Genomic DNA, 57,671 nt, shown 5'->3' on the forward strand with positions numbered 1-57,671 from the left:
CCCGTCCCCCGGACCGGTTCCTGTCCGCCGGACCGGTTCCTGTTCCCCCGGACGGGATCCGGTCCGGGGGGACGGGCTCCCGTCCGGGGGAACAGGAACCGGTCCGGCGGACAGGAACCGGTCCGGGGGACGGGAGCCGAACTCTACTGACCGGTCGGACGGCCCCCGCCCGCGGGGAGCCTCCACCGCACCACACGCCCCTTATTGCACATAGGTTGCACTTGCCTGCCACTTGCGCAATCGGCCTAATATGGGCCGCCGGGAACGAGAAGGGGTGGTCGGTCAGTGGGCTCACCGGTGGTGCTGGGCATCGAGTCGTCCTGCGACGAGACGGGCGCCGGGCTGGTGCGCGACGGCCGGCTGCTCGGGCAGGCGCTCGCGTCGAGCATGGCCGAGCACACCCGGTTCGGCGGTGTGGTGCCGGAGATCGCCGCCCGCGCGCATGTGCACGCCCTGAACCCCGTCGTCCGCGGCGCCCTGGACGAGGCCGGGCTGCGGGCCGCCGACATCGGGGCGGTCGCGGTGACCTGCGGCCCGGGGCTGTCCGGCGCGCTCCAGGTGGGGCTGGCCGGTGCCAAGTCCCTGGCGTACGCGCTGGGGGTGCCGCTGTACGGCGTCCACCACCTCGCCGGGCACGTGGCCGCCGACACCCTCGCCCACGGCCCGCTGCCCGACCCCTGTGTGGTGCTGATCGTCTCCGGCGGCCACACCTCACTGCTGCTCGTCCGCGACCTGGCCCGCGACCGCATCGTGCACCTCGGCGACACCCTGGACGACGCCGCCGGTGAGTGCTTCGACAAGGTCGCCCGGGTCTTCGGGCTGCCGTACCCCGGCGGCCCGGCCATCGACCGGACAGCGCGCGCGGGGGATCCGTGCGCTGTCCCCTTCCCCCGCCCGCTCACCACCGGCCCGCCCGCGATGCGCTTCGCCTTCTCGTTCTCAGGGCTGAAGACCGCGGCGGCCCGGTGGGCGGAGCGCCATCGCGCCGCGGGCCGCCCGCTGCCGGTCGCCGACGGCGCGGCCGCACTCCAGGAGGCGGTCGCCGACGTCCTGACCCGCAAGGCGGTGGCCGCCTGCACCGAGCACGGGGTGCGGACGCTGGTCGTGGTGGGAGGGGTGGCCGCCAACTCACGGGTGCGGGCGCTGGCCCAGCAGCGCTGCGCGGCCGCCGGACTCACCCTGCGGGTCCCGCCGCCGCGGCTGTGCACGGACAACGGCGCGATGATCGCCGCGGTCGGCGACCTCCTCGTCCGCTCGGGCGCCGCACCGGCCCCACTGGACGTCTCGGTCGATCCGTCGGCACCACTGGAGTACGCGGCGCTGCATCCGGTGGGGCGGGGGGCGGCCGCGGTGTGACCTCGGGCGGTCCGTCGGCCGCCCCACCGCCTCACGTCAGCAGCGTGAGCAGGAACTGCCCCGCGAACAGGAACGACGCGCAGAAGCCGAGGACCGCCGGCAGCCACTGCCAGATGCCGCGCGGGGCGTCGAAGCAGGCCAGATGGCCGAGGACGGCGAGCACGCCGGTCAGGGCGCCCAGCCAGAAGGGCAGGCCGTCGTGGTGGGTGTACAGGATGGCGACGGCGGCCAGCAGACCGAGCACCGCCATGATCTGGCCCCTGCCGGGCGCGGGCCGCCGGGTCTCGCCCGTAGCGCTCATGCCGCCGGATGCTACCCGCGCCGGACGGGCCGCGGCCGTTGCCCCGCCGTACGGCGCCGGCCGCCCGGCCTCCGTTTCCCGCTCTCCCTCCCCCGCCTCCCGCACCGCTCTGACCAGGCACGATCGGCGGTTCGACGGTAATGACAACGGTCACCGGTGCAGCCTTTGGATCTTTCGCCGAAGTGCGGTTTGCTTCCCAGGAGGAGCCAGTGGCAGCAAGCCAGGAGGGAGGCGTCCATGACCGAGCACGCCCACGGCCAGGGGCACGACCACAGCCATGCACACGGAGTCTCGGCGGACGCCGACCGGCGCTGGCTGCGCGGCGCGCTCATCCTGCTCACCAGCTATCTGGCGATCGAGGTCGTCATCGGTGTGGTGGCACAGTCCCTGGCGCTGATCGCGGACGCCGCCCATATGCTCACCGACGCGGTCTCGATCGTGCTCGCCCTGATCGCGATGCGGCTGGCCGCGCGCCCGGCCCGCGGCGGGTACACGTACGGGCTCAAGCGCGCCGAGATCCTCTCCGCGCAGGCCAACGGCATCACCCTGCTGCTGCTGTCGGTCTGGCTGGGGTACGAGGCGGTCCAGCGGCTGATCACGCCGCCCGCGGTGACCGGCGGACTGGTGCTGATCACCGCGCTGGCCGGGGTCGTGATCAACCTGATCTGCACCTGGATGCTGTCCCGGGCCAACCGCTCCAGCCTGAACGTCGAGGGCGCCTACCAGCACATCCTCACCGACCTGTTCGGGTTCGTCGCCACCGCCGTCTCCGGTCTGATCGTGCTGACGACGGGCTTCCGGCAGGCGGACGCGATCGCCTCGCTGGTGGTCGTGGCGCTGATGCTGCGGGCCGGTACGAGCCTGGTGCGCGAGTCCGGCCGGATCTTCCTGGAGGCCGCACCGGCCGGGGTCGACCCGGACGCGCTGGGCGATCACCTGTGCGCCGCTGACCAGGTCGTCGAGGTGCACGATCTGCACATCTGGCAGATCACGTCCGGGCAGCCGGCGCTGTCCGCGCACATCCTGGTGGAGCCGGGCGGTGACTGCCACAAGGTCCGCCGCAGTCTGCAGGAGCTGCTGAGCGGGGAGTACGGCATCACCCATGCCACCCTCCAGGTCGATCACGTCGGCGAACAGGGCGCGCCCGACGACGTCCTGACCCTCGGCCCGCGGCCCGGCCCCGCCCCGGAGCAGCAGGCCGAACACTGCGCGGACGCCCACGGTCCGGTGCACCGGCCGGGGCCGCACACGCACTGAGGGCCCGGTCGTACGGGCCGCGTGCCCGGACGTCGCCCCGCTGCCGCCCCTCACTCGGGTGAACCCGGACCGGGGAGGGAGCCGTCTGCCGCCGGTGCGGCGGCCGCGATGCTCCGATGACGGCATGAGAACCGCCGTTGTCTGCGCGCTGCTGTGCGCCGCCACGCTCCTCGGACCGTCCGCCGTCGCATCGGCCCCGCAGGCACCGCCGCCCGCCGTTTCGGTGTCGGTCGCGGTGACCGACGGCGTCGACGACACCGAGGCCGGCAAACGGCTCGACTACCGCATCACGGTGCACAACCTGGGGCCCACCGACGTCCACCGGGCCCGCATCGAACAGGAGATGCCGGCCACCACGACCTCCGCCACCGCACCCGGCGGCACCGTCGAAGGGCGGGGCACCGGCGAGCAGAAGGTGATCTGGCGCTCCGACATCCCCGCGCACGACATCCAGGTGTTCACCGCCACCGCCGTGCTCGGCGACCGCACCGACCTCACCGCCACCGCGGCCCCCGGCAGCATGCGGGCCGCCGCGACGGTCTGCGTCTACGTCGGCGGATCCTTCGCGCCCACGGCCTGTTCGGGCGATCTCGACGACCTGCCGGAGACACACCCGGAGGGCGGGGGCGGCGACGGCTGGGTGTGGTGGGCGGTGGGCGCCGTGGCCGTCGCGCTGCTCGGGCCGGGTGTGGTGCGGGCGGTGCGGCGGCGGGCCGCGGCACAGCACTGAGCGCGGGCCGCGCGCCCGGTCACCCGTTGGCACCGGCCCCGCTCGCGGACGGCAGGAGTTCCCACTTGCCTGGGAGCAGGCCGCGGGGCGCGCCGGGCGGCACTCCCCCGGGCCCGACCGAGCCGAGGGACGCCGACCGGATTGCCGCCAGGAGGGACCCCACCGATGTCAGCGAGCGCACCCGTACGCCCGGGCGGGCGGGTGCCGGCGGGGGAGCCGCCACCGCGCGGGCCGCGGACGGCCTGGCGGGGCGTGGCCGGCGGGGTGCTGCTGCTGGTGGGGGTGGTGCTGCTGCCGCTGGGGCTGGCCGCCGTCCGGGCGCGCGCCGAGCTGACCGAGACCGACGGCTATGTGGCGGCGGTGGCGCCGCTGGCGGGAAACGCCGCCGTCCAGGAGGCGGTCGTCGGCGATGTGACGGACGGCGTGATGGCACATGTCCGGCTCGACGGGCTGCTCAAGGCCGTACCCCGCGCCGAACGCCCCGCGGTGCGCCGCCACTTCACCCGCGGCATCCGCGAGTACGTGACCCGGCAGGTGCGGCAGGTCGTCACCGGCCGCGGCTTCCCGGCGATGTGGAACGGGGTGCACCGCACCGCCCACCGGACCCTGGACGGCAGTCTGGCCGCACCCGGCCGCTCCTCGGTCACGCTCGATCTCACGCCCGTCGTGGAGCGGGTCAGACATCAGCTGTCCCACAACGGCGTGGGGCTCGACCTCGTGCGCCAGGTGCCGCGGGCCGGAGTGCAGATCGTGCTGCTGAAGGCCCCGGACGTGCCGCGTGTCCGGGCGGCCTACGACCTCGTGCACGCCGGGGCACGGCTGCTGCCGCCGGCCGCGGCGCTGTGTCTGGCCGGCGGGCTGGTGCTGGTACGGCGCCGGCGGCGGGCGCTGATCGGTGCCGGGGCGGGCTGTGCGGCGGCCGCCGCGCTGCTGGCCGTGGCGCTGGCGCTGATCCGCCGCCGCACCCTGGACGCGCTGCCGGCCATGGTCTCCCGGCCCGCCGCGGGCGCCTACGCCGACGCACTCACCGATCCGCTGCTCACCGGGGTCTGGCTGCTCATCGGCGCGGGCACCCTGACCGCCGCACTGGCCGCGGGCGGACCACCGGCGGCCCGGGCACTGCGCGCACGGCGGCTCGCCGCGCGTGCCGCATAAGCGTGGTGACCCGCGCTCAGATCGCCAGCACCGTCTTGCCCTGGGCCCGGCCGGTGCGGCTGGCCGCGAGGGCTTCCGGCGCCTCCTCCAGGGGGACCTCGCGGCCCACCAGGACCGTCAGCCGGCCCGCGTCGACCTGGCCGGCGAGGATCTCCAGCAGCTGCGGGGAGGGGCGGTTGACGAAGTTGAAGCCGCGGAGGTTGTGGTCGGTCAGCTCGTCCGCGTCGGCCGAGCCGATCAGCGAGACGGCGATCCCTCCGTCGCGTACGGTCCGGGTCAGCTTGGCGAAGTCCTCGGGGCCACCGGTCATGTCGATCAGCACGTCGACACCGTCCGGATGGGCCGCCAGAACCTGGTCGGCGACCGACCCCGCGGTGTGGTCGACGGTCTCCGCGGCGCCCAGCGTGCGCATCAGCTCCGCTTTCGCCGGGCGCGCGGTGGCGATCACCTCGGCGCCGCGGCCGGCCGCGAGCTGGGTGGCGAAGGTGCCGACGCCGCCGGTCGCGCCGACGATCAGCACCCTTCTGCCCTCGCCGATCCGGGTCTCCTCCACCAGGTTGTACGCGGTCATGCCGGCCGTCGGCAGCGCCGCGGAGGTGGCATAGGTGACGCTGCGGGCGGCGTGGGCGATGCGGTCCTCGTCGGCGAGGGCGAGTTCGCAGTACGAACCGCCGCCCTGCTGCGGCCGCTGGAACTGGCCGAACACCGCGTCGCCGATGGTGAACCGCCGTACCCCGGCGCCGATCGCGAGCACCTCGCCGGCCCCGTCCGTCCCCATGACCAGCGGGAAGGAGACCGGCACGGCATCCCCGAACATCCCGTCGGCGATCTTCCAGTCGATGGGGTTGAGTCCGGCGGCGGCCAGCCGCACCAGGACCTCACCGGGCCCTGGGTCGGGCTGTGGCAGATCCATGAGCTGCGGCTGTTCACCGAATGCGCTGACTGCTACGGCTCTCATGTGGCGTTCCCTTCCACCCTTCCGACCGGTGGCCGAAGTGGATCGTAAGCACGCCGGTGGGGCCGGATGTGGCAGGAGGGGAGGCGGTGCGGCGGAAGCAACTCTTACGGCCCCCCGGGCAGGGGCCGCCTGGCCCCGGGCCCGATGACCGGGTGGCGCCGAGGGCCGCACCGCCCGTCCGGGCGGCCGGTCCGGGGGCCGGTCCGGGGGCGCGGCGCGGCCCGCGCCGGGGCCCGACGGGCCGCCGGGCGGACCCAGCGTGGTGAATTCCCCGGCCCGCGGGGTCGCGGCGGAGGAGGTTCCGGCAGCCGGACGCGCAGCTCGGGTACACATGACGCCATGCGCGTTCTGGTGGTGGAGGACGAGGAGTTCCTCGCGGACATGATCGTCTCGGGGCTGCGCCGTGCGGAGCTCACAGTGGACATCGCCCACAGCAGCCGCGCGGCGCTGGACAGGCTCCGGCGCGACGCCTACGACGTGCTCGTCCTGGACCGCGATCTGCCCGGTCTGCACGGTGACGAGGTCTTCCGGTACGTGGTGGAACAGGGGCTGCCGACCCGGGTGTTGCAGCTCACCGCGGCCGGCCCGGCGCCCGGCCCCGACGGGCGCCGGGAGCCCGGCGCGGACGACCGGCTGACCAAGCCCTTCGCGTACGAGGCGCTGCGCGACCGGGTGCTGGCGCTGGGCCGGCGCGCCCGCTCCGACCGGCCGCCGGTGATCGAGCGGGCCGGGGTCCGCGTCGACACCGGGCGCCGACTGGCCCTCCGCGACGGCCGGCCGCTGGCGCTGTCCCGCAAGGAGTTCGGCGTGCTGGAAGTGCTGCTGCGCGCCCAGGGCACGGTGGTCAGCGGCGACGAGCTGATCGAGGAGGTATGGGAGGAGCACCCCAGCTACCGCGCCAACTCCGTACGCGTCACGCTCGGCACCCTGCGCGCCAAGCTCGGCGACCCGCCGGTGATCGAGGCCGTGCCGGGCGCCGGGTACCGGATGGGCGACGGAGCGGAGCCGGGCGGTGGAGGGGAGCCGGAACCGACGGCGGGCGCCCGCGGCTGAGCCGGTGCCCGGCTCCCGGCTGACGGTCCGTATTCCCGCCCCCGCTGACGGCCCTCGTCCCCACCCGATTGCGCGCATGACGGGTCGGGGCGCGGACCACGGGATTCAATGGCGCAATGATCCGGTTCGACTCCGTCACCAAGCGCTACCCCGACGGGACCACCGCCGTTGACGGCCTCTCCTTCGAGGTCGGCGAGGGGGAGCTGGTGACGCTGGTCGGGCCGTCCGGCTGCGGCAAGACGACGACCATGATGATGGTCAACCGGCTGATCGACCCCACCCACGGCCGGATCAGCGTCGACGGTGCCGACATCGCCGGCGTCGACCCGGTCCAGCTGCGCCGCCGGATGGGCTACGTCATCCAGCAGACCGGCCTCTTCCCGCATCGCACCGTCCTCGACAACACCGCCACCGTGCCCGTTCTGACCGGCTGGAAGAAGGCCAAGGCACGCGAGCGGGCCGCCGAACTCCTGGACCTGGTCGGCCTGGACCCGGGCGTCTACGGCTCGCGCTACCCCGAGCAGCTCTCCGGCGGCCAGCGCCAACGGGTCGGGGTGGCCCGTGCGCTCGCCGCCGACCCGCCGGTGCTGCTGATGGACGAGCCGTTCGGCGCGGTCGACCCGGTCGTCCGCGACCGGCTCCAGAAGGAGTTCCTGCGGCTCCAGGCGACCATGCACAAGACCGTGCTGCTGGTCACCCATGACATCGAGGAGGCCATCCGGCTCGGCGACCGGATCGCGGTCTACGGGACGGGCCGGATCGAGCAGTACGACACCCCCGCCAGCGTCCTCGGCGCCCCCGCCACCCCTTATGTCGCCGAATTCGTCGGCACCGACCGTGCGTTGAAGCAGCTCTCGGTCACCACCATCGACCGCGCCGACCTCGAACGTCCGCCGTTCGCCCGGCTCGACGAACCCGCCGCGGAGGCCATGACCCGGATGCGGACCGAGGGCGCCCGCTGGGCGGTGGTGCTCGACGAAGAGGGCGAACTGCACGGCTGGGTGGGCACGGAGGAACTGGTGGGAGCGGCCGGCACGGTCGCCGGTCACGCCCGCCGGATGGAGGCCTGGGTACCGGTGACCGGCACCCTCAAGGACGCCTTCAGCGAGATGCTCAAGCACGACGCCGGCTGGATCGCGGTCCTGGACGGCCACCGCTTCCTGGGCGTCCTCACCCCGACCACACTCCATGAGGCGCTGCGCCGCACGATCGGGGGCAGGGGCGAACGAGGCGTCCGGCGGGAGCGGGCCGAGGTGGATTCGGTGCCTACCCAGTGAGCGCGGCGGGGGCGTGGGGAGGAGCGGGAAGGGGCCGGGAAACCGCCGGGCGTTTCACGTGAAACGTGCCGTGCCGTGCCGTGCCCACCGTGCCGTGCCCACCGTGCCGTACCCAGCCGTGCGTGCTGCTGCTGCCACCGCCCCCGTCGCCGCCCCCTCAGCCCTTGGGCAACAACCCCTTCGACTCAAGGTAGTTACGGGCCACATCCGCCGGCAGCCGCCGCCAGCTGTCCACCTCCTCGTTGAGGTACGCCAGATCGGCGGTGGTGAGGACCTTGCTGAGGCGGTTGAGCGCGGCGGCCACACGGGCGCTGCCCGCGCGGGAGCGGTTGACGACCGGGAGGACGTAGTCGGCGTTCTGCAGCTTCTTGTCGTCGGTGAGCAGCACCAGACCGAACTGGTCGAGAGTGGCATCGGTGCTGGTGGTCAGCACCATCTGGTCCTGCCCGTTCTGGACGGCCTGCTTGGCGGGCGTGGTGCCCACGCCCTTCGGGTCGATGGCGGCGATGTTGATCCCGTACTTCTTCTTCAGCCCCGGCGCACAGAACGGCCGCTGGACGCACTCGTCGCCCGCCGCAAGACGCACCGGCAGCTTGGACCGGCCCAGGTCACTGAGGGTCTTGAGGTGGTGCTTGCGGGCGTAGGCGGCGCTCACCGCGAAGGCGTTCTGGTCGACGGCCCGGCCGGCCGGGAGCGCGGTCAGACCGCGGGCGCCGGCGAGCCGACGCAGCACGGCCATCGTGGCGCCGAGGTCGGGCGAGGCGACCGGGGCCGCCGCGGATCCCTTGTTCTTGGCGTTGAGCCAGTCCGCGAAGGTCGCGGCGTACTCGGGGACGACATCGATCTGCCCGGCCTCCAGGGCGGGTTCGTACAGCTCACGGTTGCCGACGGTCACGACATGGGTACGGTAGCCGGCGTGGTTGAGCAGGGCCGCGTACATCTGCGCGAGCAGCTCGCTCTCGGTGAAGCCGGCCGAGCCGATGGCCAGGTCATGGCTGTCGCCGGGGGAGGCGGTGATCGCGGACCGGGTCTCCAGGGAGGGCCCGCTGGTACAGGCCGCGAGACCGAGCGCGGTGAGGACCGCGAGGGCCGTCGCGGCCGCCCTCACCGGGCCCGCCCCCGCACCCACCCCGGCGCGCACCGCTGCACCAGCTCGAAGGCCGCCTCCATCAACAGGGCGAACACCGCGACCAGCACGGCACCGGCGACCACCTGCGGGGTGCTGGCCAGGTTGAACCCCGCGGTGATGATCCGGCCCAAGCCGCCGCCGCCGACCAGCGCGGCGAGCGTCGCCGTGGCCACCAGCTGGACCGCGGCGATCCGGATGCCGGTCAGGACGAGGGGAAAGGCGAGCGGCACCTCGACCCGGCGTACCAGCTGCAGGCCGGTCATCCCCATGCCCCGCGCGGCCCGCACCACGTTCTGGTCCACCTCCCGCATCCCGACGTACGCATTGGTGAGCAGCGGCGGAATGGCGAACAGCACCAGCGCGATGATCGTCGGCCATTGACCGTACCGTCCGATCGGGGTGAGCAGCAGCAGGACCAGGACGGCGAAGGTCGGCACCGCACGGCCGACGTTGGCCAGATTGACGGCCAGCGCGCCGCCGCGCCCGAGGTGACCGAGGGTCAGCGCGACCGGCAGCGCGATCAGGGCGCTGAGGACCAGGCAGGCGAAGGTGAGCACCAGGTGCTGTTCGAGGCGGTGCCAGACGCCGTTCTCGCCGGACCAGTGGGAGGCGGTGGTCAGCCAGGTCCAGACCGCCGAGAGGGTGTTCATGTCCGCCGCCCGGGGGCCGCGGCCGGCTCTGCGCCTCGCGCGGTGGCCCGGGCCCGCACCCGCGTCCGCCGGCCCGCCCGGCGCCAGGGCGTGAGCAGCCGTTCCGCGCCGAGCAGCAGCAGATCGAGCACGACCGCGATGAGCACACAGAGCACGGACGCGGTGAGCACCTGCGCCTTGAAGAAGGAATTCATGCCGGCGTAGATGAGGTTGCCCAGCCCGCCGTACCCGACGATCGCGCCGACGGTGGTGAGCGCGACCGCGGAGACCGTGGCGATCCGCAGCCCGGCCATCGCGGCCGGCAGGGCCAGCGGCAGCTCCACAGTCAGCAGTTGGCGCATCGGCCCGTAGCCCATACCGCGGGCGGCTTCCTTGGCCTCGGCGGGGACGCCCTCCAGCCCCGCCAGGAGGTTCCGGACCAGCAGCGTCAGGGAGTACAGGGCGAGACCGACCACGACGAGGGTGGCGGACAGCCCGTAGACCGGCAGCAGCAGCGAGAACATCGCCAGCGACGGGATGGTGTAGATCACCGTGGTGAGGCCGAGCACCGGCCCGGCCGTCCAGCGCCGGCGGCGGGCCAGCAGCGCCAGCGGGACCGCGATCACCAGCCCGAGCGCCACCGAGACCACCGTCAGCTGGAGATGCTGGGCGACCGCGTCGAGCAGGATCTGCCGACGGGTACTCAGATAGTCGCCGCAGATCCAGTCGTTTCGGGCCAGGCAGTCGTCCGGAGGCGGTGCGGTCACGGTACGAGTCCACCCCGGCGGGCGCGGAGTGTCGCGGCGGACGCGTCCGATCGGGGCGGCCGCGGACGACCGCCGCCGACCGGCGCGCGGCCCGCTCCCCTTGCCTCCTCGCCTCGCGTACACACCCCACGTATACATCGCATGTGTACTGCCTGTGTATAGTCACCTCCGAGTCCCTTCGACCGCCGTGAGCGCGGGTCGGCGCGGCGCGGCCAGGCCCGTACGCGTCGGCTTCGCCCTGCCCGGAACGCAGGTCACGGGCCCGTAGGCGGCCGTCCGCACCCGAGGAGAGACCCGCATGCCGAAGCAGATTTCCGCGGCCCGCCGCACATCCATAGCCGGGCTGCTGACGGCCACGTCCCTGGTCCTGGCCCTCAGCAGCTGCACCTCCTACGACGTCACGGCCCCGGCCGACGCCCGCGCCGACGCACCGGCGGCCGACGTGAAAGCGAAGGACGCCCGGCTCGCCGCGGCCGGGGACGCGAAGGACAGCCGGAAGACCGCGAGCGCGCGCGGCGACGAGGTCGACTGCCGCAAGGCCAAGTGCGTCGCCCTCACCTTCGATGCCGGCCCCAGCGAGAACACCAACCACCTGCTGGACATCCTCAAGCGGGAGAAGGTGCATGCGACGTTCTTCATGCTCGGCAAGAACCACATCGAAAAGCGCCCCGCCGAGGTGAAGCGGATCGACGCCGAGGGCCATGAGCTGGCCAACCACACCTGGTCGCACCAGATCCTCACCGACGTCAAGCCCGAAACGGCCTGGCGCGAGATCTCCCGCGTCCAGGACGCGGTCCGCAAGATCACCGGCAAGTCGCCCAAGCTGATGCGTCCGCCGCAGGGCAGGACCGACAAGGACGTGTCCAAGATCAGCAAGGAACTCGGCGTGGCACAGGTCCTGTGGAGCGTGACCGCCAAGGACTACGAGACCAACGACTCGGCCCTGATCACCAAGCGGGTGCTGGAACAGACCGAGCGCGACGGCATCATCCTGCTGCACGACATCTACCGCGGGACCGTGCCGGCCGTCCCCGGCATCCTCAAGGAACTGAAGAAGCGCGGCTACACGGTGGTCACGGTCTCCCAGCTGCTCTCCCCGGCGAAGCCGGAGCCGGGGATGGTCTACCGGCCGTAGTGCACGGCAGGGAGCGGGCGCCGCTGAGCCGGCCCCGCCGCCGCGTACCGCCGGCGTCGCGACGCCCTCCCCGCCGCGTACGGCCGGCACCGCTGAGCCGCCGCCGGTCACCGCGTCCCCCGCCCGGTCACCGGTGGCCACCCCGCCCCGGCACCCTGTTGCGTACGCGCCATGCGGTCGCTCCCCGGTGTGCGACACGGGCAGTGCGCCCCGATGGGACGTGCGGGTACCCGCGGCAGGGGCGATCATGCGGCGGCGCCACCACACACCGCAGGGGCGCCGGATCACTCCGGCGCCCCTGCTCAGGTCCTGCGATGCGCGGGCGCTCAGCACACCCGCGGCTCAGCCCACCCGCGGCTCACCCCCGCGGGCGCTCCGCCTCCACCCGCCGGCGGCCCTTGTCGTCGGTCGGGGCCGGGGACTTGGACGGCCCGGTCTGCGGCCCCGCGGCACCGCCCTTGCCCGCTCCCGGCTTGCGCGACGGGGCGACGGCCTGCGTGTCCTGCGGGAACGTCAGCTGCTGGCTCTGCCACTCCAGGGCCGGGACGACCTCGCGCCGCCAGGTCGTGAACTGGTGGCTGCCCTGCGGCAGGATGATCGAGTCGACCGTCATCGGCGACTTGGCCGCATGGATGAAGTTCATCGTGGCGCCGTAATCCGCCTCGCCCTTGCGGCTGCTGGCCACCAGCGCGGAGATCTGCGGGGCGGGCAGGTGCTTCATCCGCCACAGCAGATCGTGCTCGCGCTCGCGCTTGGCGCCCTCCGGCCCCGGGCCGAAGAGGCTGCCGGTGGTCAGGTCGTCCTTGATCGCGTAGTCACCCGAGAGCGAGACCGCCGAGGTGTAGACCTTCGGGTTGCGCATCGCCAGCTGGAGCGAGCAGGTGCCACCCGACGAGTACCCGAACGCGCCCCAGGCACTGGGGTCGTGGCCCACCCGGTAGGTCGACTTCATGGCGTCCGGCAGGTCCTTGGTGAAGAAGGTCTCGGCCTGCGGCCCGCCCGGCACGTCCACACACTCGGTGTCCCGCGGCGGCGCGATCGTCGGCCGGACCATCACGATCACCGTCGGCTGCATCCGGCCCTGCGAGATCAGCCGGCCCGCGTTCTGCGGCACCTGGAGGTGCTGGGCGAGGTTCATGATTCCGCCGGGGTAGCCGCTGATGACGACCATGACGGGGAACCGCTGACGGCGGTACTGCTGCTGGAAGTACTGCGGCGGCAGATAGACGAAGCCGGGGTTGATGGCACGCGTGCGGCGGCCGATGATCCGTACGGACTCGACCTTGCCCACCTGGTTCGCCGGCCCCTTGGGCAGTCCGGACACGCGGTCGAGGCCCTGCGGGCCCGCGGGCTGGATCAGTCCGCCCTTCATGTTGCCGACCGAGGCGAACTGACCGCCGCCCTGGCTCACGGACACCGGGGCCTTGTCGTTGTTGCCCAGCAGCTCGTCCCAGTTGCCGTAGAACTCGAAGTTGGTGTTCACGGCGAGGGCGAGCGCGCACACGATCGACAGCTGGGTGACCGCGATGGCTCCCAATCTGCCCAGGACGGGGCCCACCCCGTGCCGTGACAACCGGGGCCAGAGCCACACCGTGGCGGCCACACTCGCCACCGCCAGCACGATCACCGTGTACTCGAGCGACTGACTGGTCAGCCCCATGCGCCCACATCTCCCGTCACCCGCGAAAGGGTTCTTGCCTTCTTCCGGCCGCCTAAGGCACAACGTGCGGCTCAGGACAATGGTCACCGGAGAAGATGGGCACACCTGCGCATCGGATACGTGAACGACCTAGTTCTTACCTCGCTCTTGCCACATCGTTTCCGCGGCGTGATGTGCGACGAGGAACGACGGAGCCCGCGACGGCGGAGCGAGTGCGGCGCGCGCACGGTGCGGGGAGCACGAAGAGCCCAGGTCAGCGGGTGTTTCGCGGCCGTGGCACGGACGCGGAGGCCCGGACGACCGCGGACGGAGCGATCGCTTCCGGCCCCACAACTCCCGCCACTTCACACATGGCCGAATCAACTCCCCTTCCCCCTGCGGCCGTTCGCGACACCTGCCCGTCCGATGTGGCGCCAAGGGGGAGGTAAGCCGCATGACACCCCATGTACGAACAGCTCGGGATCCGGTGGGCGATGCGCTCGGGATCCGGTTTGCGAACAGCTCGGGATGCGGGGCACTTCGAGGGGGACGCGGCGCCGTGATGAACGGCGGAGGAACAATTCCGGGAAGGCCGGGACGGCTCGTCAGGACTGCCGAGAGGCTCGTCCGGCCGGCCGGGCAACCTCGTACGCAGGACGAACGCGGCGACGGCGCGCTGGCCGAAACCAGTCGCCCCCGCAACACCCCCGGATGGCCCACCACACAAGGCGCGGGGTCCCACGACGAGGCCGGTCCCGGCCGCTACCCTTACGTATCCGTCCTGGTCAGGGACATGTCCGTGCTTCACGGACAAACGCCGCACCCACCACACGCAAGAGAGGTTCGCCGATGGGCATTCGGAGTCTGCTGCGCAACGCTTTCGGTCGCTCCAAGGCGACCCGCGAAGAAACCGGCGCGGCCCCGAGCGGCGCCGACAAACGGGAGTCCGCGACCATTCCCGAGGCCCGCGAGGAGTCCACCCCGGCCCCTTCCACCCCGGCCCCGGAAGCCGAGGTCCCGGCCGCACGGACGGCCCCCGCGGAGTCCCCGGCCCCCGACCCGGCTCCGGCGACCCCGACGCTGCCGGCCCAGGGCACCCGGGCCGATGTGGCGGAGCGCGCGGCGGAGACGTCCGCGGCACGGGACGAGTCCGCCGTACGGGACGAGGCCGCCGTGCGGGACGAGGCCGAGGTGCGGGACGAGGCCGAGGCGCGGGACGAGTCTGCGGCGGAGTCCCTCACGGCGGCCGAGCCGGCTTCCGCCGAGCCGGTCGAAGCCGCCGACGCTTCCGCCGACTCCTCCTCCGACGCCGTCTCCGACCTCGTGAGCCAGGCCTTCGACAACCCGGCGCCGGCGGCTCCCGCCCAGCCGACCGCTGACACCGCAGCACCGACGGCGGAAGCAGAGGCCGCAGAGGCCACGGAGGCGACGACCGCGGAGGCAGCGGAGCCGGAGCCCGTGGCAGCGGCCGCCGAGCCCGAACCCGTCGCAGCGGCCGCCGTCCCGGAGCCCACGAGCGCGCCCGAGACGAAGAGCGCCGCCGAGTCCGAGCCCGCGGCTGCCGCCGTCGCGGAGCCGGAGCCCGAGCCGGAGCCCGAGCCGGAGCCCGAGGCAACGGCTGAAGCCGCGCCCGCTCCCGCGCCCGAGCCCGAGGCGAAGCCGGAACCCGAGGCAACGCCGGCCCCCGTGGCCGCCGCGGCGAGCGAGACGAAGGCCCCCGCCACGCCCCAGGCCCTCGACAGCCTCATCAAGTCCGCGGCCGCCGTCCTGGACAAGCACGGCCTCGCCACCCAGCGCGCCGTCGTCTACCTGGTCCTCGACCGCTCCGGCTCGATGCGCAACTACTACAAGGACGGCACCGTCCAGAACCTCGCCGAGCAGGCCCTCGGCCTCTCCGCCCGGCTCGACGACGCCGCCACCGTCCCCGTCGTCTTCTTCTCCACCGACATCGACGGCACCGCCGACCTCGACCTCACGCATTACGAGGGGCGCATCGCGGAGCTGCACGCCGGTCTCGGTCACATGGGCCGTACGAACTACCACTGGGCCATCAACGCCGTGGTCGACCACTACAAGAAGTCCGGCTCCACCGCGCCGGCGTTCGTCATCTTCCAGACGGACGGCGCCCCGACCTCCAAGCCGGCCGCCGAGAAGGCGCTCTGCGAGGCGGCCGGGCTCCCCATCTTCTGGCAGTTCCTCGGCTTCGGTGACCCGGACGCCAAGGGCTTCGACTTCCTCCGCAAGCTCGACGACCTGACCGTCCCGGAGCGGCGGGTCGTCGACAACGCCGGCTTCTTCCACGCCGGCCGCGACCCCCGCGGCCTCTCCCACGACGAGCTCTACCAGCAGCTCATGGTCGAGTTCCCCGAGTGGCTCGCCGAGGCCCGCGGCGCCGGCATCCTCAAGGACAGCTGACCTCCGCGCTCCGCTCACGACACCTCACCGGCCGCGGCCGGGCCCCACCGGCCCGGCCGCGGCCGCTGTCATGAGCCCGCCGCCCGCGCCCTCCCCGGCTCCGCGGCCGCCCGCACGAGAGGCGAGCCCCCGCCCCGCTACCTACGCTGAATGGGTGACGAGCCCCGTGTGATCCGGTTGCTCCGGTGTGGGCGGCGAGGTGGTCGGGGTGGCCCTACAGCCGAGCGAGGCCGGTCGTGATGAGTGACGCGAGCCAAGAGGGAGCCGCCGCCGGTGCTCCCGGCCCCACAACTCCCAGCTGGGCGGTGTCGGCACCGCCCGATCCGCGGCGCTGGTGGGGGCTGGTGGTGATCGCGATTGCGCAGCTCATGGTGGTGCTGGACGCGACGATCGTGAACATCGCGCTGCCCTCGGCCCAGCGGGACCTGGGGATATCGGACGCGAACCGGCAGTGGGTGATCACCGCGTACACGCTCGCGTTCGGCGGGCTGCTGCTGCTCGGCGGGCGGATCGCCGACCTGGTGGGGCGGAAGCGGACCTTCATGATCGGCCTGGTCGGGTTCGCGGTCGCGTCGGGGCTGGGCGGTGCGGCCACCGCCCCCGGGCTGCTGTTCGGGGCGCGGGCGCTGCAGGGCGCCTTCGCGGCGCTGCTGGCGCCGTCCGCACTGTCGTTGCTGACCACGACGTTCACCATCGGCAAGGAACGCAGCAAGGCCTTCGGCATCTACGGGGCCATCGCGGGCGGCGGCGCGGCCATCGGGTTGATGGCCGGCGGGCTGCTGACCGAGTACCTGACCTGGCGCTGGTGCCTGTATGTGAACGTGCCGGTCGCGGTGATCGCCTTTACCGGCGCTGCCGTGTTCCTGCGTGACAAGCCCGAGCGGGACCGCGTCCACCTGGACGTTCCCGGTGTGGTGCTGGGCTGCGGCGGCCTGGTCGCGATCGTCTACGCGTGCAGCGAGGCGCAGCCGCGGGGCTGGGGTGACGGGCTGGTCGTCGGGCTGCTGGCCGGCGGCGTGCTGCTGCTGGGCGTCTTCGCGTGGTGGCAGACCCGGGCCCGCCATCCCCTGCTGCCCTTGCACATCGTGCGGAACCGGAATCGCGGGGGCGCCTTCCTGACCATGGGGCTGGCGGTCATCGCGCTGTTCGGGATGTTCCTGTTCATGACGTACTACCTGCAGACCGTGCTCGGCTACTCCCCGGTGAAGACCGGGCTGGCCTTCCTGCCGATGGTGGCGGCGATCGTCGTCGGTTCGACGCAGATATCGGCGCGGCTGCTGCACCGCATCCCGCCGCGGTTCCTGATGGTCCCGGGCGCGCTGCTCGCCTCCGTGGGGCTCTTCACGCTGAGGTTCCTGACGGCCGCGCCCGCCTATGTCTCGCATGTGCTTCCGGCCATGCTGCTCGTCGGTCTCGGCATGGGCCTGACCTTCATGCCGGTGATGGCGACGGCCACCTCCGGGGTGGCGCCCCACGACTCCGGTGTCACCTCCGCGACGGTCAACACCGCGCAGCAGGTGGGCGGTTCGATCGGGACGGCGCTGCTGAACACGATCGCGACCTCGACGAGTGCGACCTTCATCGCGAGCCGGCTGGCGGCCGCGGCCCGGCAGACCACCGGCCCCGGGCTCACCCCGGCGGTGCGCGACGGGATCGTGAAGAGCGGGGTGGTGCACGGGTTCACCGTCGCCATCGGGGTGGGCTCGGCCATCATGCTGCTGGCCGCCCTCGTCGCCGGGCTGATGGTCAACGGCCGGGCCCCGAAGCACGGCCCGATGCCGGCAGCGAACGCGGAGTCGGCGGACGCCGCGGTGTGAGGGCGGGGCCCGGCAGGACGGGGGGCGCCGGACGGGGCGGGTGCCGGCCGAACGCCGCCGGGGCAGACCGTCGGAGGGTGCGGCTGCCCGCTGAGCGCCGGGCGCGGCGCGGCGGCAGGCCTCATCGGACCCGGGAAAGCCCGCGCGGGCACCCCCACCCCGTCCAGTACGATATTGACGTTCCGTAAAGCAAATCCAAACTCACCGTAGCGACTTGGGAGCAGCCGGCAATGGCTCGACACCTCATCACCAGCGCCCTTCCGTATATCAACGGGATCAAGCACCTGGGCAACATGGTGGGGTCCATGCTCCCGGCCGACGTGTACTCCCGCTATATGCGCCAGCGCGGGCACGACGTGCTCTACATCTGCGCGACGGACGAGCACGGCACCCCCGCCGAGCTGGCGGCGAAGGAGGCGGGGCAGTCGGTCGACGCCTTCTGCGCCGAGCAGCACGACAAGCAGAAGGCGATCTACGAGGGCTTCGGGCTCGAATTCGACTACTTCGGCCGGAGCTCCTCCCGGGAGAACGTCGAGCTGACGCAGCACTTCGCGCGCAAGCTCCACGAGAACGGCTTCATCGAGGAGCGGGCGATCCGCCAGGTCTTCTCGGTCGCCGACGACCGCTTCCTGCCGGACCGCTACATCGTCGGCACCTGCCCGCACTGCGGCTACGACAAGGCGCGCGGCGACCAGTGCGAGAACTGCACCCGGGTGCTCGACCCGACCGATCTGATCGACGCCCGCTCCGCGATCAGCGGCAGCGGCGAGCTGGAGGTGCGGGAGACCAAGCACCTCTTCCTGCTCCAGTCGAAGCTGCAGCACGAGGTCGAGGGCTGGCTGGACGGCAACGGCAGCAAGGAGTGGCCGACCCTGGCCTCGTCCATTGCGCACAAGTGGCTGACCGAGGGCCTTCAGGACCGGGCGATCACCCGCGACCTGGACTGGGGCGTTCCGGTGCCGGCCGATGTGTGGCCGGAGCTGGCGGCCGAGGGCAAGGTCTTCTACGTGTGGTTCGACGCGCCCATCGAGTACATCGGGGCGACCAAGGAGTGGGCGGACGCCGCCGACGACGACAGCCGCGACTGGAAGTCGTGGTGGTACGAGGCCGAGGACGTCCGGTACACGGAGTTCATGGCCAAGGACAATGTGCCGTTCCACTCCGTGATGTTCCCGGCGACGCAGCTGGGCACCCGCGAGCCGTGGAAGAAGGTCGACTTCCTCAAGGCCTTCAACTGGCTGAACTACTACGGCGGGAAGTTCTCCACCTCCCAGCGGCGCGGCATCTTCACGGACGCCGCGCTGGAGCTGCTGCCGGCCGACTACTGGCGCTACTTCCTGATCGCCAACGCCCCGGAGTCGGACGACACCTCCTTCACCTGGGAACTGTTCTCGTCCTCGGTCAACAAGGACCTGGCGGACACCCTCGGCAACTTCGTCAACCGTGTGCTGTCGTTCTCCCGGAAGCGGTTCGGCGACGAGGTGCCCGCGGGCGCCGAGGCCGGGGCCGCCGAGCAGAAGCTGGGCGCGGAGATCGCCGGGCTGCTGGCGGAGTACGAACGCCACATGGACGCCCTCCAGTTCCGCAAGGCCGCGGCCTCGCTGCGCGCCCTGTGGAGCGCGGGCAACTCCTACCTGGAGGAGAAGGCCCCGTGGCTGGAGATCAAGACGGACAAGGACGCGGCGGCGCTGACGCTGCGGACGGCGATGAACCTGATCCATCTGTACTCGGTGGTCTCCGAGCCGTTCATTCCGGCCTCGGCCAAGGCGATGCGGGGCGCGTTCGCCCTGGAGAACGACACCGCGGTGTGGGTCTCCCCGCAGGAGGCCGAGGCACTGGCCTCGGTGCCGGCCGGGACGCCCTTCACCGTCCCGCCGGTGCTCTTCGCGAAGATCACCGAGGAGGACCTGGAGTCCTACCGCGCGCGCTTCGGCGGCGCGGAGGAGTAATCCTCCCCGCCCCCGAGCACCCGCGCCCGTCCGGCCCTTGCAGCCGGGCGGGCGCCTGCCTGTGCGGCCCAGGAAGGCCCGCGGCTCCGCCCCGGCTCACGGCCGGGCCGGCGGTGACACATACGCGCTCAGCGGTTCCAGGCCCGGCACCCGCCGCAGCGGGACCGGCCGCCAGCCACGGGCGTAGGCGGGCGGCTTGTCGCCGGTGCGCAGCAGGACGGCGGCCGGGCGGTGCGCCCCCAGCCGGGCCAGCGCGGCGGGGCTGATGCCGGCGTCATGGCCGTACGGCTGACGGGACGCGCAGCCCACCTGATACGCCACCCGTACCGCCTCCTCGCCGCTGACCACGCACGGCGGCCGAACCCCGGCCGCGCGCAGCATCCCGGCGACCCGGCCGATACCGGTCTGCGCCCGCACGGTGCTCCGCACCATCTTGTGCACGATCACCAGCTGGATCGCCTCATGACCGAGCAGCACGAGGACGAGGGCGGCCACCGCCCAGCCGTGCCCGCGCCGCGGCAGCCGGGTCAGCCAGTACAGGAACCAGGCGGCCGGCATCAGCAGCAGGGCGTAAGCGGGCAGCAGAAAGCGCGGAGCGGCGTAGTCCACCGTCAGGAGGTAGGGGGCGGCGAGGCCGAGGCCGGCCAGGGCCGCCAGGACGAGCGGGGCCGGTCCGTACCGGTGCACGGGGCCGGCACCGTCGCGCAGACGCACCCCGGACCACGCCGGACGGTAGCGGTACAGCGCCTCGGCCGAACCGGTGCCGTCGGCCGGGACGGCGGGGGCCCGGAGTCCGGCCGACGGGACGGGGGCCAGCCCGAGCGGCCGGTCGTCGCGGCGCGCGGTCGGCCACACCGGCCCGTATCCGAGCAGCGCGCCGCCGGAATCGCGGGCGCGCAGCGCCACCCAGACGGCTCCGATGACCGCCAGCGGCAGCAGGAACCACCACACCGCCGCCACCGGGTGGTCCCACGCCAGATGACAGGGGCGGCAGAGCGTCTTTCCCTGGAGCGCCCGGGCATGGTCGTCGAAGGACAGGTGCCAGCCGAGGCCGCCCTGGATCCGCGCGGCCTGCCGCAGCCGGGCGAGGAGCCCGCCGTAGGACAGATAGGCCTCCGCGACCCACTCGGCGCACCCCAGGGCCAGACCGGCCAACAGCCCCAGCAGCACGGCAGGGCGCCGCCATGCCGGTACGCACAGCGCCGCGGCGAACAGCGGCACGACCAGCCACACGGCGTCGGTGGGGCGCATCAGCGCGGCCAGCGCCACCGCGGCGGCCAGGCCCAGCGCCGCGCCCCGCCCGGCACGGGGCGCCAGTTGGCGGGACGGCTGCCGTACGGCCCGCAGGAAGCAGCCGGTGGCGACGAGCGCGGCATAGGCGACCCACAGGTTGGGCATCGCCTGCGGACCGTAGAAGAGCGTGACCCACAGACCCGCGAAGAGCGCACCGCCCAGGGCCGGTACGGGGGCGGGCAGCAGGCGCCGCCAGACGCACAGGCTGAGCAGCAGCCCGGCGCCGGAGAGCACCGCCAGATAGCAGTGCAGCACGGGGGCCGAGGTCGTCAGGGCGGCGGCCGGGGCGAGCAGGAAGGAGACCCCTCGGGCCCGCGGGGCGCTGAAGAACGCGGCCGGCCGGTGGGGGTCGACCTGGCTGACGTAGACCGCCTCGTCCCATCCCAGGCCGGGGGTGGCAAGGGCCGAGTAGATCAGGCAGGCGGTGAAGACGACGGCGACGGCGGCGAGCCACCACAGGTCACGGGCCGGGGCGGAGCGCACCGCACGGGCCCTCGGCTCCAGGCCGGACATCGCGGAGAGGAGGCTGGCTTGCTGCATGGGCACCAGAGTGCGGGCGGCGCCGGGCCCCGGCCACACGGATGGAGCGGTCGGGGCACCCGGGCGGAACGGTCAGGGCACCCGGCCCGCGCCGCGGGCCCGCCCGCACCGACCGTTGCCGCACCGTCCGTGGTCGCCCGCCCGGACGCGCCACGGGGCCTTGCACAGGCAAGGGGCGGCGTTTCACGTGAAACGCCGCCCCTCAGCCTGCCGGGGTTCTGTGCCCCGGGTCGTGCTACTTCACCTGCGGCTTGCGGATCGAGAGGTGCAGCTCCTTGAGGCGCGCCTCGTCGACCTCGCTCGGGGCGCCCATGAGCAGGTCCTGGGCGTTGCCGTTGAGCGGGAAGGCGATGGTCTCGCGGATGTTGGGCTCGTCGGCCAGCAGCATCACGATGCGGTCGACGCCGGGGGCGATGCCACCGTGCGGCGGGGCGCCGAACTTGAAGGCGCGCAGCATGCCGCCGAACTCGGCCTCGACGGTCTCCTTGTCGTAACCGGCGATCGAGAAGGCCTTGTACATGACCTCGGGCTCGTGGTTACGGATCGCGCCGGAAGACAGCTCGGTGCCGTTGCAGACGATGTCGTACTGCCAGGCCAGGATGTCCAGCGGGTCCTTGGTCTCCAGCGCCTCCAGGCCGCCCTGCGGCATGGAGAAGGGGTTGTGCGAGAACTCGATCTTGCCAGTGTCCTCGTCCTTCTCGAACATCGGGAAGTCGACGATCCAGCAGAAGCGGAACTCGTCCTCGACGAAGTGGCCGGCGCGCTTGGCGGCCTCGACCCGGACCGCGCCCATGATCTTGGAGACCTCGTCGAACTCACCGGCGCCGAAGAAGACGGCGTGACCGGGCCGCAGGTCCAGAGCGGAGACCAGCGCCTTGATGTCGTCCTCGGTGAGGAACTTGGCGATCGGACCGGTCAGCGCATTCTCGTCACCGACGCGGACCCAGGCCAGGCCCTTGGCGCCCTGCTGGACGGCGAAGTCGCCCAGCTGGTCGAAGAACTTGCGCGGCTGGTCACCGGTGTCCGGCACGGCCAGGGCGCGGACGTGCTTGCCGGCGAAGGCCTTGAAACCGGAGCCCTCGAAGACGTCGGAGACATCCACCAGCTCCAGCTCGGCGCGCAGGTCCGGCTTGTCGGAGCCGTACTTGAGCATCGCCTCGCGGAACGGGATGCGCGGGAAGGGCGAGGTGACCGTGCGGCCGTTGCCGAACTCGGTGAACAGCTCGGTCATCAGCTGCTCGACGGGCTGGAAGACGTCCTCCTGCTCGACGAAGCTCATCTCGACGTCGAGCTGGTAGAACTCGCCCGGCGAGCGGTCCGCACGGGCGTCCTCGTCGCGGAAGCAGGGCGCGATCTGGAAGTAGCGGTCGAAGCCGGCGATCATCAGCAGCTGCTTGAACTGCTGGGGGGCCTGCGGCAGCGCGTAGAACTTGCCGGCGTGCAGGCGGGAGGGGACCAGGAAGTCGCGGGCGCCCTCGGGGGACGTCGCGGACAGGATCGGGGTCGCCATCTCGTTGAAGCCGAGGGCCACCATCTTGTGACGGATGGCGGAGATGACGGCGGTGCGCAGCATGATGTTGCGGTGCATCCGCTCGCGGCGCAGGTCGAGGAAGCGGTACTCCAGGCGGCGCTCTTCGTTGACGCCGTCGTCCGCGTTGATCGTGAAGGGGATCTGCTCCGCGGCGCCGAGCACCTCGACCTCGGAGACCTCGATCTCGATCTCGCCCGTCGGCAGCTCGGGGTTGATGTTGTCGGCGCCGCGCGCGCTGACCTTGCCGTCGATCCGGACGACGGTCTCCTTGGTCAGGGAGCCGAGGGCCTCGTTCGCCGGGGTGCCGGGGCGGGCGACGAGCTGGACCAGACCGTAGTGGTCGCGCAGATCGATGAAGAGGATGCCGCCCAGGTCACGTCGATTGTGCAGCCAGCCGCTGAGGCGGACGTCGGTGTCGACGTCCGCGGCTCGGAGCTCGCCGCAGTTGTGGGACCGGTACCGATGCATCGCTCATCCAAGTCGTCGCGAGGTCGAGGTGAGGAGTTGTCGGGAGAGGGAGAGGAAAAGGAGTACGGGCGCGGATGCCCGGTCGCTCTCCCCGTGGATCACCCGAAAGGCCACCCCAGGATTGACATAACCGCTCCAGGTTACCGTCCCGGTCCGCGCGCCTTGGTTGACATATACGCATCAGCGCCACGCGGCCCGGGAGCGGCCGCCCCGACTGGGACGATGGTCACGTCCAGCTCACTGGTCGGGCCGCTCCAAACGCCCATAAAGTGAGGCAATGCGCACCGAGGATCTCCTGGCCGCCATCGCGACCGGCCTGTGGCGCTGGGACAACGCATCGGGACGGGTGACCCTCGACGCCGAAGCTGCCCGGCTGCTGGGGCTGCCCCCCACCCCTGTGGAGTTGACCGAAGCCGCGGCGCGTTCGCGTTTTCATCCCGTCGACTTCGCCGAGATCAACGGAATCGTTCAGCTCGCGCTCGCCGAGGAGACGCTGGCCGAGGCCCGGCTGCGCATCGTCGACGAGCGCGGGCGGGTGCAGCGCATCGTCCGCTCCCGCTCCCGTCCCCGGGTCGTCGACGGCGGCTTCGAGCTGGTCGGAACCCTCCAGGAGGTGCCCGAGCCCCAGCCCGGGACCTCGGCCGCGCACACCCCGATCACCGGCGACTGGCGGCGTTCCCGCGAGGCGTTCCTGCTGGACGCGGGCCGGGCGCTGGCCGAGGCACGGTCCACCGCCGAGGTGCTGCGGGTCGCGGCGGGGCTGTCCATGCCCGGTTTCATGCCGGACGGGCTGGCGGTCTTCGGCATCGAGGGCGACCGGCTGTCGGTCATCGGCCACCACGGTCCCCACGGCGACGAGGAACGGCCGTCCGCCGGCACGGCGCTGGCGGACGACCACCCGGCCGCCGAGGTCGTCCGCACCGGCCGGGCCCTCTATCTGCCCACCCCCGAGGAGTACAGCCGCCGTTACCCCACCGCCTGGCCGGTGGCCGCGCCCTTCCGGCGTACCTCCTGGGCGTTCGTGCCCCTGGTCAACGCGGGCCGGACGATCGGCGCCTGGATGGCGGCGTTCACCCAGCCCGTGGCCTTCACGCCCGATGAGCGCTCGGTGCTGACCACCGTCGCCCGGATGCTGGCCCAGGCGCTGGCCAGGGCCGGGATGCAGGAGGAGCAGCAGGAGCTGGCGCTGGGACTGCAGCGCAGCATGATGCCGACGGTGCAGCCGGACATCCCCGGCATGACGGTCGCGGCGCGCTATGTGCCGACCGGCGGCGGGCTGGAGGTCGGCGGCGACTGGTACGACATGATCCCGCTGCCGTCCGGCCGTCTCGCCCTGGTCATCGGGGACGTCCAGGGGCATGACGTACGGGCCGCGGGCCTGATGGGGCAGCTGCGGATCGCGCTGCGGGCCTACGCCTCCGAGGGGCACCACCCCGACGCGGTGCTCTCCCGCGCCTCCCGGTTCCTGGCCGGGATCAACGCGACCGAGCCCGGTGGCCACGGCGAGGACCAGCGCTTCGCGACCTGCCTCTACATCGAGGTGGATCCGGCGACGGGGCTGCTGGACATCGCCCGGGCCGGGCACCCCGACCCGGCGATCCTGCTGGCTGACGGCACGGTGCTGATCCGTCCCACCGCGGGCGGGCTGCCGCTGGGCATCGTCCCGGACGCCGACTACCCCACCACCCGGCTCGTCCTGGAGCCCGGCGAGACGATGATGGTCTGCACCGACGGGCTGATCGAGACCGGCGGCCATGATCTGGACACCGGCTGGGCGCGGCTGCGCGACACCATCGAGGCGCACGAGCCCGGCGAGATCGACGAGAGCCTGGAGCGGCTCGCCGACGCCCTGGTCCAGGCCGTACACGGGCCGCCCTCCCATCACACCACCGGACCGCTGGTGGACCGCCGTGAGGACGACATCGCCGTCCTCTTGCTGCGCCGCGACGGCGCCGGCTGCTCGATCGGCCCCGGCGGACTGCCGGCCCGGCCCGTCCGGCGCACCGTGCTCACCGTCGCACAGGCCGAGCCGGAGCGGATAGCCGAGGCGCGCCGGCAGGTCCGTGAGGTGCTGCACGACTGGGCCGATCCGGACCAGGTGGACTCGGCGGTGCTGATGGTCTCCGAGGTCGTCACCAATGTGCTGCTGCACACCGACGGGGACGCCCTGCTGGTCGCCGAGATCAGCGGTGAGCGCGGTGCCCGGCGCGTCCGCGTCGATGTCGCCGACAGCAGCGACGAGTTGCCGCACCGCCGCTGCCCCGGCGAACTGGCGTCGTCGGGGCGCGGTCTGGTGCTGCTGGAGTTGCTCGCCGGGGCCTGGGGCGTGGATCCGCGCGGGGACGGCAAGTCGACGTGGTTCGAGCTCTACGAGGACGCCGGTGAGGCAGTCGGACCGCTGTCGCCGGAGTCCGAGTCCGAGTCCGAGCCCGCGGCGTAGTGCACCCGTAGTTCGTGGAGCACGCCGGAGAAGGCGGCGACCAGGGGTACGGACAGCAGCATGCCGAGGATCCCGGCGACGCTGGCGCCCGCGGTGATCGCCAGCAGCACGGTCGCCGGGTGCATCTGGACGGTACGGCTCTGGATCATCGGCTGCAGCACGTGCCCCTCCAGGATCTGCACGGCCACCACGACGCCCAGCGCCCACAGCGCGATCACGAAGCCGCGGTCGGCGAGCGCCACCAGGACCGCCACGGCGCCCGAGATGAAGGCACCGAGGTAGGGGATGTAGGCGCCGACGAAGACCAGTGCGCCCAGGCCGACGGCGCCCGGCACCCTGAGGATCAGCAGTCCGACGGTGATGCACAGGGCATCGATCAGGGCAATGAAGGTGGTGCCGCGCATGAAGCCCTCGATGCCCCGGAAACCCCGGCGGGCCATCCGCTCCAGCTGCGGCCCGGAGCTGCCCGGGGCCCAGTCGTTCAGCGCGCGTACGGCCTTGTCGGAGTCGCGCAGGAAGAAGAAGGTCAGCAGCAGGGCCAGGATCGACGCGGCGAAGAACTGGCCGACGACGCTGACGCCCGCCAGCAGCCCGGAGGCCGCACTGCCGCCGAACTTGGTGATCAGCTGCTTGGACCGGGAGGCGAGATCGTCGAGCGAGGTACCGGCCGCGCCGAGGTGCTCCGAGAGGCTCTTGGCCGCGCTCCTGAGCGAGGCGATGATCTGGTCACCGGTGTCGACCAGCGCGCTGACGACGATGTATCCGGCGCCGCCGACCACCACCACGAGGACGGCACAGGTCAGTCCGGCCGCCAGGGAACGGTTGAGCCGCATCGCCACCAGCCGCCGGTAGAGCGGCCCGAGCAGCCCGCTGCCCAGCAGCGCCAGCAGGACGGGGGTGACCGCCGTGCTCAGCTCGACGCACAGCCACACCCCCAGGGCCACCACGGTCGCGACCAGCAGGGTCACCAGACACCAGGCGGCGGCGCGGCGGGCCTCGACAGGAAGCAACGGCTCCGGGCGCCACGGCCGTTCGCCCTCGGCGCCGGGCGGGTTTTCGTCCGAGTCGTTTCGCACCCGGACAGTCCACCACGACCGAAGGCCCTGGTACGGGCCCCGAAACGAGCCGGGGCGGCGTTTCACGTGAAACGCCGCCCGTCACCGCCGTGCTGCCGACGCGGCGTCAGTGCTCGCCGGCGGGGATGGTGCCGAGCCGGCCGGCCTGGAAGTCCTCGAAGGCCTGGGCAAGTTCGGCGTGGGTGTTCATCACGAACGGGCCGTAATGCATCATCGGCTCGCGGATCGGCAGCCCGCCCAGCAGCACCACCTCGAAGTTCGGGCTGCGCGACTCCTGGGACTCGTCCGCCCGGATCGTGAGCGAGTCCCCGGCACCGAACACCACCGCCTGCCCCATACGGAACGGGCGCCCCTCCGCACCGGCCGAGCCGCGTCCGGCCAGGGCATAGGCAAGGGCGTTGAAGTCCTTGCGCCAGGGCAGGGTCAGCTCGGCCCCCGGATTCACCGTCACATGCATCATCGTGATCGGCGTGTGCGTGATGCCCGGGCCCTGGTGGCCGTCGAGATCACCGGCGATCAGCCGCAGCAGCGCCCCGCCGTCGGCGGAGGTCAGCAGCTTGACCTGGCCGCCGCCGATGTCCTGGTAGCGCGGGGCCATCATCTTGTCGCTCTTCGGGAGGTTCACCCACAGCTGGAGGCCGTGGAAGAGCCCGCCGGACAGGACGAGCGACTCCGGCGGCGCCTCGATGTGCAGCAGACCCGAACCGGCCGTCATCCACTGGGTGTCGCCGTCGTTGATGACGCCGCCGCCCCCGTGCGAGTCGCGGTGCACGAAGGTGCCGTCGATCAGGTACGTCACGGTCTCGAAGCCGCGGTGCGGGTGCCAGGGCGTGCCCTTGGGTTACGTCAGTTGGGGGAGCTAATGTTGCTCCCCGAGGAAGAGACTTGAGGTGGTATCCGGCATGGCGATTCACGCAGCTGTGTATGGGCGTCAGTCGGCGGGACGGGCGAACAAGTCAGAGGTCAGCACAGTCACGCAGCGAACGGCCGGTGTCGCCGAAGCGAGGCGCCGCGAGGCCGACAGCATCACCACGTACGAAGACCTGGGCATCTCCGCATTCACAGGCGATGAGAGGCCGGACTTCGAACGGATGATCAAGGACTGCCTTGCAGGCCGAATAGACATGATCATCGTCTACTACGTGAGCCGGCTCACGCGGCAGGACCCGTTGGAAGCCATCCCCCTCGTGACGGAGCTGCTGAACCTCGGCGTCACGATCGTCAGTCTCACTGAGGGTGAATTTCGTAGGGGCAACCTTATGGACCTCATCCACCTGATCATGCGCCTTGACGCCGCGCACAGCGAGAGCAAGAACAAGCGCGACGCTGTACGGGGTGCCAAGGAGACGGCCGTCGGGCTTGGCGGGTACATAGGAGGCAAGCCGCCCTACGGGTTCCGCATGGTCCCGACCACGCGCGTGACCTCAGAGGGCAAGCCGATAGGCATCCAGCTACTGGAACACGAGCCTGGCGAGGTCCGCGTGATCCAGGACGTGTGGGCGACCATCAAGAAGCACAAGGGCGAGCCCTACAAGCCGGGAGGAGGGCGAAGGCACCCCGGGTCGCTCACGGGGATCTGCTCGCAATTGATGGTTGATGAAGTGCCCACCAGGGGGCAGACCACCGGCAAAGAGACCAAAGACAGCGTGTGGGACCCGAAGACGCTCATGCGCATTCTCCGCGACCCGCGCATTGCCGGGCACGCAGCGACCCCGATCTACAAGCGCAGGGCTGACGGCAAGCTGACGAGCGCCATCGAGGGCTACCGCATTGAGCGTGATCCCGAAACGATGGAACCGATCATGGCCTACCCGCCCATCATTCCCCCCGCGGAATGGCACGAACTCCAGGAGTGGCTGGACGGGCGAGGACAAGGAAAGGGGCTCTCGCGAGGCCACGCCACCCTGTCAGCGATGGACATTCTGTTCTGCGAGTGCGACGCGGTCATGACCTCTCACCGCGCAACCACCCCTAACAAGGGCTCGTACCGTTGCCGACGCAGGCGGGTGCTTCCTGGCCAGCACGAGGGCGACTGCACCATCAGCCAGAAGACGCTGGACCAGTTCGTTGCCCGGCGCATCTGCGCAATCATCCAGAGCGCCGAGGACGACCCCGAGACCGCTGACATTCTGGCCGAGGCAACGCGGCGATACGCAGCCCAGAAGGAAGACCCGGAGCTGGCGGGCGAGCGCCGAAGCCTCCTTGCCGAGCGAGCCGATGCCCGGCAGGCCCTGGAGGAGCTGTACGACCGGGAAGAAGCAGGCGACTACAACGACCCGGTTGGCCGCCGCAGGTTCCGGGAGCGCAAGGACCGCCTAATGGGTGTCACGGAACGCACGGAAGCGCGCCTCTCCGAGCTCGAAACAGCGGCGACACCTGCCCTGCCCATTCACCTCTGGCTGGCCCCAGGGGCACCGGCCGTCGATCCCATCGGACCGGGCTCTTGGTGGGACACGGCGCCGGTTGAAGACCGACGGGCCTTCGTGAAGTTGTTCGTCGAGCGCATCACGATCACCAAGGCCGTCGGCGCGGGCAAGTCGAGTCCCGTCGAAACACGCACGGACATCCAGTTCGTCAGGTCGCCGAACGCTCCGGACGAGCAGGAGGCCGAGCAGCCAGGCGAGGCATTCGAAGTGACTGCCTGACCATCTGAACCAAACATGCAGGAATCCCCACCGCGAACAATCACGGTGGGGATTCCTGTTGAGCCGACTATTTCACTTCATTCGCACAATCCAGGCCGATTACCTCAAGGGTCGGCTTGAAGTAACAGACCGTCCTACCGCTCCTTGTTCGGAACTTGACCCTCTCAAGTGACAATTCACAAAGAGTCGGACCGTCGAGGGCCGCGAGCGCACTACGAAGGTCTTGCACCGTGGCAGCGAGCCTCCACGAGGAGGACTGAAACCGGAAGAAACCCAGGTCAGACACGCCAACCAGCCTGAAGGTCAGAACCGTATTCGGCTGCGGCCCCTGCCCTGACTTCGCGTGCTCCTTACGGTCAGACATGGTTCGAGGGCACCCGCAGGGCCTCCCTTTGTCTGCGACTGGCGACAAGAAGGCGGCCCCGTCGCAGTGATGTATAAGGCCACGCGCATCCCACAGCTTCATGTCCATGGAGATCCCGCACGGGCCGTCTATCAGGACCTGCACGACGGAAGATTTCGTTGCCACCTCGAATGGGCCACTGCCGTGAGACACGCACTCCTCAAAAGTTCCGCCGAGGATGGCTGCGACTTCCTCAGCCACTCGCAGGTCATCCGTCGATACGCGCCAGTCCGGCAGCGCAATGGGCCGGTTGTCAATGACACGTCCGAACTGAAAGTGGCCCACCGCTTCGCGAGGCGCCCGACCGTCGCCAAGGCCCGGAACCAAGGGTGCAGTCGGATGTTCAAGAGTCAGGCTCATTCGCTTTGCTCTCCCTCGTCCTTGAGGCGGAGGGCGTTGGCACGGTTGCGGCGGACAGTGGCGGCGAGGAGTTCTTCGCCGGGGGTGTAGCCGGTACCGAGGTAGGCCCAGGCGGATTCGGTGGTGAGGGTGGGGATGTCGGGGCCGATGAGCCCGAGGCGTTCGCGGGCCTGTTCGGTGCGCCATTGGCGGCGCGTGTCGCGAAGAGCGCCGAGGGTGGTGGAGTAGCGGCGGGATTTAGTGGAGAAGTGGCCTCGGTAGCCGAGCATGTGGGCAGAGCGCCAGAGTCCCAGGTGCTCGAACTCGGGAAGCTGCCCAAGGTGCCAGCAGGTGCGTATGAGCTGCCGCACGTGCCGCTCCACAACGAGGTGGCGCAGTGGCTGCCCCTCCCCGGACCCGTGGCAGGGGCGGCAATGGGAGCCGTCGGAGCGCTGACCACTGCCCTTGCAGGGGACGCAGTACAGGGCGTGATCGAGGGTGCCGGTGGCTTCGGCGCCCTTGGTGGCGTACTTGGCGACGTACCCGGCAACGGCGGCATCGCTCAGGGTGCCGTCGGCACCGAGGGTGGCGGTGATGGGCCGGGCGTCGATCTGGTCGCCCCAGGCCAGTTCATGGCTCCCCAAGGCGTCGGATTCGATGACGAGGCGCACGCCGGCAGCAGCGGCGGTGATCGCGTCGGCCAGCACAGCCGGAGTGGCCCATGCGGGCGGAGGTGAGGTAGGGCCGTCGGGTCCATCGAGGCGCACCACTGCGTGGAAGTGCACGGCACCACGCTTTTGGTACTCGGCGACCTTGGCGAAGGACAGGCGCAGCACCGAGGCGAACTCGGAGCGCTTGATCCCTGCGTGTTGAGCGAGGTGGCGGCGCAGGTAGACGGTGAAGCGGTGCCACAGGGCGCCTGCGTGGGCGTTGAAGAGGACCGCGCCGCAGTAGTCATAGGTGACCGGGTCCAGGGGGGTGCCGAGGGCAGGGTCATTGGCTGCGTGGTGGGTGCCGCAGCGGCAGGGCTTGAGGTTGCCGGGGCGGTTGTGGACGGGGCCGAAGCTGGGGGCGGTGAGGGTGGCGAACACCTTGGGGTGGGTGGTGACGGTGTCGGGGACGGATTTACCGCCGGTGAGCCCTGCGCGGATGAGGTGGTAGGTGTCGGCGGCGTAGAGGCGGGAGCAGGCGGGGCAGACGGAGGCGCGGCGGTTGCCGCAGGCGAGCAGAAGGCGGCCGGTGGGTTCGTCGGCGGTGGTGTAGACGGACAGGGGTTCACCGGTCGTGGCGTCGAGGGTGGCGGTGTAGCCGGTGAGCTGGACGGGGCGGGTGCATCCGGCGACGTGTTCGACCTGGGCTTGGACGTGGTGGAAGGCGTCGCCGTCGGCAGCGAGGGCGAGCAGTTCCCGCACGGCCGGAGAGTGCGAGATGGGGGTGGTGGCGGGGGCGTGCATAGTGGGGGTGTCCTGTTCGGTGGCGAAGCCGGGAGGGCAGCCAGGGGCAGGACCGGACGTGAGCGCGTTGAGGTCCTGCCCCTGGTGTTTTGGTGCCGTCAGGCGGGGTGGTTCACAGCGGTGGGGAGCGGGAGGCCGGCAAGGGGCTGGCCATGTCACCTCCTGGAGGTCAACACCGTGTGCTTTAGGCGGCCTTGGCGAAATCGGTTGGGCCGGGGCTGCCACCGCGGGGCAGCAGCTCTGCGGGATCGGCTGTCAGGTGTGCGCTCTGGGCGGTGATGCGCGCAGCGTCAGCGGAGGTGACCTGTGGGGTGCGCACCCGGGTGAAGCCTGCGCGGCCCGGAGTGCGCATGGAGGCGACACCGACATAGGCCGGGTCCTGCAAGGTGACCGGGTCGGCATCCGGGTACTTGCGGATGTCGTCGCCAAGCGCGGCAACGGCGGCTTCGGCCGTCTTCTGAGCGAATGACAGACCCACCGGGCAGACATCGCGAATGAACGTGGGGATCGCGTCGCCGGTCGCCTTCTGGGTGGCAAGGATGGTCAGGATGCCCGCCGACCGGCCCTGCTTGACCAGAGTTTCGACCAAGCGGGCATTCTGCGCGGCCAGGGTGGCGAGCTTCTTCGTTTCCGAGTCGCTGCCCTTGTGGTCGCGGAAGAATGTGTGGGCCTCGTCGATGATGAGGACCACCAGCGGCCACGCGGCAGTAGGCCCCTTGTCCCAGAAGTTGTTCGAGCCCCGAGCCTGGCGCATGTGCTCCATGCGGTCATCCAGGAGTCGCACCAGACGCCGGAACAGCTCATTGGCTTCGGTCGGATCGTCGCCGACGAAGGCGAACAGCCGCTCTGCGGTATCGGCGTAGTCGCCCCTGAGCGCGGTGGGAGCCTTGCCGTCCACTACGGCGAACTGCACCGCGTCACTGGGTGCGAAGCGGGTGATCAGAGCATTGACCAGGGAGGTCTTCCCGTATCCGGGCAAGCCCGCCACGGTCACACCGGGGACGTTGGAAAGGGCGACGGGGACCGCTTCGCCGTACTCGTCCACACCCAGCAGCCACGTCACCAGCGACGCTGGAGGTCCGCCGTCGGGACGATAACGGGTCGGCTTGGCCAGCGGATCAGAACGCACTGCCCGCAGGCGCAGAAGGCCGGGGCGTTCGGTTGCGACCGAGACCCGCGCACACCTCCATTCGTCCGCCAGTGCCGTTGCCGCAGCCGTCATCTGTTCCAGGCCGATGCCAGGAACGGTGTTCATGAAGATGGTCACGCCAGTGCGGTCTGCCTTTGTGCGTAGCGACGGAAGCACCACGCGCGGCTCAGGCCGCTGTCCGGCTGGGGTAGTGAGCTGGGCGAAGGTCGTGGGGGTGCGATCGGTCGCCGCAATCTTGATCATCGGCCCCACCCGGCGCCAGGAACGGCGCATGTGGAAGGCCATGCGCAGGTTGGCGCGCGTGTCCTTGTCGGCGCCGACGTAGCGGCCGAAGGAGAAGAGACTGAAGGCGGCGAGGACCGCCCCGGCGAATGCCAGGGCGATCGTCGCGGCGTCGTGCAGCGGGCCCATCAGGCTGCGGCGTCCGAAGACCCCGACACGTAGCCGGCCCGAGGGGCGCGGCCGCAGGCATAGGGGGCGTGCGGGTCGTCGTAGAGGAAGGTGCGCATGGAGACCACCAAGTGGTCAATGTCCAGCTCGTCCCGGACGTCCGGGTAGCCCATGCGCTCAAGGCAGACGACCGTCCACTGGAGCAGGTCGCTGAACATTCCGAGGCTGTCCCGCTCAGTCAGGGGGTAGGCGGGAGCAGCCGGACGTGAGCCGGGGCCAGCCTGCGTGAACGGGCCGCAGGCGTGGGGAACGTCGGCGTCGCCGTAGAGGAAGGTGCGCAGCGAGACCGCCATGCGCTCCAGGTCCTGCTGGTGACGCAGGGGCGGGTAGCCCACGGCCTCAGCAGCGCCCGCAGTGATCTCGACCAGATGCTTGAACATGCTGGGGCTATCGAAATCGGAGGAGGTCAGTGGATAGGTGTGCGAGGAACCCATACGGGATCAACTCCTGTGAGAAAGAAGGGAGTGGGTGAGGGGTGGGGACCGGTGGGCGCCCCTGAACAGGGGTGGAGGGGCGCCCACCGGGTGCTGACGAGGATCAGCGGCCGATGTGGCAGAACCGCAGCAGGTACATCCGCAGGGCTGCCAGGTCGGCGCCCGAGGTCAGCTCGGGGTACCCGTGACGGGCCAGCACGTCGGCAACGTCCAGCACGAGCGATGTGGTGAAGCGCGGGTCCGGCTCGGCCTCGTTGGTCATGTCGCCAACAGGGAAGGCCGGGTACGCGGTCGGGTCGATGACGAGGGAGGCGTCCTTCACTTGGCACCCCCGGCAGCCTTGATCTGGTCCGCGGCGGGCGCAGTCTTGGCCGGAGCGGGCGCGGCCGTGACCGGCTCCAGGGCATCGGCGCGGTAGGTGACACCGTCACCGCAGTTGCCGGAGTCGTGACGCACCCAGGGGTTGGCCGTGAGGTTGACCGGGCGGACCTGCGTGCCGATGGCCAGTTCCTGCGGGACCTTGGACTGCGGAACGGTCACCTTGATCAGGTCGGCCGTGCCGTCCACGGTGGCCAGCACCTGCACCGTGTGCAGGGTCTCGCCAGTCTCACGGTGGGTGGCGACCTCCCCGGTACGGATGTCCTTGATCTTGGGCGAGGACGGGGTGGCGACCGAGTAGGTGATGCCGTCGGTGCGAACGGGAATCGATATGAAAGCCACGGGTTGTGGTCCTTCCAGATTGGGCGCCGCATCGGAAAATGGGCGCAACGAGCCAGCACCCGGCACCGATGGGATAAACCCTCGGCGGGTGTGGCGGGAGAAATGCACGCACTCCAGAACGCGGCAGAGCCGGGGAATGCGTGAGCGGGAACAACGTCCCAAGGAGACCGCGCGGTAGCCGGCATGGACACCGGCATGGGCGGTAAGGGCCGGGAACACCGGCCAGGTCAGTGGAGTCGGGCCCTTGCTCTTTCCCGCCCGGACGGGTCCAGGAGGTGGGAGAAAAGAGCCGTAGAGACGGAATCCGGATTGACCAAGAAAGTCGTCGACCGGCTCTCTATCGCAGGGCTAAGCCCTCTTCAAGGTCATCGGCGGACGGGGGCAGGGCGGGTAACGAACCGCAGCCGGGCAGGGGACGAGCGCACACGCACGTCATGAATGATCACCTCCAATGGTTGGACACAGACGAGGGGGCTGGGTGCACCTCAAGGATCCACAGCGAGCCGGATTTCCCCAGACCGGGAATCGCTGATATGAGCGGTCACCCCGCGGCAGTGATGCCGCCAGAGGGCACGGGCAGACCGGCATCCGGGCTGCACAACGGTCAACTGAACCGCGAAGACACGTTCTTGCCGCATGCCACACACCACCTCCCATTACCGGCCCGCACACGCTCTCGGCGGGCATGACCAGAAGGTAGAGCGGATTTCCGGCCGCACCAAACGAGCCCAGCTTCCCGAAAATCTGGCGCAGACGTATCCAGCCGGATCGAGCAGGATCGAAACGGGGTCCAGACGGATCGAGCAGGACCCAGCGCCACGAAACAGCACGGCGCCAACGCGAGAAATTGCGGCGCAGGTCACACGGCGCAATGTGACGCGAACCGGTGCAGATACATGACGGCATGAGTGATCACCTCCAGTCGGATAGGTATGGACAGGCAACGCCTTGTGTCGCAGGTTGGTCCCGCGAAGACCCTCAACTATCCGCACGATCCCCGGTTTCGGTAACCGGGGATTTGCTGCTATGTTCCGCCGCCGCAGTCGCGAACGCTCCGAAACAAGACTCACAACAGGGCGACCACGCATCGCACTCACCTCCAATCGGCTCGGGCACGGCAGGCAGAATTCCGGTACTGCGGGCTGCCCCTGGGAACCTCAACCGTAGGGAGAAAGGCCGGTTTGGCTAACCGGCGATGTGCGGCTATGTTTCGCCCTGCCTCACGCCAAGGGAGCGCACGACTTGCGGCCGAAGCGAAGCAGACGCGCAGCACGCCTGCACCAAGCAGAAGTTGGCAAGAGCGCGGTTCAAATCCTCTTTACTGAATCAAGGGGCGGTCCGCTGACGCGGCCCGCCGCGCGCCGCCGCCGGACGCCGCACGCTCCTGTCTGCGCCCCGCTCAGCGGAGCCCGGAGACTGGCGCGCGAAGAGAGAGAAGCGAAGGCCACAGGCCAGCACGCAGCCCCAACAGCGCCAGAGCCAACACAGGCCAGCCCCAGGCACGCAGCACATCTGGGCAGCTACGGCCACCAGCCCAGCGCCTGATCGCCAGCCCAGCCGGCACCACACCGCACAGCCCGCCAGGGGCAGCAGACAGCCCCGACATGGCGCGGGGAGCCGGAGAGCAAACACTCTGTTCGGGGTCATGACCAACGCAGCTGAGGTCAGCGAGGGCAGAGCGAGACATACATGGCCAGTGCTCCCCACAGCGCGGGAGCGTCGTGGCGTGCTTTCGGTGGCGCAGGTCCGGACACGAAGAAGCCCCGCTGTTGTCCGGTTGAGGGACATCAACGGGGCGATAGGACTCAGGACAGCTCTGCGGCAAGGGCTCGAAGTGCAGGGATGAGTTCCGGGTGGTCGCCACGTGACGCTGACTGCATCAGCTCTGTGAGGACGACGAGTTGTGCGACGCGGCCGGACTCCGTCGCGAGCACTGGGAACGCCTCGCGGACACCATCAGCGAATCCGGGAGCGAGCAGCGAGTAGGCCAGCAGCATGGCTGCGTCGTAGCCGACTGGCGCGAGCCCGAAGCCCTCCCAGTCGAGCAGGACGGGCGTAACGCTGGTGAGGTTGGCGGCATGCAGGTCACCGTGCGCGGTGGCCCACTCGGTGATCCGTGGAGCGGGCAGGTCAAGGAAGCGTGGAACGCTTCGGTCTACCCATTCCTGCCGCACGGCCACGCGCTCCGTGGGCATCCCGTTGACCTGTTCAAGGTCCTTACGCAGGGAGGACCACCAGGAGCTGGGCAAGTCGAGGTCTTGTCGCAGTACCGGCGACGATGAGCAGACCGGTTCGCTCACGAAGCTGTGCAGTTCGGCAAGGTGAGCGAAGCCGTCACGAGTGTCCTGCGAGGCCCCATGGAGGACCGGTTTGTGAACACGGCCGTCAAAGAGAACGGCGGCTTCACGGTTGCCCTCCCAGATCTTTCCCCCCGCCCTGTCCTCCGGGGCAGAGATCATCCGCAACCAACACTCGCCATGGTCAGGGTGAACGGCGTGGCTACTGAGGGTTCGGCCGTGCCAGCCCCAGATTTCCGGGCCGTCGAGAGTCACGCCGAGCCTGTCCGCGCTCCGGGCGAACTCCCGACACATTCGGCGTTCGTCATCCAGGTCAGTCGGCGGCGAGTACATCCAGCACCTTTCGCAACGTCGCGACACAGACCGGCGGTTGTTCGAGAGCGGCCCGCGCTTCCGCCCAGTGTGCGGGGTCCGATGAGGAGAGGAGAATTCGTGTCACTCCAGGGCATGACGCTGCGGCCAGAAGACACGCCTGGGTGACGCTGAGTTCTGAGCCCACAAGATCAGCGAGGTCGCGGGTGGCCAGGTTGGGCAATTCGCCGCCGAACAGCGGTGCGGAGGCGTACACCTCCCAACCTCGTTGACCTGCCTGCGCGATGGGCCCGCGTCCGTGCAGTGCCAGCCGGAACGCGGTGGCGGTGACGAGGGAAACGGGAAGCTGAAGCGCACGCAGGTGGTGATCAGCAGTGCCTGCCGCTTCCGTGGCCAGCCGGTCCAAATGGGGAACGTTCAGCAGTCCGGTGTCAAAGCCGTCCCAGGTCGCGACGCCATAGCTGTCGAGGGCACCGGCAGCTGCCTCTGCCTCCAGAGCCGTGAAGGCTTCCCGCAGCACCTCATTCGGCTTCGTGGCCACCCGCTCAGGGTTGTGGACGAAGACCGCGTCCAGGTGGCCCCTTCCCAGTTCAACGCGGTTGCGCGCGCACTGCCAGTGAACGTATGCCGCATTCAGGCAATGCCCAGCCGCTGCCTCATCGGTGGACAAGACCCCGTCAGCCAGAGCGGCCTTCGTTGTCTCGGGGGTCAAGAACCCCACCTTGGTCGAGACCGGCACCGGTTGCCCGTCCAGCGCGTAAGCGATCAAGGTCTGCGCACGGCCCGCCTGATAGTTCGGGGCGGTGTCCACCCATGCGGTAGCCGGATCGGATGCCGCCAGTCGCACTGCGTCAGCCAGGGAGGCAGGCTGCACGCGGTAGGTCCCGAGCCCCAGGGATGCCGTATTCACAGGTGCCTCCCCGTCACCGTGGCGGCCTGCCCGTTGACCAGTTCTGTCACCAGAGCCGCAGCATCGGCCACGGAAAGACCTGCGGTCTCGGCCAGTTCGCCGAGTGATACCGCCTCCGGAACAGCGAAGATCAGGCACCAGAGCAGCGGTGCGGCCTCCGTCGCCATGTCCCATTCGTTGTCACAGGCACGGAAGGTGACGCCATGCTCTGTGGGCTCAACGTAGGCGCGTCCGGTGGCCAGTTGAACCCGGATATCGGGATCCGCGGGCACGCCGGCGATGTGCGGCAGGCTCGGCCGCAGCCGTGTGAGGTCCGCCCCGTCCCGCATCGCGGTGTACCTGGTGATCAGCGCCGGATCCTCCAGGGCCGTCGCCACCTCCTTGCGGAGCTGTGCCAGGTAGGCAGCCTGTGCCGGGGCCGAAGCGTGCACCGGCAGGTCAGCACGGAGCACGTCATGCCGACGCAGTTCATCCGCGAGCCAGGAGACGAGCTGTGCGCCAGTGGTGGTCTGGATTCCAAAGGTGAGGTGGAGGGAGTGCACGCCTTCGGAGGCCGAGACGGAGTGCCACCAGCCGCGCGGGAGGTACAGCAGGTCACCAGGTCGCAGGACTAATTCGACGAGCGGTTCCGAAGGTGGTGGCTCGGGCTCCTCGGTGTCCTTGTACATGGGGGCCGTACGGGTCGGTCCGTACAGCTTCCAGCGCTTCAATCCGTCGACCTGGGTAACGATCACGTCGTGGTCGTCCCAGTGCACGCCAAAGCCCTCGCGGGCTGTCCAGGAGGCGTACAGGTTGGCCTGTACCCCGGTCCGGAGCCACCTTTCGAGTTCCATCGCGGCGCGGCCGACGCCTGGATGAAGCTGGTCCACGGCATCGATGACGAGCGAGGCGCCCTCAGCCAGCCGGCCATGCAGTTCGGCGGGGTGGTGTCGTTGCCAGACGGTGTGCCTTCGGGTGATGACGGGCGTGGTGTAGCGGTGCTGCGGCAGCATCTCGCCGTCTATGGACAGCCGCAGTCGGGGCGGGTCCATGCGATGGGTGGCCAGGACGGTGTTGAGGTCGTCCCAGGTGATCAGCTCGCCCAGGTTGGGGAGAGCGCCGGGTACATGGCGGTAGTGGCGGTGGAGCACCTGGGCCAGGAACTCGTCCTGGCCCAGGTGCGCCGCCAGATTCAGCGGCGACAACGCATGACCTCCAGGTCAGTCGTTGTTGTCGGTGCGGCCGGTGCTGCCGCCATCGGACGGGGTGGCACCACGTTCACGCGCCGCGTTGATCCGTCGGCGGGCCTTGACGAGCCCGGACGTGGTGGCTTCGCCCGCCGTTTCGGCGGGGGTCATGTTCGGCATTGCTCCTCCTACGAGGTATCGAACGGATCTCTTCCGGAACCCGCCCCGGGACGGCGCTCGACCTGTCCAAGGGTTGCGGGCGGTGTTCCGCCCGGGGCGGGGGTCATGGAGGTCGGCCACCCGGGGGCAGAGAGGTCCGGGTGGCCGACCAGCGGGCAGGCCCCTCATCGAGGAGTCGGGGGGACTCCGGGCCTGCCCGTGCCGCCGGTAGCGCCCACACGGTTCCGGCGGCGTGGTGGGCCCCGCGGCAGGAAATCGGCTATCTGGGGCGCGAGGGCCTTTCCCTGCCGCAGGGCGGCTCTAGGGGAAGCTGCGCGGCCTGTCGGGGAGGTGGGGCGCTGCCGGCTCCGGGCTGGCGTCCGGAGCACTGGCCGAGGCAGGTGCGCTACGGGCGCCCTCGGTACTGACAACAGCCACCACAGGGGCTCCTGCTCCCAGCAGCGCGAGGGCGGCGATCGGGCGCCAGACCGCGAGTCCGAACGACGGGGCAGGGCGCTGCCTTGCGTGCGCGCCACTCACTGGGCCGCCTCGATCGCCGTGGGGTCTGTCGTCCACTCCCGGCCGCCGGTTTCCGGTGCCAACCAAGCCACAGGACGGGTATCCGGAACACTGATGACGGGGGCGAGGTTGTCGCCCTTCACTTCCGGGGCGAGCGCCCGAAGGACACCGACACGGTCACCGTGGGCGTGGTCAACTACCCGGTGCCCCAGCAACGGGTGATCGAGGTGCCCGAGGCCGAGAGACCTGGTGCTCATGACGCGCACCCCGTGTCGGGTGGGAATCCGCCCGGGGGCATCGCGGCCTCATCCAGGGTGAGGCCGTCGAACGCCACATCGAAGCGCTCCCGCAGACGTTCACGGGGCGCCGTCCAACCATCACCGCCACCATCAGGACGGAGACCGTAGACCGTGGTCCCGGTGTCTTCAGGCAGCGCGACCACGACGCCCACGCTGTGCTTCTGGGTGTCGTATGCGAGGTCACCGCGCTTGGGCTCCCAACCAGAAGCCGCATCTGCCAGCGTTCGTCGTCGCTGGCGGTCTTGGGAGGTGCGTCGTCCTTCCGTCATGCAACAGACGGTAAGGACGCCGCTACCCTCCAATATGAATCAGTGGAATAGCTCCTGGTCATCCAGGTGAAATCGGTTGGACATCCCCCGCAGCTGCTCCCGCGTGGACTCCCGCTCGGCATAAACGATCTGACGAAGCGTCGCCCGAGCGATCGGGTGATTGCGCACCAGTTGCGGCGCCAGCCCCTCAGCCTTCCTCAGCTCGCCCAGGGCCTTGCTCCGGTTCCCGTCCCACAGCCACGCACGGGACATGTCCATGTGGTGGTGGCCTCTGCGGGAGTTCGGCAGGGCATCGATCTGGCCCGGCTCGGCCCGCCGTTCGAGGCTGATGGCTTGCGCCTGGTCCCCCATCTCCAGCGCCACTGAAATCGCGTGGATCTCCACGTTCCCGCTGGAGAAGTTCAACGAGTAGCGGTCGAAGGCGTCAGCACCGGTGTGCCCGTCGAGGCGCGCCCCCGCCTCCCTGGCGTGCTGGATGCGGTCCGCTGTTTCCTCCTTACGGCCGGCACGGGCAGCGCTGACAGCCGCCCGGAGTTGGCCGGAGCCCCACACCCTCAGGGCCAAGGGGTCGCCACTGTCGTAGGCGTCCTGTGCGGCTGCCAACGCCTTGTCCGAGAGGGTGACGGCGTCTTCCCAGTCGGCGGTGGCCCACATGTCCCAGACCCGCATCCAGTCGGCCACCGACGGCATCAACGGGTCTCCGGACAACTGCGCGGACCACACCGCCCTTTCGCACGACACGGCGATGAGTTCGGCGTGTCCGAGGGCATGAGCCGCAGTGTGGGCGAACTTGCATGCCACCGCGTAGATCGCGAACGCCTCCTCTCGCTCGCGGCCGGTAGAGACCTCGGCCAGGGCGCGCGCTTCGCGGAAGAGATCGGGGAGGCTCCGGATGATCGCTGAGTTCGCGGCAGCATCCCGCAGCCGGTAGAGACGAACGGTCTCCTGCCACAGCTCCCCCGACGGCCGGGGAACCCCGTCAAAGACCGGCGTCAGGTCATACCGGCGCAGCTCCCGCAGGATGGAGGAAGCAGCAGTCTGCCATTGGTTCTCGGCCACAGTGCCGGGGTACGGGCGCCCGATCAGGTCGTTGGGGTGGCAGTGCAGCGCTCCAGCAATCGCGTTGATCAGCCCGGCGCGGTCCAGTTCGAGTCGGCCCCGTTCGACCTTCGACACCCATCCCTGGGTCTTCCTGACGGCGGCACCAAGATCAGCCTGTGGCATGCCGAGTTCGAGTCGGCGACGCTTGATCCGGCGTCCGATGGCTTCTTGCTCTTCCAACTCCCGCGGCATGATGGACTCCTGTGGTTCCGTTCAGGCTCGACACAAGAACGGTACTCACCCCACCCGCAGCGGGTGAACTGCAAATGGCCCCGCTTCCCTCAAGCGACAAACCGCCCGCCATGCCTACGTGCCAGTTTCGACTCCCACGAGCGAGCGATGGACAAGACTGCACCACGTGAAGGTATTCGTGGCCGTGGTAGTTGTGGTAGCTGAGGTGCTCGTACTGGTCACAGCCGGCGCGCTGTGGTCGTACTTACCCTTTCGGGCGTGGCTTCGCCGATGCATATCTGAGCCCGTGAACCGCCGGGTAGTTGCTGAGCTCAAGCGGCGTCGCGGCGAGCTGGCGACGCGGCAAGCCGATGTGTTTCTTACGGAAGCGCGGGAAGTGCTGCCAGCGGTAGTAGCCGACGCGATGCCGCCTGGACCCGCGCACACTCCCCTGTGGGTGACACGGTGGTGGTATGCGGCCCAGCTGACTGTGCCTATGTCGTTGGTGGCTTTCGTGATGTTCGCGCTGATCGTGTGGAACGCGGAGGCTTATGCAGCCTTCTGGCATCTCCATGTCCCCCGTGAAGGCGACCGGGAGGCGGCGGAGCCACTGCGTGCCCTCATCCGGACCGTGACTTCAATCCCACGAACCGTTCAGGCGTGGAAGGGCCCCACTGACGTCTTTAAGTCGCTGCGTGGCGTCCTGGTGATCGTTGTCGGCCTGTCCATGGCGCCGCTTCTTCAGAGGCTCGGCGCGGCGATGGCGGAGGGCGGAGAGCAGCGTCAGCGCCGGGAACGCTTGGAGAAAAAGCGGAAGCTACGGACTGGCGACTACGTACGGTGCTGGCCAGTGATCGTACTGGTTGTTGCCGCCGTGCAGTGTGCCCGGGCGCACCGGAATTGGGCAACCAGGCAGCCCGGAGACGATGTTCCCAGGGTTTCAATGCGGAAGGTAGAGCGCGTCATCTGGCGAGCACACCGTACGCGGCGAGGCAAGGCGCGGCATCATCACGAGCGGGTACTCAAGGCCCACGCAGCACGGGTGGTCGGAGCGTTGCGGGCGGCCGAAGCAGAGCAGGACATCGAGCCTGGGCGAGTGCTACGCGACCTAACGGTCATGTTGCTGGTGATCGCCGAGCGGTACGCAGAAGGAAGGGTTGGCCAATTGCTCGACGACGAACAGATAGGCGATGCCGTACCCGTCGTTCCCCGGGAGCACCTGCGAATGGCAGCGGTCGGGGGCGTCGTCGTTCTGATCATGGCGGGCGCTTCCGTCGCCGGGCTACCCGAGGCTGCGCTTACTGCCCTGCTCCCAGTAGTCGCACTTGTCGCAGTGATCGTAATCAACCGCGGGAAGGTGCCCTCACCCAGTGAGCTGACCGACCTGGTCATCCCCCGGTGAACGGCTCGACCTGGTTCAAATCCTGGAGCTGGGCAGACAATCTTTGGCTGTGCCGCTCGGCCTGCCAAGTAGTCCGAATAGCCCATGCTGGGCGCTCCCGATGCGGCAGGATCCACCGTCATGGATCCCGCCGTCGTTGCCACGCTCATCTCCACCCCTGTGTCCGTACTCGCTGCCGCCGCCTCATACGCAGCTGGCCGCGTCCAGGGCCGCGCCGCCTACAACGGCCCCGTGGATGCCGTACGGCGGCAGCACCAGCGCGACGCGTACACCGGTTTTCTCGCCGCTGCGAACGCGTACGCCAGTCAGACCACATGGAACTCTTGCTTCGAAGAGGCGCACAGCGCCATGGGCATTGACTCGTTCTTCGAGGACGGTAGGGATGAGATCGAACGCCGCGCCGTTCGGGTCAGAGCTACTGTCCCAATCAAGCCCTTATATGGCGCTGCGGCTGCCGTCTCCCTCGAAGGGCCAGACCAAGTCGCCGTCCTCGCCAACGACGTCATCCACTACGCCGACCAGGTACGCGATGAGGCCAAGGATGGCAACCGCCCGGGATCTGCCTTCCGCGCTCTCGTAGAAGGACGCCAACCCGATGCTGGCCTGCCGGCGCACCTACGCATGACACAGGCGATCGACGCGTTCACCGCCGCCGCCCGCTCCCACCTCAACGGCACTAAGCCCTCGCACGCCTGACCACACCCCGGGCGCCGCAGGACCTACGGCCATGGGGCGTGGTTGGCGAACTTGTCCCCACTTGTGGGAACAGACGGGCGGAGCATTCGCAATCAAGCAGCGGGAATGGTTCCCAGCCGTCCCGCCTGGAAGTCCTCGAAGGCTTGGGCCAGCTCAGCGTGGGTGTTCATGACGAACGGCCCGTAGTGCATCATCGGCTCCCTGATCGGCAGCCCACCGAGCAGCACGACCTCGAAGTTCTCGCTACGGGACTCCTGGGCATCGTCCGCCCGGATCGTGAGCGAGTCCCCCTGCCCGAAGACGACCGCCTGCCCCATCCGGAAGGGCCGCCGCTCCGCACCCGCCGAGCCAAGACCCGCGAGCCCGTAGGCGAGGGCGTTGAAGTCGGCCCGCCAAGGGAGAGTGACCGAGGCGCCGGGGTTCACCGACATGTGGATCATGGTGATCGGGGTGTGTGTCGAACCGGGACCTTCGTGGCCCGCCACGTCACCGGCGATCAGCCGGATCAGCGCGCCGCCGTCTCCGGAAGTCAGCAGCTTGACGTTGCCGCCCCGGATGTCCTGGTACTTCGGCGGGATCATCTTGTCCTCACGCGGCAGATTCACCCAGAGCTGGAGGCCGTGGAACAGGCCGCCGGACATGACCAGCGACTCCGGCGGCGCCTCGATGTGCAGGAGGCCGGAACCTGCCGTCATCCACTGCGTGTCTCCGTCGGTGATGACGCCACCGCCACCGTGAGAGTCCTGGTGCACGAAGGTGCCGTCCATGAGGTACGTGACGGTTTCGAAGCCCCGATGCGGGTGCCAGGGAGTCCCTTTCGCCTCCCCAGCTTGGTACTCCACCTCACCCATCTGATCCATCATGATGAACGGGTCGAGGTGCTTGTAGTCGATCCCGGCGAACGCGCGGCGGACGGGGAAACCCTCCCCCTCGAAGCCGCTGGGGGCGGTCGAGACGGCCAGCACACTGCGCGGCTGAGCACCTTCGGCGGGCGCCGCCACACGCGGCAGGGTCAGCGGGTTTTCTACGGTCACTGCGGGCATGACGGCCTCCTCGGTCGTGCAGCAAACTTAGTTGAAGACTGAACAACCTGCAAGGCGTGCCGCATTCCCTGGCGCGTTTTCGCCGGCCAGTGAAGCGCGGGAGTGAGTGCACCCCCAACTGATAGAGTCCTTGGGCTCGCCGGGCGCGTACTCCACCTCGCCCATCTGATCCATCATGATGAACGGGTCGAGGTGCTGGTAGTCGATGCCGGCGAACGCCCGGCGCACCGGAAAGCCCTCGCCCTCGAATCCACTCGGAGCGGTGGCTACGGCCAGCGCAGGACGGGTGTGCCCCGCAACGGGCGCCGCCACACGCGGCAGGGTCAGCGGGTTCTCTACGGTCACAGCGGGCATCAGAGCCTCCTCGGTCGCACCCAACTTAGTTGAATACTGAACAACTGGCAAGGGGTGCGATATTCCCGCCTGCATATGTGCAGGTCAAAGGGGTTACGAGGACGTCGCGGCACGCGCCCGGAACACGGACCGGCACGCGGCCCAGCCCGCGGATCACCACGGCCCGACGCACGGCCCGACGCACGACCGAAGGGGCCGGCCCCTCCCGGGACCGACCCCCTCACACGACAAAAACGGCCGGAACCCTACCGGCCCCGGCCGCCGTACAGCCGCTATCCGTACATCCGCCGCATCATCCGTACATCCGCCGCATCGCGAAGTCGACCATCTGCTCCACGGCTTTCGCGTCGAAGACCATCCGGTGGTCGCCCTCCATGTCGAGGACGAAGCCGTAGCCGGTCGGCAGCAGGTCGAGGACCTCGGCGCCGGTGATCACGAAGTACTTGGACTCCTTGCCCGCGTACCGCCGCAGCTCCTTGAGCGAGGTGAACATCGGGATCACCGGCTGCTGGGTGTTGTGCAGCGCCAGGAAGCCGGGGTTGTCACCGCGCGGGCAGTAGATCTTGGACGTGGAGAAGATGCCCTGGAAGTCCTCGGCCGACGTCGAGCCGGTGGTGAAGGCGCGCACCGCATCGGCCAGGGAAGGCGGGGACGGCTCGGGGTAGAGCGGCTGCTCGCCGTAACCCCCGGGGGCCGGTTGCTGCGGCGGGGGCGGCGCACCGTACTGCTGCTGCCCGGCACCCGCGTTCTGGTCGTAGCCGTACATGCGGCACAGCGTACTGAGTCGGCGGCGCACCGGGGGACGCTCGTCACAGATGCGCGGAAGGGGTTGATTCTTATTACCCGTGGGTAGCATCATTTAGCTACTAGCTGGTATTGCGTCTGAGGTCCCTCCCTTGGGGCCCTCTCCCGAACCCTTACGGAGCCGTACCCATGGGCCACTACAAGTCGAATCTCCGCGACATCGAGTTCAACCTCTTCGAGGTCCTCGGCCGCGACAGCGTGTACGGCACCGGACCGTTCGCGGAGATGGATGTCGACACCGCCAAGAGCGTGCTGTCCGAGATCGCCCGGCTGTCCGAGAACGAGCTGGCCGAGTCCTTCGCCGACGCCGACCGCACCCCTCCGGTCTTCGACCCGGACACCAACACCGCGCCGGTTCCGGACACCTTCAAGAAGAGCTACCAGGCCTTCATGGACGCCGAGTGGTGGCGTCTGGGCATCCCGGAGGAGCTCGGCGGCACCACCGCGCCCCGCTCCCTCCTCTGGGGCTTCGCCGAGACGATCCTGGGCGCCAACCCGGCCGTGTGGATGTACGCGTCCGGCCCCGCCTTCGCCGGTGTGCTCTTCGACGAGGGCACCGAGGAGCAGCACCGCATAGCCCAGCTGATGGTGGACAAGCAGTGGGGCTCCACCATGGTGCTCACCGAGCCGGACGCCGGTTCGGACGTCGGCGCCGGCCGCACCAAGGCCGTGCAGCAGGCGGACGGCTCCTGGCACATCGAGGGCGTCAAGCGCTTCATCACCTCCGGTGAGCACGACATGTCCGAGAACATCGTGCACTTCGTCCTCGCCCGCCCCGAGGGCGCCGGTCCGGGCACCAAGGGCCTGTCGCTGTTCATCGTGCCGAAGTACGACTTCGACTGGGAGACCGGCGAGCTGGGCGAGCGCAACGGCGCCTACGCCACCAACGTCGAGCACAAGATGGGCCTGAAGGCCTCCAACACCTGCGAGATGACCTTCGGCGCCAACCACCCGGCCAAGGGCTGGCTGCTCGGCGAGAAGCACGACGGCATCCGCCAGATGTTCAAGATCATCGAGTTCGCGCGGATGATGGTCGGCACGAAGGCCATCGCCACCCTCTCCACCGGCTACCTCAACGCGCTGGAGTACGCCAAGGAGCGTGTGCAGGGCCCGGACCTGGCCGCCTTCACCGACAAGACCGCGCCGCGCGTCACCATCACCCACCACCCCGATGTGCGCCGCTCGCTGATGACGCAGAAGGCGTACGCCGAGGGCATGCGCGCCCTGGTGCTCTACACCGCCACGGTCCAGGACGAGATCCTCGTCAAGGAGGCCGCCGGCGAGGACGCGAGCGCCGCGGTCCGCCTCAACGACCTGCTCCTGCCGATCGTCAAGGGCTACGGCTCGGAGCGGTCCTACGAGCAGCTGGCCCAGTCCCTGCAGATCTTCGGCGGCTCCGGCTACCTGCAGGAGTACCCGATCGAGCAGTACATCCGGGACGCCAAGATCGACACCCTCTACGAGGGCACCACCGCGATCCAGGGCCAGGACTTCTTCTTCCGGAAGATCGTCCGCGACCAGGGCCAGGCGCTCACCGCCCTGTCCGAGGAGATCAAGCAGTTCCTCGCCGACAACACCGGCGGCGAGGAGCTGGCCGAGGCCCGCGGCGAGCTGGCCAAGGCCGCTGCCGACCTGGAGGCGATCGTCGGCACCATGCTGACCGACCTCGCGGCGACCGAGAAGGACGTCAAGTCCATCTACAAGGTCGGGCTGAACACCACCCGCGTGCTCATGGCCTCCGGCGATGTCGTCATCGGCTACCTGCTGCTCAAGGGTGCGGCCGTGGCCGCCGGGAAGCTGGCCGACGCCTCGGCGAAGGCTGTGTCTCCCAAGGATGTGCCCTTCTACACCGGCAAGGTCGCCGCGGCGAAGTTCTTCGCGCACAACATCCTGCCGGGCGTCGGCGTCCAGCGCGGTCTGGCCGAGAGCGTCGACCAGTCGCTGATGGAGCTCGACGAGGCCGCGTTCTAGGAACGCCGTCCGCAGCCCGCTGCGGCGTTCTTACAGGTTTCTCAGACTGGTCGTCCAGACTGGCGTGGCCCGCCTCTCTTCCCCCGGAGAGGCGGGCTTCGTCCTGTCCGGCCGCGGGCCGGCCGCGGTCCGGGTCCGTACCGCCGGTAATCCGCTCGTCTACCCAGCGAACGGGAGATAAAGCGGAATTCCCCATTCCAGCGCAGATCCGGATCCGAAACGCAGAAATCGTGGCCGGAAGGGAACGGAGTCACAAGGCATGCGCACGAGGAATGCGCGCTCCGGCTCCTTATGCTGAATCCATGACCAACTCCGCCCGCTTCGATCGCGGCCACACCGACGACCTGATGTCCTTCCTCGCCACCAGTCCGTCGCCCTACCACGCGGTGGCCAATGCGGCGGAGCGGCTGGAGAAGGCGGGTTTCCACCAGGTCGCCGAGGTCGACGAATGGGACGGTACGCGCGGCGGGAAGTATGTGCTGCGCGGCGGAGCGATCATCGCCTGGTACGTGCCCGAGGGCGCGAGCCCCTCGACTCCGTACCGAATTGTCGGGGCTCACACCGACTCTCCCAATCTGCGGGTCAAACCGATTCCGGACACCGGTGCCCGCGGCTGGCGGCAGATCGCCGTCGAGATCTACGGCGGCACGCTGCTCAATACCTGGCTCGACCGCGATCTGGGGCTCAGCGGGCGGGTGACGCTGGCGGACGGCAGCCACCGGCTCGTCCACATCGACCGGGCGCTGCTACGGGTGCCACAACTGGCCGTGCACCTCGACCGCTCGGTGAATTCCGACGGCCTCAAGCTCGACAAGCAGCGCCACATGACGCCGATCTGGGGCCTGGGTCAGGTGGCCGAGGGCGATCTGATCGCCTTCGTCGCCGAGGAGACCGGCGTCCCGGCCGACGACATCAAGGGCTGGGACCTGATGGTGCACAGCATCGAGGCACCCGCCTATCTGGGCCGCGACCAGGAGCTGCTGGCCGGCCCGCGGATGGACAACCTGCTGTCCGTGCACGCCGGTACGGCCGCACTCGCCGCCGCGGCGACCGGCGGTCGCGAGCTGCCCGGCATTCCGGTCCTGGCCGCCTTCGACCACGAGGAGAACGGCAGCCAGTCCGACACCGGCGCGGACGGCCCGCTGCTCGGCACGGTGCTGGAGCGCTCGGTCTTCGCCCGCGGCGGTGCGTACGAGGACCGGGCCCGGGCCTTCGCCGGCACCCTGTGCCTGTCGTCCGACACCGGGCACGCCGTGCACCCCAACTACAGCGACCGGCATGAGCCAGGGCACCACCCGATGCCCAACGGCGGGCCGATCCTCAAGGTCAACGTCAATCAGCGCTATGCGACGGACGGCAGCGGACGGGCCGTCTTCGCGGCGGCCTGCGAGCGGGCCAGTGTGCCGTGGCAGAGCTTCGTGTCCAACAACTCGATGCCGTGCGGGACCACCATCGGGCCGATCACCGCGGCCCGGCACGGCATCGCAACGGTCGACATCGGTGTGGCGATCCTGTCCATGCACTCGGCGCGTGAGCTGTGCGGTGCCGAGGACCCGTACCTGCTGGCGAACGCCCTGACGGCCTTCCTGGAGGGCTGAGTTGGACTTCTCGCTGCTCGGCCCGATCGCCGTGACGACCGGCTCCGCGGAGCTGTCGCTCGGGCCCGCCAAACGGCGCAGTGTGCTCGCGCTGCTGTTGCTGCAACCCAACACCACTGTTCCACTGGAGCAGTTGATCGACTCCCTGTGGGAGGACGAGCCGCCGGAGCATGCCCGCACGGTCGTCCAGGGGCATGTCTCGCGGCTGCGCGCCACGCTCGCCGAGGGCGGTGCGGAGGCGTACGGCATCGAGCTGGCCACGCACGGCTCCGCCTATCTGCTGCGGCTGCCGGAGGAGCTGATCGACGCCCACCGGTTCGGTGAGCTGGTGACCCTGGCGCGCCCCGAGGCGGCGCCGGCCGATGCCGTACCACTGCTGCGCGAGGCGCTGGGACTGTGGCGGGGCCCCGCCCTGACCGGCACGGTCACCAGCCCGCCCTTCGCGGCCGCCGCCCATGCGCTGGAGGAGCGCCGGCTGACGGCCGTGGAGGCACTCGGGCGGGCGTACGGCGCGCTCGGCGAGCACGAGCAGGCGGCCGCGATCCTGTACTCCGCGGCCGTCAACCACCCTTTGCGTGAAGGCCTGATCGCCGGGCTGATGCGGGCACTGTTCCGTACGGGACGGCAGTCCGACGCGCTGGAGTGGTTCCACCGCACCCGGCGGCTGCTCAACGAGGAGCTGGGCGTCGACCCCGGCGAGCGGCTGCGCGGCGCGTACGAGGAGATCCTGCGGGCGGAGGCGGCCGGGCAGCAGCGGAAAGCCGCGGCCCAGCCCTCGGGCGCTTCCGGCGGGGAGCCCGCGGGAGGGCCTCGTTCCGCGACGGCCGGCGCGGCGCCCCCCGCCACGGGCGAGCCGCAGCTGCCTGCCCAGGGGAGCAGCGGTACGGCGACGCACGACGCAGCTGCCGCACCGGCGAAGAGCGGTCCGCGGGCGGGCGCGACGGGCGGATCGGGCCCCGCGCGGGCCGGTGCCCCCCGGCTGCTGCCCCGCCCACCGGCCCGCTTCCTGGGCCGGGAGCACCAACTCACCTCCCTGACCTCGGCCTTGACGGACCGTACGACCGGCGAGAGCCCGCTCACGGTCGTGGCGGGGCCGGCCGGTGTCGGCAAGACGGCCTGCGCCGTGCAGTGGGCGCATCTGCACGCCGGGGCCTTCCCCGACGGCCAGCTCTTCGCCGATCTGCGCGGCTTCGGCGAGGGCGATGAGGCGGCGCCGGCCGAGATCCTGCGCGACTTCCTGCTGGCGCTGGGCACCCCGCCGGAGCGGGTGCCCGGCTCCGCCCAGGCCGCCTCGGCGCTGTTCCGCTCGCTGGTCGCGGAGCGCCGGCTGCTGGTCGTCCTCGACAATGCGCGCAGTTCGGCGCAGGTACGGCCGCTGCTGCCCGGTGGCCCGCACTGCGCCACGGTCGTCACCAGCCGCAGTCGTCTCGACGGTCTGGTCGCCACCGACTGCGCCCGGCCGGTCGGTCTCCAGGCGCTGGGCCACGAGGAGGGCGCGGCGCTGCTCGGCGCGATGCTCGGCCCGGAGCGGGTCGCCGAGGACCCGGCCGCCGCGCGGGAACTGGTCGACCTGTGCGACGGGCTGCCGCTGGCGCTGCGGGCCGCGGCCGCCCAGCTGACCGCCCGGCCACGCTGGCGGCTGGCCCGGCTGGCCGCGGCGCTGCACGACGAACGGCGGCGGCTCGCGCTGCTGTCGGCGGAGGACGCCGGAGTCGCGGCGGCGCTGCGGATGTCCGTCGCCCGGCTGTCGGCGGATGACGCCCGGCTGCTCAGCGCACTCGCGACGACCTCGGACGGGCACCTCAACGCCTCGGCGGCGGCGGCGCTCGCCGGGTACGACCAGGAGCGCACCCAGGACGCCCTGGACCGGCTCGCGGAGATGCATCTGGTGGACGAAGAGGCCACCGACGTCTACACCATCAGCACGCTGACGCAGTTGTTCGCACGGGACGAGCACGGCGAGAGCGGGGAGGCCGGCAGGAACAGCCCGGGTGACGGGGGGAGCGGGAGCGACGGGCGCGGCTGAACCGTGCCCGCGTCCGTCCCGCGTGCGGGAGCGTTAGGCGCACGTTAGTGGCACGGCAGCGGCGGGCCGCAGTCTGGTGATCAGGCCGCAGGGGGAGACCTCAGGCCGGACCGCAGGGCGTACCGCAGACGCGGTGCGGGCCACCCGAACCCGGGGGAGACCGACATGCCGCGCAGCCACACCCGCTCCGAGACCGTCCTGGAGACCGGTGCCAGGGCCGGTACCGGTGGCCCCGGCACGGGACGGACCGTCCGCCGCCGTACGCTGCGGATCGCGTCGGCCGGGCTGACCGCCGTCGCCGCGCTCACCCTCACCGCCTGCGGCGGCCAGGACAACCCGCTCCAGACCAGCGCCGCCAAGCCGTTCCACCCGCAGTCCCAGGAGGCCGACGTCCCGGTGTCCGGGGGCGGCGGTGCTGCCGCACCGGGCGGCCTGCAGGCCGACGGCGGACGGGCGCAGCAGACATCCGCGGGGCGCGGCGGCACCGACGGCGGCGTGGAGGCCGGGGCGGACGGCCTCACGGTCAGCACGCGCAGTGCGGGCGGAGGTGGCAACGGCACCGTCCGGCACACCGCCTGCGGCGCCGCGAAGGTCCGCATCGTCGCCAGACTGCTGACCCGGCCGGTCAACCATCTGCTGCTGGCGGCCACCAACACCTCCGGCGCCCCCTGCGATCTCCACCTCGCCCCCGACCTCCGCTTCGACGACGCACCGTCGCCGCTCCCCGAGCTGTCGGCCAGCAAGCCGTCGGCCGTGGTCACCCTCGCCCCCGGCGAGACCGGCTATGCGGGCGTGCTGACCTCGTCCGCCGCCGGCTCCGGCCGCCACGGCCGCACCGCCACCTCACTCTCCGTCAGCCTCCCCGGACGCGACGGCAAGGGCAGCATCGGCGGCTCGGCGGCCGTGGCGCTCCCCGGCGGCGCGGCGTACGTCGACGACAGCGCTTGGGTGACGTACTGGCAGCCGGACGTGCGCGAGGCGACGGCCTGGTGAGCCGCCGTTGAAGCAGCGCTGATGAGCCACCCTTCGGTGAGCCGTCCCTGAACCAGGGCGCCCGCATCCCCCAGCGGGCGCCCTTTGCTGTGTCCGCCGTCCCGTCATGTCTCGACCGGCGGCCCGTACCCTCCCGGATTCCTTACGCCGGTGCGGGGCACTCACGCCCAAAGGCCCGGAGCACCTCAGCGACAACGAACCTCCGGGCCGGAATCCCACGCGGCGTCCCGGGGTTTCACGTGAAACGCCACCGGCTGATCCGGATCCGGTCCGGGGCGTGATGCGAGGGACACTTCCGCCACAGGGGAGCGGAAGTGCCCCTCGCGCGCAGGAGTGCGCGGCCGCATTGCACCGCAAGCATGGCGAACCCGGCGTCAGCCCGAAGGAAATGGAGGCGCGCCTCCGGCAGTGGATATCGTGGCCGTGCCCATGACAGACGCGCCTCGCTGACACCGCAGCAATCCACGGGGGAAACCAACCATGACCGCACGCCGCTCCCGCCACCGCTCCGCCGCGTACGCCGCACTGGCGCTCGGACTGGCCGGCTCGCTCGCGCTGACCGGCTGCAACAGCCACTCGTCGAAGAAGTCGAAGAAGTCGAAGAAGTCGTCCTCGGTGTCGAAGTCGTCCTCGTCGTCTTCCAAGAGCAAGAAGCGCAAGATCATCGGTGGCGGTGCGGCCGCGGCGGGAGCGGGGGCGGCATCGCGGCGGGTGCCCGACTGCTTCCCGAGCACGTACAAGGTCACGTTCTCCCAGCAGAGCGGCCCCGACAGCCACGTCACGGTGAAGTTCAAGAACACCGCCGGCCGCGACTGCACGCTGTACAACGCCCCGCTGCTGCGCTTCAACAACGCCAAGAGCCCGCTGCCGCTGCTGCAGGGCACACCCGGTCACCTCGACGGCACCCGTCTGACCGTGCCCGCCCACGGCTACGCCTACGCGGTCCTCCCCACCAACACCGCGGCCACCAAGGGCACCGAGCAGAAGTCGGTGACCATCGACTTCATGGGTGTCTCGGCGAGCTCCGTCACGCACGGTCCGGTCACCGTCAACTTCGCGGAGAAGCGGCTGCACCTCTCCGTCGGCAAGACCAAGGTCACCAACTGGACGTCGAGCGTCCACGGTGCCCAGCTGGCGGCCGGCGTCGGGAAGTAGCCCGGCACCACAGCGACCGGCCGAGCGCCCGGGCCGCCACCGGGCCCGGGCGGTCCTGCGTCTACTCCGCGTCCATCCCCGCGAGGACCAGCCCCAGCCGGGCCGCCCCGCCCTCGGCGATCTCGACCGGAACGCCCCAGTCCTGCTGGTGCACATGGCAGGCGGGGTACTCGATGTCCGGGGCGTCGTCGCAGGACGCGGCCATCGCCGAGACATGCAGCACCCCCTCGGTCACGCCGTCCGCGAGCACCAGGTCGCGGCCGAGGTCGGTGCCCGCGCCCGCGCCCTCGGCGAGCAGCTCCGGCGGGGTCGCGCTGACCAGCAGCCGCGTCGACGGGCCGTAGCGGGTGTCGAGCTTCTGACCCGCGGGAGCCTGGAAGACCACCTTCAGCCGCAGTGCGCCCGGGGCGACCCGGGTGGCCGCGCGCTGGGTGTGGTGCGCCACCGCCTCGACGCGGACCGCCTCCTCGGGCAGCCGCAGCCTGGTCAGCCGGTGCCGGGCCGACTCCACTACCACGATGTCGTCGTCGACGAGCACCGCGGCGGACGGCTCCCGCAGATCCGTCGCCAGCGTCGTCACCTCACCGCTCGCGGGGTCGAAGCGGCGCAGCGCGTGGTTGTAGGTGTCCGCGATAGCCACCGAACCGTCGGGCAGCGCGGTCAGGCCCAGCGGGTGCTGGAGCAGCGCCTGGCCGGCGGCGCCGTCGCGGTGCCCGAAGTCGAAGAGGCCGGTGCCGACGGCGGTACGGACGACATAGCCGTCGCCCGTCCCGGTGGGCTCCACCCAGCGGACCGCGCTGGTCTCGGAGTCGGCCAGCCACAGCCGCTCGCCGGCCGCCGCCAGCCCGGACGGCTGGGCGAACCAGGCCTCGGCGGCCGGGCCGTCCACCAGGCCCTCGTTGGTGGTGCCGGCCGCCACCTCGACCGTGCCGGTGGCCGGGTCGTACGTCCACAGCTGATGCACCCCGGCCATCGCGATCCACAGCCGGTCCCGCCACCAGGCGAGGTCCCACGGCGAGGAGAGCGCCACCTCGCGCGCCGGGCCCGAGGTCGGCGAGCCCTGCCACCACTGCGTGCCGGTGCCGGCCACCGTCTCCAGCGCGCCGCTCTCGGGGTCGAAGACCCGGATGGCGTGGTTGACCGTGTCCGCCACGGCCACCGTGCCGTCGGGCAGCAGCGCCAGGCCCTGCGGCTCGTTGAAGGAATCGGGGGTCAGCCCGCGCGCACCGGAGCCGATGCGGCGCAGCACCTGCTCGCCGTCCGCCGCCAGCTCCACCAGCTGATGGCGCGTGGTGTCCGAGACCAGGAAGCTGCCGTGCGGCAGCCGGACGGCCTTGCCGGGGAAGCGCAGATCGGTGGCGACCGGCTCCGGCGGTACGTAGGGGCCGTCGCCGCGGCGCAGCGTGCCCTTCGCCGTGTGCTCGGCCTCCAGCTCCTCGACCAGCTTCTCGATCGCGTGCGCATGGCCCTCGCCGGCGTGCTGGGCGACGACATAGCCCTCAGGGTCGATCACCACGAGCGTCGGCCAGGCCCTGACCGCGTACTGCTTCCACGTGGCGAGCTCGGGGTCGTCGAGGACCGGATGCTCCACGCCATAGCGCTCCACGGCGTCCACGACCGCCTGGTGCTCGGCCTCGTGCACGAACTTCGGGGAGTGCACACCGACGATCACGACCGTGTCGCGGTGACGCTCCTCCAGCGCCCGCAGCTCGTCCAGGACATGCAGACAGTTCACACAGCAAAAGGTCCAGAAATCCAGGACGACAATGCGTCCGCGCAGGTCGGAGAGGGTCAGATCCTTGTTGCCGGTGTTCAGCCAGCCGCCCTTGCCGACCAGCTCGGGGGCGCGGACGCGTGCACGTGAAGCCATGTGGACATTCAACGTCACTCCGGTGCGTGCACATTCCGCAGGCCCCCTGGGGAACACGTCACCCATGCTGCAATCTCCCGGGGAGCCGGCCCCGCATTCGCGTAAGTACCTGGTCCGTGACCGCATTTTCGGTATCGGTGACGACTACTGGATCGAGGACGAGCACGGGCGGCACGCCTTCCTCGTGGACGGGAAGGCGCTGCGGCTGCGGGAAACCTTCGAGCTGAAGGACCCGGAGCGGCGGGTGCTGGTCACCATCCGCAAGAAGATGCTCAGCCTGCGCGACACGATGACCATCGAGCGGGACGACAAACCGCTGGCCACGATCAGGCGCAAGCGGCTCTCGCTGCTGCGCAACCACTATCGCGTCGAGCTGGTGGACGGCACCGAACTGGACGTCAGCGGAAAGATCTTCGACCGGGAGTTCGCGATCGAGTACGAGGGGGAGCTGCTCGCCGAGATCTCACGACGCTGGCTGACCGTGCGCGACACCTACGCGGTCAACGTCGTGCGGGGGGAGGCGGATCCGGCGCTGCTCATCGCCGTCACGGTCGGTGTGATCCGGCTGGCGGAGCGGGAGCGCGGCGAGGACTGAGAAGCGCACGTTCCGCCCCCGCGCCGCACCCCTCTGCGGCCGGGAGACATCGGCCTACGATGGTCACCCGAAAGCACTGCCGGGGTGCCCGTGCGCAGCGTAACTTAACTGCACAGACAGCAGCCCGCGTACGAACCGTCCGAGGGGTCCCGTGACCGTCCATCCCAGCCTTCAGTCCTCCATCGATGCCTGGACTCACTCCATAGAAGCGATAACCGAGCTGGTGACTCCGCTCGTCGAGGGCGAGTGGAACAGGGCGACGGGCCTGCCAGGATGGTCCGTGCGCGATGTCGTCTCCCATGTCATCGGCCTGGAATGCGAAATGCTGGGCGACCCGCGGCCGATCCACACCCTGCCGCGCGACCTCTACCACGTACGCAGCGAGTCGGCGCGGCGGATGGAAGTGCAGGTCGACGTCCGCCGGCACCACACCGCGCCGGAGATGCTCAGCGAGCTCGAATACACCGTCATCCGCCGCTCCCGGCAGCTGCGCAACGAGTCCCGTCAGCCGGACGCCGTGGTGCACAGCCCGCTCGGTGAGGACCGTTCGCTGGAATTCGTGCTGCAGCAGCGGGCGTTCGATGTCTGGGTGCATGAGCAGGACCTGCGCCGGGCCCTCGGCAAGCCCGGCAACCTCGACTCCCCCGGCGCGCAGGTGACGCGCGATCTGCTGGTGAAGACACTGCCCGGCATCGTCGCCAAGAGGGCCCAGGCGCCGGCCGATGCGGCGGTGGTCTTCGACGTCAGCGGACCGCTGGAGTTCCTGCGCACGGTCCGTATCGACGCCGAGGGCAACGCCACGATCGACGGCAGCGTCTCGCTCGGCCCGACGGTGACGTTCGCCCTGGACTGGGACACCTTCCACCAGCTGGCCTGCGGCCGGGTTCGTGCGGCGGCCGTCGCCGAGCAGGTCAAGATCGACGGCGACCGTGAGCTGGCCGAGGCGATCCTGAACAACTTCGCCGTCACGCCGTAGCGGCGACGGGCCGGGCAGGACCCGGCCGACACCCTCACCCCCGCCCGACCGGCGAACGGGGTGTGGGTCCCGGAGTGAGCCGTTTCACGTGAAACTGCGCTGTCCGTTTCACGTGAAACGGGCCCGCCCACCGGCCAGTTGGCCGTCCGGCGTCACGCGGGAACGTGGACCGCCTCCACCCGGCTGGCCACCAGCCGTTCACGCTCGCGTCGTACCGCCCGCCGGCGCAGCCGCAGCATCTGCGAGACACCGAGCGCCTCCACGACGAAGATCGAGGCAAAGGCGATCCGGTAGTTGTCGCCGGTGGCGTCCAGCAGGACCCCGATGGCGAACAGGGTCGTCATCGAGGCCGTGAAGCCACCCATGTTGACGATGCCGGAGGCGGTGCCCAGACGCTCGGGCGGATTGGCTGGGCGCGCGAAGTCAAAGCCGATCATCGAGGCGGGTCCGCAAGCGCCCAGCACCGTGCACAGCA

46 protein-coding genes and 2 pseudogenes (1 of these 48 running past the window's edge) are annotated in these 57,671 nt (G+C 70.5%); 21 read left to right on the forward strand and 27 right to left on the reverse strand.

Annotated features, from left to right (window positions below):
* The first annotated feature begins 285 nt into the window (after window positions 1-285).
* Window positions 286-1,356, forward strand: a complete 1,071-nt coding sequence (tsaD, locus tag EST54_RS09790) for a tRNA (adenosine(37)-N6)-threonylcarbamoyltransferase complex transferase subunit TsaD (RefSeq protein ID WP_129247108.1) — start codon at window positions 286-288, stop codon at window positions 1,354-1,356.
* 31 nt (window positions 1,357-1,387) lie between these two features.
* Here the strand turns inward: tsaD and EST54_RS09795 are convergent, their stop codons facing one another.
* On the reverse strand, window positions 1,388-1,657 hold the full coding sequence (locus tag EST54_RS09795; protein ID WP_239013197.1) for a hypothetical protein: 270 nt from the start codon (window positions 1,655-1,657) through the stop codon (window positions 1,388-1,390).
* A 237-nt stretch (window positions 1,658-1,894) separates the two neighbouring features.
* Between EST54_RS09795 and EST54_RS09800 the strand changes: the two genes are divergently transcribed.
* The 3 genes from EST54_RS09800 (at window position 1,895) to EST54_RS09810 (ending at window position 4,799) form a co-directional block, all read left to right on the forward strand.
* Window positions 1,895-2,914, forward strand: a complete 1,020-nt coding sequence (locus tag EST54_RS09800) for a cation diffusion facilitator family transporter (RefSeq protein ID WP_129247110.1) — start codon at window positions 1,895-1,897, stop codon at window positions 2,912-2,914.
* 124 nt (window positions 2,915-3,038) lie between these two features.
* Window positions 3,039-3,644 (forward strand): DUF11 domain-containing protein, encoded by a 606-nt coding sequence (locus EST54_RS09805; RefSeq protein ID WP_129247112.1) that lies wholly within the window; start codon window positions 3,039-3,041, stop codon window positions 3,642-3,644.
* A 165-nt stretch (window positions 3,645-3,809) separates the two neighbouring features.
* Window positions 3,810-4,799: a hypothetical protein gene (locus EST54_RS09810; protein ID WP_129247114.1), complete on the forward strand. Its 990-nt coding sequence runs from the start codon at window positions 3,810-3,812 to the stop codon at window positions 4,797-4,799.
* Window positions 4,800-4,815: 16 nt separating this feature from the next.
* On the opposite strand, the gene EST54_RS09815 is transcribed toward EST54_RS09810, so the two are convergent.
* Window positions 4,816-5,757: an NADP-dependent oxidoreductase gene (locus tag EST54_RS09815; RefSeq protein WP_174857424.1), complete on the reverse strand. Its 942-nt coding sequence runs from the start codon at window positions 5,755-5,757 to the stop codon at window positions 4,816-4,818.
* Window positions 5,758-6,096: 339 nt separating this feature from the next.
* On the opposite strand from EST54_RS09815, the gene EST54_RS09820 reads away from it, so the two are divergent.
* Window positions 6,097-6,810: a response regulator transcription factor gene (locus tag EST54_RS09820; protein WP_129247116.1), complete on the forward strand. Its 714-nt coding sequence runs from the start codon at window positions 6,097-6,099 to the stop codon at window positions 6,808-6,810.
* 116 nt (window positions 6,811-6,926) lie between these two features.
* The gene (locus EST54_RS09825) at window positions 6,927-8,087 is read left to right on the forward strand and encodes a betaine/proline/choline family ABC transporter ATP-binding protein (protein ID WP_129247118.1); all 1,161 of its coding nucleotides are present in this window, start codon (window positions 6,927-6,929) and stop codon (window positions 8,085-8,087) included.
* Between the two features lie 157 nt (window positions 8,088-8,244).
* Here the strand turns inward: EST54_RS09825 and EST54_RS09830 are convergent, their stop codons facing one another.
* The 3 genes from EST54_RS09830 to EST54_RS09840 are packed head-to-tail and all read right to left on the reverse strand — an operon-like array spanning window position 8,245 to window position 10,612.
* The gene (locus EST54_RS09830; protein WP_244942483.1) at window positions 8,245-9,195 is read right to left on the reverse strand and encodes an ABC transporter substrate-binding protein; all 951 of its coding nucleotides are present in this window, start codon (window positions 9,193-9,195) and stop codon (window positions 8,245-8,247) included.
* Window positions 9,192-9,866, reverse strand: coding sequence for an ABC transporter permease (locus tag EST54_RS09835; protein ID WP_129247122.1), 675 nt, complete (start codon window positions 9,864-9,866; stop codon window positions 9,192-9,194). The genes EST54_RS09830 and EST54_RS09835 overlap by 4 nt, the downstream gene beginning before the upstream one ends.
* Window positions 9,863-10,612, reverse strand: coding sequence for an ABC transporter permease (locus EST54_RS09840; RefSeq protein ID WP_129247123.1), 750 nt, complete (start codon window positions 10,610-10,612; stop codon window positions 9,863-9,865). Before EST54_RS09840 ends, EST54_RS09835 begins: the two co-directional genes overlap by 4 nt.
* Before the next feature lie 298 nt (window positions 10,613-10,910).
* Here EST54_RS09840 and EST54_RS09845 point away from each other — a divergent pair, with 298 nt between their 5' ends.
* The gene (locus EST54_RS09845) at window positions 10,911-11,747 is read left to right on the forward strand and encodes a polysaccharide deacetylase family protein (protein WP_129247125.1); all 837 of its coding nucleotides are present in this window, start codon (window positions 10,911-10,913) and stop codon (window positions 11,745-11,747) included.
* 358 nt (window positions 11,748-12,105) lie between these two features.
* Here EST54_RS09845 and EST54_RS09850 read toward each other — a convergent pair whose 3' ends face one another.
* The gene (locus EST54_RS09850; RefSeq protein WP_129247127.1) at window positions 12,106-13,407 is read right to left on the reverse strand and encodes an alpha/beta hydrolase; all 1,302 of its coding nucleotides are present in this window, start codon (window positions 13,405-13,407) and stop codon (window positions 12,106-12,108) included.
* An 828-nt stretch (window positions 13,408-14,235) separates the two neighbouring features.
* On the opposite strand from EST54_RS09850, the gene EST54_RS09855 reads away from it, so the two are divergent.
* From EST54_RS09855 to metG, 3 genes are all read left to right on the forward strand, one after another.
* Window positions 14,236-15,801 (forward strand): vWA domain-containing protein, encoded by a 1,566-nt coding sequence (locus EST54_RS09855; protein ID WP_129247129.1) that lies wholly within the window; start codon window positions 14,236-14,238, stop codon window positions 15,799-15,801.
* A gap of 239 nt (window positions 15,802-16,040) precedes the next feature.
* Window positions 16,041-17,618: an MFS transporter gene (locus tag EST54_RS09860; protein ID WP_239013196.1), complete on the forward strand. Its 1,578-nt coding sequence runs from the start codon at window positions 16,041-16,043 to the stop codon at window positions 17,616-17,618.
* 230 nt (window positions 17,619-17,848) lie between these two features.
* Window positions 17,849-19,567, forward strand: a complete 1,719-nt coding sequence (gene metG / locus EST54_RS09865) for a methionine--tRNA ligase (RefSeq protein WP_129247131.1) — start codon at window positions 17,849-17,851, stop codon at window positions 19,565-19,567.
* A gap of 96 nt (window positions 19,568-19,663) precedes the next feature.
* Here metG and EST54_RS09870 read toward each other — a convergent pair whose 3' ends face one another.
* The gene (locus tag EST54_RS09870; RefSeq protein WP_129247133.1) at window positions 19,664-21,400 is read right to left on the reverse strand and encodes a hypothetical protein; all 1,737 of its coding nucleotides are present in this window, start codon (window positions 21,398-21,400) and stop codon (window positions 19,664-19,666) included.
* A gap of 235 nt (window positions 21,401-21,635) precedes the next feature.
* Window positions 21,636-23,399: an aspartate--tRNA ligase gene (gene aspS / locus EST54_RS09875; RefSeq protein ID WP_129247135.1), complete on the reverse strand. Its 1,764-nt coding sequence runs from the start codon at window positions 23,397-23,399 to the stop codon at window positions 21,636-21,638.
* 277 nt (window positions 23,400-23,676) lie between these two features.
* Here aspS and EST54_RS09880 point away from each other — a divergent pair, with 277 nt between their 5' ends.
* Window positions 23,677-25,839: an ATP-binding SpoIIE family protein phosphatase gene (locus tag EST54_RS09880; RefSeq protein WP_129247137.1), complete on the forward strand. Its 2,163-nt coding sequence runs from the start codon at window positions 23,677-23,679 to the stop codon at window positions 25,837-25,839.
* On the opposite strand, the gene EST54_RS09885 is transcribed toward EST54_RS09880, so the two are convergent.
* Window positions 25,767-26,915, reverse strand: coding sequence for an AI-2E family transporter (locus tag EST54_RS09885; protein ID WP_129247140.1), 1,149 nt, complete (start codon window positions 26,913-26,915; stop codon window positions 25,767-25,769). The genes EST54_RS09880 and EST54_RS09885 overlap by 73 nt on opposite strands.
* A 106-nt stretch (window positions 26,916-27,021) precedes the next feature.
* A pseudogene (locus tag EST54_RS09890) lies at window positions 27,022-27,756 on the reverse strand (pirin family protein); the annotation flags it as partial.
* A gap of 61 nt (window positions 27,757-27,817) precedes the next feature.
* On the opposite strand from EST54_RS09890, the gene EST54_RS09895 reads away from it, so the two are divergent.
* Window positions 27,818-29,560 carry a recombinase family protein gene (locus EST54_RS09895; RefSeq protein ID WP_129247142.1) on the forward strand — a complete coding sequence of 581 codons (1,743 nt, stop codon included), beginning with the start codon at window positions 27,818-27,820 and terminating at the stop codon, window positions 29,558-29,560.
* A gap of 67 nt (window positions 29,561-29,627) precedes the next feature.
* On the opposite strand, the gene EST54_RS36140 is transcribed toward EST54_RS09895, so the two are convergent.
* From EST54_RS36140 to EST54_RS09950, 12 genes are all read right to left on the reverse strand, one after another.
* Complete coding sequence (locus EST54_RS36140) at window positions 29,628-30,323, reverse strand: recombination directionality factor (RefSeq protein ID WP_372448246.1); 696 nt, start codon at window positions 30,321-30,323, stop codon at window positions 29,628-29,630.
* Complete coding sequence (locus EST54_RS09900; RefSeq protein WP_129247144.1) at window positions 30,320-31,756, reverse strand: replication initiator; 1,437 nt, start codon at window positions 31,754-31,756, stop codon at window positions 30,320-30,322. The genes EST54_RS36140 and EST54_RS09900 overlap by 4 nt, the downstream gene beginning before the upstream one ends.
* Window positions 31,757-31,940: 184 nt before the next feature.
* Window positions 31,941-33,317, reverse strand: a complete 1,377-nt coding sequence (locus tag EST54_RS09905) for an FtsK/SpoIIIE domain-containing protein (RefSeq protein WP_129247146.1) — start codon at window positions 33,315-33,317, stop codon at window positions 31,941-31,943.
* Window positions 33,317-33,736, reverse strand: a complete 420-nt coding sequence (locus EST54_RS09910; RefSeq protein WP_129247147.1) for a hypothetical protein — start codon at window positions 33,734-33,736, stop codon at window positions 33,317-33,319. Before EST54_RS09910 ends, EST54_RS09905 begins: the two co-directional genes overlap by 1 nt.
* A gap of 157 nt (window positions 33,737-33,893) precedes the next feature.
* The gene (locus EST54_RS34415) at window positions 33,894-34,112 is read right to left on the reverse strand and encodes a hypothetical protein (protein WP_129247148.1); all 219 of its coding nucleotides are present in this window, start codon (window positions 34,110-34,112) and stop codon (window positions 33,894-33,896) included.
* Window positions 34,109-34,510: an SCO3933 family regulatory protein gene (locus EST54_RS09920; RefSeq protein ID WP_174857425.1), complete on the reverse strand. Its 402-nt coding sequence runs from the start codon at window positions 34,508-34,510 to the stop codon at window positions 34,109-34,111. Before EST54_RS09920 ends, EST54_RS34415 begins: the two co-directional genes overlap by 4 nt.
* A gap of 1,805 nt (window positions 34,511-36,315) precedes the next feature.
* The gene (locus EST54_RS09925) at window positions 36,316-37,062 is read right to left on the reverse strand and encodes a phosphotransferase (RefSeq protein WP_161989271.1); all 747 of its coding nucleotides are present in this window, start codon (window positions 37,060-37,062) and stop codon (window positions 36,316-36,318) included.
* A 58-nt stretch (window positions 37,063-37,120) separates the two neighbouring features.
* A complete protein-coding gene (locus tag EST54_RS09930; protein ID WP_129247152.1) occupies window positions 37,121-38,029 on the reverse strand; it encodes an aldo/keto reductase in 909 nt (302 codons plus the stop codon).
* Window positions 38,026-39,213 carry a cupin domain-containing protein gene (locus EST54_RS09935; protein WP_129247154.1) on the reverse strand — a complete coding sequence of 396 codons (1,188 nt, stop codon included), beginning with the start codon at window positions 39,211-39,213 and terminating at the stop codon, window positions 38,026-38,028. The genes EST54_RS09930 and EST54_RS09935 overlap by 4 nt, the downstream gene beginning before the upstream one ends.
* 15 nt (window positions 39,214-39,228) lie before the next feature.
* On the reverse strand, window positions 39,229-39,366 hold the full coding sequence (locus EST54_RS34610; protein ID WP_167511517.1) for a hypothetical protein: 138 nt from the start codon (window positions 39,364-39,366) through the stop codon (window positions 39,229-39,231).
* 760 nt (window positions 39,367-40,126) lie between these two features.
* The gene (locus tag EST54_RS09945; RefSeq protein WP_129247160.1) at window positions 40,127-40,441 is read right to left on the reverse strand and encodes a hypothetical protein; all 315 of its coding nucleotides are present in this window, start codon (window positions 40,439-40,441) and stop codon (window positions 40,127-40,129) included.
* Between the two features lie 39 nt (window positions 40,442-40,480).
* Window positions 40,481-41,734, reverse strand: coding sequence for a helix-turn-helix domain-containing protein (locus EST54_RS09950; RefSeq protein ID WP_129247162.1), 1,254 nt, complete (start codon window positions 41,732-41,734; stop codon window positions 40,481-40,483).
* 166 nt (window positions 41,735-41,900) lie between these two features.
* Here EST54_RS09950 and EST54_RS35300 point away from each other — a divergent pair, with 166 nt between their 5' ends.
* On the forward strand, window positions 41,901-43,115 hold the full coding sequence (locus tag EST54_RS35300) for a hypothetical protein (RefSeq protein WP_239013194.1): 1,215 nt from the start codon (window positions 41,901-41,903) through the stop codon (window positions 43,113-43,115).
* Window positions 43,116-43,235: 120 nt separating this feature from the next.
* Entirely contained in the window at window positions 43,236-43,811 is a 576-nt protein-coding gene (locus tag EST54_RS09960; RefSeq protein ID WP_129247164.1) for a hypothetical protein, read from the forward strand.
* A gap of 92 nt (window positions 43,812-43,903) precedes the next feature.
* Here the strand turns inward: EST54_RS09960 and EST54_RS09965 are convergent, their stop codons facing one another.
* From EST54_RS09965 to EST54_RS09975, 3 genes and pseudogenes are all read right to left on the reverse strand, one after another.
* Entirely contained in the window at window positions 43,904-44,854 is a 951-nt protein-coding gene (locus EST54_RS09965; RefSeq protein WP_129247166.1) for a pirin family protein, read from the reverse strand.
* Window positions 44,855-44,983: 129 nt separating this feature from the next.
* Window positions 44,984-45,208 (reverse strand): annotated as a pseudogene (locus EST54_RS09970) (pirin family protein); the annotation flags it as partial.
* Between the two features lie 292 nt (window positions 45,209-45,500).
* Window positions 45,501-45,974, reverse strand: coding sequence for an SseB family protein (locus tag EST54_RS09975; protein ID WP_006604511.1), 474 nt, complete (start codon window positions 45,972-45,974; stop codon window positions 45,501-45,503).
* A 167-nt stretch (window positions 45,975-46,141) separates the two neighbouring features.
* Here EST54_RS09975 and EST54_RS09980 point away from each other — a divergent pair, with 167 nt between their 5' ends.
* From EST54_RS09980 to EST54_RS10000, 5 genes are all read left to right on the forward strand, one after another.
* Complete coding sequence (locus EST54_RS09980; RefSeq protein ID WP_129247168.1) at window positions 46,142-47,983, forward strand: acyl-CoA dehydrogenase; 1,842 nt, start codon at window positions 46,142-46,144, stop codon at window positions 47,981-47,983.
* Between the two features lie 302 nt (window positions 47,984-48,285).
* Entirely contained in the window at window positions 48,286-49,581 is a 1,296-nt protein-coding gene (locus EST54_RS09985) for a M18 family aminopeptidase (RefSeq protein WP_129247171.1), read from the forward strand.
* A gap of 1 nt (window position 49,582) precedes the next feature.
* Window positions 49,583-51,607 carry an AfsR/SARP family transcriptional regulator gene (locus tag EST54_RS09990; RefSeq protein WP_129247173.1) on the forward strand — a complete coding sequence of 675 codons (2,025 nt, stop codon included), beginning with the start codon at window positions 49,583-49,585 and terminating at the stop codon, window positions 51,605-51,607.
* Between the two features lie 165 nt (window positions 51,608-51,772).
* Window positions 51,773-52,600: a DUF4232 domain-containing protein gene (locus EST54_RS09995; protein ID WP_129247176.1), complete on the forward strand. Its 828-nt coding sequence runs from the start codon at window positions 51,773-51,775 to the stop codon at window positions 52,598-52,600.
* Between the two features lie 480 nt (window positions 52,601-53,080).
* Window positions 53,081-53,755 carry a DUF4232 domain-containing protein gene (locus EST54_RS10000; protein WP_129247178.1) on the forward strand — a complete coding sequence of 225 codons (675 nt, stop codon included), beginning with the start codon at window positions 53,081-53,083 and terminating at the stop codon, window positions 53,753-53,755.
* Window positions 53,756-53,816: 61 nt separating this feature from the next.
* Here the strand turns inward: EST54_RS10000 and EST54_RS10005 are convergent, their stop codons facing one another.
* Window positions 53,817-55,625: an NHL domain-containing thioredoxin family protein gene (locus EST54_RS10005; RefSeq protein ID WP_129247180.1), complete on the reverse strand. Its 1,809-nt coding sequence runs from the start codon at window positions 55,623-55,625 to the stop codon at window positions 53,817-53,819.
* Window positions 55,626-55,689: 64 nt separating this feature from the next.
* Here EST54_RS10005 and EST54_RS10010 point away from each other — a divergent pair, with 64 nt between their 5' ends.
* A complete protein-coding gene (locus EST54_RS10010) occupies window positions 55,690-56,220 on the forward strand; it encodes an LURP-one-related/scramblase family protein (protein WP_129247182.1) in 531 nt (176 codons plus the stop codon).
* A gap of 151 nt (window positions 56,221-56,371) precedes the next feature.
* On the forward strand, window positions 56,372-57,196 hold the full coding sequence (locus EST54_RS10015) for a maleylpyruvate isomerase family mycothiol-dependent enzyme (RefSeq protein WP_129247183.1): 825 nt from the start codon (window positions 56,372-56,374) through the stop codon (window positions 57,194-57,196).
* A gap of 152 nt (window positions 57,197-57,348) precedes the next feature.
* Here EST54_RS10015 and EST54_RS10020 read toward each other — a convergent pair whose 3' ends face one another.
* Window positions 57,349-57,671: the 3' portion of an MFS transporter gene (locus EST54_RS10020; protein WP_129247254.1), read on the reverse strand. The gene runs 931 nt beyond the window's last position; the window shows 323 of its 1,254 coding nt (coding positions 932-1,254); its start codon lies off the right edge, out of view; its stop codon occupies window positions 57,349-57,351.

This window comes from Streptomyces sioyaensis, from assembly GCF_004122735.1.
GTDB classification, from domain to species: Bacteria; Actinomycetota; Actinomycetes; order Streptomycetales; family Streptomycetaceae; genus Streptomyces; species Streptomyces sioyaensis.

What these genes read in the sequence shown, in the direction of transcription:
- EST54_RS09900 (WP_129247144.1), bottom strand. Translation starts at nt 31,756, where the DNA reads ATGCACGCCCCCGCCACCACCCCCATCTCGCACTCTCCGGCCGTGCGG.
- EST54_RS09835 (WP_129247122.1), bottom strand. Translation starts at nt 9,866, where the DNA reads ATGAACACCCTCTCGGCGGTCTGGACCTGGCTGACCACCGCCTCCCAC.
- EST54_RS09850 (WP_129247127.1), bottom strand. Translation starts at nt 13,407, where the DNA reads ATGGGGCTGACCAGTCAGTCGCTCGAGTACACGGTGATCGTGCTGGCG.
- EST54_RS09880 (WP_129247137.1), top strand. Translation starts at nt 23,677, where the DNA reads ATGCGCACCGAGGATCTCCTGGCCGCCATCGCGACCGGCCTGTGGCGC.
- EST54_RS09845 (WP_129247125.1), top strand. Translation starts at nt 10,911, where the DNA reads ATGCCGAAGCAGATTTCCGCGGCCCGCCGCACATCCATAGCCGGGCTG.
- EST54_RS09810 (WP_129247114.1), top strand. Translation starts at nt 3,810, where the DNA reads ATGTCAGCGAGCGCACCCGTACGCCCGGGCGGGCGGGTGCCGGCGGGG.
- EST54_RS09795 (WP_239013197.1), bottom strand. Translation starts at nt 1,657, where the DNA reads ATGAGCGCTACGGGCGAGACCCGGCGGCCCGCGCCCGGCAGGGGCCAG.
- EST54_RS09825 (WP_129247118.1), top strand. Translation starts at nt 6,927, where the DNA reads ATGATCCGGTTCGACTCCGTCACCAAGCGCTACCCCGACGGGACCACC.
- aspS (WP_129247135.1), bottom strand. Translation starts at nt 23,399, where the DNA reads ATGCATCGGTACCGGTCCCACAACTGCGGCGAGCTCCGAGCCGCGGAC.
- EST54_RS09820 (WP_129247116.1), top strand. Translation starts at nt 6,097, where the DNA reads ATGCGCGTTCTGGTGGTGGAGGACGAGGAGTTCCTCGCGGACATGATC.
- EST54_RS34610 (WP_167511517.1), bottom strand. Translation starts at nt 39,366, where the DNA reads ATGACCCCCGCCGAAACGGCGGGCGAAGCCACCACGTCCGGGCTCGTC.
- EST54_RS09995 (WP_129247176.1), top strand. Translation starts at nt 51,773, where the DNA reads ATGCCGCGCAGCCACACCCGCTCCGAGACCGTCCTGGAGACCGGTGCC.
- metG (WP_129247131.1), top strand. Translation starts at nt 17,849, where the DNA reads ATGGCTCGACACCTCATCACCAGCGCCCTTCCGTATATCAACGGGATC.
- EST54_RS09960 (WP_129247164.1), top strand. Translation starts at nt 43,236, where the DNA reads ATGGATCCCGCCGTCGTTGCCACGCTCATCTCCACCCCTGTGTCCGTA.
- EST54_RS10005 (WP_129247180.1), bottom strand. Translation starts at nt 55,625, where the DNA reads ATGGCTTCACGTGCACGCGTCCGCGCCCCCGAGCTGGTCGGCAAGGGC.
- EST54_RS09965 (WP_129247166.1), bottom strand. Translation starts at nt 44,854, where the DNA reads ATGCCCGCAGTGACCGTAGAAAACCCGCTGACCCTGCCGCGTGTGGCG.
- EST54_RS09975 (WP_006604511.1), bottom strand. Translation starts at nt 45,974, where the DNA reads ATGTACGGCTACGACCAGAACGCGGGTGCCGGGCAGCAGCAGTACGGT.
- EST54_RS09985 (WP_129247171.1), top strand. Translation starts at nt 48,286, where the DNA reads ATGACCAACTCCGCCCGCTTCGATCGCGGCCACACCGACGACCTGATG.
- EST54_RS09950 (WP_129247162.1), bottom strand. Translation starts at nt 41,734, where the DNA reads ATGCCGCGGGAGTTGGAAGAGCAAGAAGCCATCGGACGCCGGATCAAG.
- EST54_RS09860 (WP_239013196.1), top strand. Translation starts at nt 16,041, where the DNA reads ATGAGTGACGCGAGCCAAGAGGGAGCCGCCGCCGGTGCTCCCGGCCCC.
- EST54_RS09870 (WP_129247133.1), bottom strand. Translation starts at nt 21,400, where the DNA reads ATGCAGCAAGCCAGCCTCCTCTCCGCGATGTCCGGCCTGGAGCCGAGG.
- EST54_RS36140 (WP_372448246.1), bottom strand. Translation starts at nt 30,323, where the DNA reads ATGAGCCTGACTCTTGAACATCCGACTGCACCCTTGGTTCCGGGCCTT.
- EST54_RS09910 (WP_129247147.1), bottom strand. Translation starts at nt 33,736, where the DNA reads ATGTTCAAGCATCTGGTCGAGATCACTGCGGGCGCTGCTGAGGCCGTG.
- EST54_RS09945 (WP_129247160.1), bottom strand. Translation starts at nt 40,441, where the DNA reads ATGACGGAAGGACGACGCACCTCCCAAGACCGCCAGCGACGACGAACG.
- EST54_RS09905 (WP_129247146.1), bottom strand. Translation starts at nt 33,317, where the DNA reads ATGGGCCCGCTGCACGACGCCGCGACGATCGCCCTGGCATTCGCCGGG.
- EST54_RS09855 (WP_129247129.1), top strand. Translation starts at nt 14,236, where the DNA reads ATGGGCATTCGGAGTCTGCTGCGCAACGCTTTCGGTCGCTCCAAGGCG.
- EST54_RS09815 (WP_174857424.1), bottom strand. Translation starts at nt 5,757, where the DNA reads ATGAGAGCCGTAGCAGTCAGCGCATTCGGTGAACAGCCGCAGCTCATG.
- EST54_RS10000 (WP_129247178.1), top strand. Translation starts at nt 53,081, where the DNA reads ATGACCGCACGCCGCTCCCGCCACCGCTCCGCCGCGTACGCCGCACTG.
- EST54_RS09980 (WP_129247168.1), top strand. Translation starts at nt 46,142, where the DNA reads ATGGGCCACTACAAGTCGAATCTCCGCGACATCGAGTTCAACCTCTTC.
- EST54_RS09800 (WP_129247110.1), top strand. Translation starts at nt 1,895, where the DNA reads ATGACCGAGCACGCCCACGGCCAGGGGCACGACCACAGCCATGCACAC.
- EST54_RS10010 (WP_129247182.1), top strand. Translation starts at nt 55,690, where the DNA reads ATGCTGCAATCTCCCGGGGAGCCGGCCCCGCATTCGCGTAAGTACCTG.
- EST54_RS09805 (WP_129247112.1), top strand. Translation starts at nt 3,039, where the DNA reads ATGAGAACCGCCGTTGTCTGCGCGCTGCTGTGCGCCGCCACGCTCCTC.
- EST54_RS09895 (WP_129247142.1), top strand. Translation starts at nt 27,818, where the DNA reads ATGGCGATTCACGCAGCTGTGTATGGGCGTCAGTCGGCGGGACGGGCG.